56 protein-coding genes, 3 tRNA genes and 1 pseudogene (2 of these 60 running past the window's edge) are annotated in these 56463 nt (G+C 71.3%); 51 read left to right on the top strand and 9 right to left on the bottom strand.

Translation table 11 applies throughout. The features are described from left to right. The 8 genes from AC3AGO_RS11635 to AC3AGO_RS11600 form a co-directional block, all read left to right on the top strand. Nucleotides 1-26 carry the end of a roadblock/LC7 domain-containing protein gene (locus AC3AGO_RS11635; protein WP_345749626.1) on the top strand. It extends 388 nt beyond the left edge of the window, so 26 of the gene's 414 nt are visible here — the last part of the coding sequence; its start codon lies beyond the left edge, outside the window; its stop codon occupies nucleotides 24-26. Between the two features lie 136 nt (nucleotides 27-162). Further along, nucleotides 163-963: a DUF742 domain-containing protein gene (locus AC3AGO_RS11630; protein ID WP_487820086.1), complete on the top strand. Its 801-nt coding sequence runs from the start codon at nucleotides 163-165 to the stop codon at nucleotides 961-963. After that, complete coding sequence (locus AC3AGO_RS11625) at nucleotides 944-1537, top strand: GTP-binding protein (protein WP_487820085.1); 594 nt, start codon at nucleotides 944-946, stop codon at nucleotides 1535-1537. Before AC3AGO_RS11630 ends, AC3AGO_RS11625 begins: the two co-directional genes overlap by 20 nt. A 195-nt stretch (nucleotides 1538-1732) precedes the next feature. After that, nucleotides 1733-2524, top strand: coding sequence for a fumarylacetoacetate hydrolase family protein (locus tag AC3AGO_RS11620; protein WP_487820084.1), 792 nt, complete (start codon nucleotides 1733-1735; stop codon nucleotides 2522-2524). Next, entirely contained in the window at nucleotides 2517-4058 is a 1542-nt protein-coding gene (gene gltX / locus AC3AGO_RS11615) for a glutamate--tRNA ligase (protein WP_487820083.1), read from the top strand. Before AC3AGO_RS11620 ends, gltX begins: the two co-directional genes overlap by 8 nt. A 268-nt stretch (nucleotides 4059-4326) precedes the next feature. Beyond that, nucleotides 4327-4398, top strand: a tRNA-Gln gene (locus tag AC3AGO_RS11610). Nucleotides 4399-4427: 29 nt separating this feature from the next. Beyond that, nucleotides 4428-4500: transfer RNA gene (locus AC3AGO_RS11605), tRNA-Glu, on the top strand. A gap of 36 nt (nucleotides 4501-4536) precedes the next feature. Beyond that, nucleotides 4537-4609: transfer RNA gene (locus AC3AGO_RS11600), tRNA-Glu, on the top strand. A 178-nt stretch (nucleotides 4610-4787) separates the two neighbouring features. On the opposite strand, the gene ndgR is transcribed toward AC3AGO_RS11600, so the two are convergent. Beyond that, a complete protein-coding gene (gene ndgR / locus AC3AGO_RS11595; RefSeq protein WP_487820082.1) occupies nucleotides 4788-5501 on the bottom strand; it encodes an IclR family transcriptional regulator NdgR in 714 nt (237 codons plus the stop codon). Between the two features lie 156 nt (nucleotides 5502-5657). On the opposite strand from ndgR, the gene leuC reads away from it, so the two are divergent. From leuC to AC3AGO_RS11575, 4 genes are all read left to right on the top strand, one after another. After that, nucleotides 5658-7082, top strand: a complete 1425-nt coding sequence (leuC, locus tag AC3AGO_RS11590) for a 3-isopropylmalate dehydratase large subunit (RefSeq protein WP_487820081.1) — start codon at nucleotides 5658-5660, stop codon at nucleotides 7080-7082. A 15-nt stretch (nucleotides 7083-7097) separates the two neighbouring features. Further along, nucleotides 7098-7691: a 3-isopropylmalate dehydratase small subunit gene (gene leuD, locus AC3AGO_RS11585; protein ID WP_487824620.1), complete on the top strand. Its 594-nt coding sequence runs from the start codon at nucleotides 7098-7100 to the stop codon at nucleotides 7689-7691. A gap of 113 nt (nucleotides 7692-7804) precedes the next feature. Further along, on the top strand, nucleotides 7805-8059 hold the full coding sequence (locus AC3AGO_RS11580) for an SCO5555 family protein (protein WP_487820080.1): 255 nt from the start codon (nucleotides 7805-7807) through the stop codon (nucleotides 8057-8059). A gap of 133 nt (nucleotides 8060-8192) precedes the next feature. Beyond that, a complete protein-coding gene (locus AC3AGO_RS11575; protein ID WP_487820079.1) occupies nucleotides 8193-8861 on the top strand; it encodes an HU family DNA-binding protein in 669 nt (222 codons plus the stop codon). Between the two features lie 128 nt (nucleotides 8862-8989). Here the strand turns inward: AC3AGO_RS11575 and AC3AGO_RS11570 are convergent, their stop codons facing one another. Both AC3AGO_RS11570 and cofC read right to left on the bottom strand, forming a co-directional pair. Further along, entirely contained in the window at nucleotides 8990-9193 is a 204-nt protein-coding gene (locus AC3AGO_RS11570) for a hypothetical protein (RefSeq protein WP_487820078.1), read from the bottom strand. A gap of 9 nt (nucleotides 9194-9202) precedes the next feature. Next, the gene (gene cofC, locus AC3AGO_RS11565) at nucleotides 9203-9862 is read right to left on the bottom strand and encodes a 2-phospho-L-lactate guanylyltransferase (protein WP_487820077.1); all 660 of its coding nucleotides are present in this window, start codon (nucleotides 9860-9862) and stop codon (nucleotides 9203-9205) included. 155 nt (nucleotides 9863-10017) lie between these two features. Here cofC and AC3AGO_RS11560 point away from each other — a divergent pair, with 155 nt between their 5' ends. Genes AC3AGO_RS11560 through AC3AGO_RS11550 form a run of 3 tightly spaced genes read left to right on the top strand, consistent with a single transcriptional unit; the run spans nucleotide 10018 to nucleotide 12987 of the window. Further along, nucleotides 10018-10818: a lysophospholipid acyltransferase family protein gene (locus AC3AGO_RS11560; protein ID WP_487820076.1), complete on the top strand. Its 801-nt coding sequence runs from the start codon at nucleotides 10018-10020 to the stop codon at nucleotides 10816-10818. Then, the gene (locus AC3AGO_RS11555) at nucleotides 10815-11816 is read left to right on the top strand and encodes an NAD(P)H-dependent glycerol-3-phosphate dehydrogenase (protein WP_487820075.1); all 1002 of its coding nucleotides are present in this window, start codon (nucleotides 10815-10817) and stop codon (nucleotides 11814-11816) included. The genes AC3AGO_RS11560 and AC3AGO_RS11555 overlap by 4 nt, the downstream gene beginning before the upstream one ends. 34 nt (nucleotides 11817-11850) lie before the next feature. Further along, a complete protein-coding gene (locus tag AC3AGO_RS11550) occupies nucleotides 11851-12987 on the top strand; it encodes a D-alanine--D-alanine ligase family protein (RefSeq protein WP_487820074.1) in 1137 nt (378 codons plus the stop codon). A gap of 155 nt (nucleotides 12988-13142) precedes the next feature. On the opposite strand, the gene AC3AGO_RS11545 is transcribed toward AC3AGO_RS11550, so the two are convergent. Together AC3AGO_RS11545 and AC3AGO_RS11540 are read right to left on the bottom strand one after the other, a co-directional pair. Then, on the bottom strand, nucleotides 13143-13640 hold the full coding sequence (locus AC3AGO_RS11545) for a DUF3515 domain-containing protein (protein ID WP_487820073.1): 498 nt from the start codon (nucleotides 13638-13640) through the stop codon (nucleotides 13143-13145). A 19-nt stretch (nucleotides 13641-13659) separates the two neighbouring features. Next, a complete protein-coding gene (locus tag AC3AGO_RS11540; RefSeq protein WP_487820072.1) occupies nucleotides 13660-13893 on the bottom strand; it encodes an Lrp/AsnC family transcriptional regulator in 234 nt (77 codons plus the stop codon). A gap of 185 nt (nucleotides 13894-14078) precedes the next feature. On the opposite strand from AC3AGO_RS11540, the gene AC3AGO_RS11535 reads away from it, so the two are divergent. Together AC3AGO_RS11535 and thiD are read left to right on the top strand one after the other, a co-directional pair. Beyond that, the gene (locus AC3AGO_RS11535) at nucleotides 14079-15122 is read left to right on the top strand and encodes a thiamine-phosphate kinase (RefSeq protein ID WP_487820071.1); all 1044 of its coding nucleotides are present in this window, start codon (nucleotides 14079-14081) and stop codon (nucleotides 15120-15122) included. A gap of 14 nt (nucleotides 15123-15136) precedes the next feature. Then, entirely contained in the window at nucleotides 15137-15949 is an 813-nt protein-coding gene (gene thiD, locus AC3AGO_RS11530; RefSeq protein WP_487820070.1) for a bifunctional hydroxymethylpyrimidine kinase/phosphomethylpyrimidine kinase, read from the top strand. Nucleotides 15950-16120: 171 nt separating this feature from the next. Here thiD and rpmB read toward each other — a convergent pair whose 3' ends face one another. Then, complete coding sequence (rpmB, locus tag AC3AGO_RS11525) at nucleotides 16121-16306, bottom strand: 50S ribosomal protein L28 (RefSeq protein ID WP_487820069.1); 186 nt, start codon at nucleotides 16304-16306, stop codon at nucleotides 16121-16123. Nucleotides 16307-16547: 241 nt separating this feature from the next. Between rpmB and AC3AGO_RS11520 the strand changes: the two genes are divergently transcribed. The 9 genes and pseudogenes from AC3AGO_RS11520 to mutM all read left to right on the top strand — a co-directional run bounded on the left by AC3AGO_RS11520 (nucleotide 16548) and on the right by mutM (nucleotide 26122). Then, on the top strand, nucleotides 16548-18362 hold the full coding sequence (locus tag AC3AGO_RS11520; RefSeq protein WP_487820068.1) for a DAK2 domain-containing protein: 1815 nt from the start codon (nucleotides 16548-16550) through the stop codon (nucleotides 18360-18362). Between the two features lie 117 nt (nucleotides 18363-18479). After that, nucleotides 18480-20708 (top strand): ATP-dependent DNA helicase RecG, encoded by a 2229-nt coding sequence (gene recG, locus AC3AGO_RS11515; protein ID WP_487820067.1) that lies wholly within the window; start codon nucleotides 18480-18482, stop codon nucleotides 20706-20708. A gap of 203 nt (nucleotides 20709-20911) precedes the next feature. Continuing rightward, a complete protein-coding gene (gene rsmD / locus AC3AGO_RS11510; RefSeq protein WP_487820066.1) occupies nucleotides 20912-21511 on the top strand; it encodes a 16S rRNA (guanine(966)-N(2))-methyltransferase RsmD in 600 nt (199 codons plus the stop codon). A gap of 29 nt (nucleotides 21512-21540) precedes the next feature. Next, entirely contained in the window at nucleotides 21541-22020 is a 480-nt protein-coding gene (gene coaD, locus AC3AGO_RS11505) for a pantetheine-phosphate adenylyltransferase (protein WP_487824619.1), read from the top strand. A gap of 105 nt (nucleotides 22021-22125) precedes the next feature. After that, nucleotides 22126-23298 carry a cell division initiation protein gene (locus AC3AGO_RS11500; RefSeq protein ID WP_487820065.1) on the top strand — a complete coding sequence of 391 codons (1173 nt, stop codon included), beginning with the start codon at nucleotides 22126-22128 and terminating at the stop codon, nucleotides 23296-23298. Between the two features lie 107 nt (nucleotides 23299-23405). Next, nucleotides 23406-24080 carry a YceD family protein gene (locus tag AC3AGO_RS11495; RefSeq protein WP_487820064.1) on the top strand — a complete coding sequence of 225 codons (675 nt, stop codon included), beginning with the start codon at nucleotides 23406-23408 and terminating at the stop codon, nucleotides 24078-24080. A 2-nt stretch (nucleotides 24081-24082) separates the two neighbouring features. Then, nucleotides 24083-24256 (top strand): 50S ribosomal protein L32, encoded by a 174-nt coding sequence (rpmF, locus tag AC3AGO_RS11490; protein ID WP_143649538.1) that lies wholly within the window; start codon nucleotides 24083-24085, stop codon nucleotides 24254-24256. 19 nt (nucleotides 24257-24275) lie between these two features. Next, nucleotides 24276-25016 (top strand): annotated as a pseudogene (gene rnc / locus AC3AGO_RS11485) (ribonuclease III); the annotation flags it as partial. A 206-nt stretch (nucleotides 25017-25222) separates the two neighbouring features. Next, nucleotides 25223-26122 (top strand): bifunctional DNA-formamidopyrimidine glycosylase/DNA-(apurinic or apyrimidinic site) lyase, encoded by a 900-nt coding sequence (mutM, locus tag AC3AGO_RS11480; RefSeq protein WP_487820063.1) that lies wholly within the window; start codon nucleotides 25223-25225, stop codon nucleotides 26120-26122. Here mutM and AC3AGO_RS11475 read toward each other — a convergent pair. Next, nucleotides 26104-26928, bottom strand: a complete 825-nt coding sequence (locus AC3AGO_RS11475; protein WP_487820062.1) for a CAP domain-containing protein — start codon at nucleotides 26926-26928, stop codon at nucleotides 26104-26106. The two genes, mutM and AC3AGO_RS11475, sit on opposite strands and share 19 nt — an antisense overlap. A gap of 261 nt (nucleotides 26929-27189) precedes the next feature. Between AC3AGO_RS11475 and AC3AGO_RS11470 the strand changes: the two genes are divergently transcribed. The 5 genes from AC3AGO_RS11470 (at nucleotide 27190) to ftsY (ending at nucleotide 34830) form a co-directional block, all read left to right on the top strand. After that, nucleotides 27190-27510: an acylphosphatase gene (locus AC3AGO_RS11470; RefSeq protein ID WP_487820061.1), complete on the top strand. Its 321-nt coding sequence runs from the start codon at nucleotides 27190-27192 to the stop codon at nucleotides 27508-27510. 294 nt (nucleotides 27511-27804) lie between these two features. After that, complete coding sequence (locus AC3AGO_RS11465; RefSeq protein WP_487820060.1) at nucleotides 27805-28011, top strand: hypothetical protein; 207 nt, start codon at nucleotides 27805-27807, stop codon at nucleotides 28009-28011. A 241-nt stretch (nucleotides 28012-28252) separates the two neighbouring features. Continuing rightward, nucleotides 28253-31834 carry a chromosome segregation protein SMC gene (smc, locus tag AC3AGO_RS11460; RefSeq protein WP_487820059.1) on the top strand — a complete coding sequence of 1194 codons (3582 nt, stop codon included), beginning with the start codon at nucleotides 28253-28255 and terminating at the stop codon, nucleotides 31832-31834. 200 nt (nucleotides 31835-32034) lie between these two features. Continuing rightward, the gene (locus AC3AGO_RS11455) at nucleotides 32035-33459 is read left to right on the top strand and encodes a sugar porter family MFS transporter (protein WP_487820058.1); all 1425 of its coding nucleotides are present in this window, start codon (nucleotides 32035-32037) and stop codon (nucleotides 33457-33459) included. 159 nt (nucleotides 33460-33618) lie between these two features. Further along, nucleotides 33619-34830, top strand: coding sequence for a signal recognition particle-docking protein FtsY (ftsY, locus tag AC3AGO_RS11450; protein ID WP_487820057.1), 1212 nt, complete (start codon nucleotides 33619-33621; stop codon nucleotides 34828-34830). 101 nt (nucleotides 34831-34931) lie between these two features. Here ftsY and AC3AGO_RS11445 read toward each other — a convergent pair whose 3' ends face one another. Beyond that, complete coding sequence (locus tag AC3AGO_RS11445; RefSeq protein WP_487820056.1) at nucleotides 34932-35636, bottom strand: bifunctional DNA primase/polymerase; 705 nt, start codon at nucleotides 35634-35636, stop codon at nucleotides 34932-34934. 301 nt (nucleotides 35637-35937) lie between these two features. Here AC3AGO_RS11445 and nsdA point away from each other — a divergent pair, with 301 nt between their 5' ends. The 6 genes from nsdA to AC3AGO_RS11415 all read left to right on the top strand — a co-directional run bounded on the left by nsdA (nucleotide 35938) and on the right by AC3AGO_RS11415 (nucleotide 44300). Continuing rightward, the gene (nsdA, locus tag AC3AGO_RS11440; protein WP_487820055.1) at nucleotides 35938-37443 is read left to right on the top strand and encodes a transcriptional repressor NsdA; all 1506 of its coding nucleotides are present in this window, start codon (nucleotides 35938-35940) and stop codon (nucleotides 37441-37443) included. 343 nt (nucleotides 37444-37786) lie between these two features. Then, entirely contained in the window at nucleotides 37787-39079 is a 1293-nt protein-coding gene (locus AC3AGO_RS11435) for an ammonium transporter (RefSeq protein ID WP_487820054.1), read from the top strand. Next, nucleotides 39076-39414: a P-II family nitrogen regulator gene (locus AC3AGO_RS11430; protein WP_487820053.1), complete on the top strand. Its 339-nt coding sequence runs from the start codon at nucleotides 39076-39078 to the stop codon at nucleotides 39412-39414. The genes AC3AGO_RS11435 and AC3AGO_RS11430 overlap by 4 nt, the downstream gene beginning before the upstream one ends. A 34-nt stretch (nucleotides 39415-39448) precedes the next feature. Then, the gene (locus AC3AGO_RS11425) at nucleotides 39449-41998 is read left to right on the top strand and encodes a [protein-PII] uridylyltransferase (RefSeq protein ID WP_487820052.1); all 2550 of its coding nucleotides are present in this window, start codon (nucleotides 39449-39451) and stop codon (nucleotides 41996-41998) included. Nucleotides 41999-42122: 124 nt separating this feature from the next. Further along, nucleotides 42123-43679, top strand: a complete 1557-nt coding sequence (gene ffh, locus AC3AGO_RS11420; protein WP_487820051.1) for a signal recognition particle protein — start codon at nucleotides 42123-42125, stop codon at nucleotides 43677-43679. A 75-nt stretch (nucleotides 43680-43754) separates the two neighbouring features. Continuing rightward, complete coding sequence (locus tag AC3AGO_RS11415) at nucleotides 43755-44300, top strand: GNAT family N-acetyltransferase (protein ID WP_487820050.1); 546 nt, start codon at nucleotides 43755-43757, stop codon at nucleotides 44298-44300. Between the two features lie 60 nt (nucleotides 44301-44360). On the opposite strand, the gene AC3AGO_RS11410 is transcribed toward AC3AGO_RS11415, so the two are convergent. After that, complete coding sequence (locus AC3AGO_RS11410; protein WP_487820049.1) at nucleotides 44361-45158, bottom strand: SAM-dependent methyltransferase; 798 nt, start codon at nucleotides 45156-45158, stop codon at nucleotides 44361-44363. A gap of 434 nt (nucleotides 45159-45592) precedes the next feature. Here AC3AGO_RS11410 and AC3AGO_RS11405 point away from each other — a divergent pair, with 434 nt between their 5' ends. From AC3AGO_RS11405 to dprA, 14 genes are all read left to right on the top strand, one after another. Then, entirely contained in the window at nucleotides 45593-46246 is a 654-nt protein-coding gene (locus AC3AGO_RS11405) for a hypothetical protein (RefSeq protein ID WP_487820048.1), read from the top strand. 194 nt (nucleotides 46247-46440) lie between these two features. Next, nucleotides 46441-46884: a 30S ribosomal protein S16 gene (gene rpsP / locus AC3AGO_RS11400; protein ID WP_487820047.1), complete on the top strand. Its 444-nt coding sequence runs from the start codon at nucleotides 46441-46443 to the stop codon at nucleotides 46882-46884. Nucleotides 46885-46886: 2 nt separating this feature from the next. Then, on the top strand, nucleotides 46887-47126 hold the full coding sequence (locus tag AC3AGO_RS11395) for an RNA-binding protein (RefSeq protein WP_487820046.1): 240 nt from the start codon (nucleotides 46887-46889) through the stop codon (nucleotides 47124-47126). 130 nt (nucleotides 47127-47256) lie between these two features. Continuing rightward, nucleotides 47257-47778, top strand: coding sequence for a ribosome maturation factor RimM (rimM, locus tag AC3AGO_RS11390; protein ID WP_487820045.1), 522 nt, complete (start codon nucleotides 47257-47259; stop codon nucleotides 47776-47778). Continuing rightward, the gene (gene trmD, locus AC3AGO_RS11385; RefSeq protein WP_487820044.1) at nucleotides 47775-48623 is read left to right on the top strand and encodes a tRNA (guanosine(37)-N1)-methyltransferase TrmD; all 849 of its coding nucleotides are present in this window, start codon (nucleotides 47775-47777) and stop codon (nucleotides 48621-48623) included. The genes rimM and trmD overlap by 4 nt, the downstream gene beginning before the upstream one ends. 129 nt (nucleotides 48624-48752) lie before the next feature. Beyond that, nucleotides 48753-49103 carry a 50S ribosomal protein L19 gene (gene rplS / locus AC3AGO_RS11380; RefSeq protein WP_487820043.1) on the top strand — a complete coding sequence of 117 codons (351 nt, stop codon included), beginning with the start codon at nucleotides 48753-48755 and terminating at the stop codon, nucleotides 49101-49103. A gap of 99 nt (nucleotides 49104-49202) precedes the next feature. Next, nucleotides 49203-49922 carry a signal peptidase I gene (lepB, locus tag AC3AGO_RS11375; RefSeq protein WP_487820042.1) on the top strand — a complete coding sequence of 240 codons (720 nt, stop codon included), beginning with the start codon at nucleotides 49203-49205 and terminating at the stop codon, nucleotides 49920-49922. Between the two features lie 418 nt (nucleotides 49923-50340). Continuing rightward, entirely contained in the window at nucleotides 50341-51318 is a 978-nt protein-coding gene (gene lepB, locus AC3AGO_RS11370; RefSeq protein ID WP_487824618.1) for a signal peptidase I, read from the top strand. Then, complete coding sequence (lepB, locus tag AC3AGO_RS11365) at nucleotides 51254-52282, top strand: signal peptidase I (protein ID WP_487820041.1); 1029 nt, start codon at nucleotides 51254-51256, stop codon at nucleotides 52280-52282. Before lepB (AC3AGO_RS11370) ends, lepB (AC3AGO_RS11365) begins: the two co-directional genes overlap by 65 nt. Nucleotides 52283-52384: 102 nt before the next feature. Further along, nucleotides 52385-53116 carry a signal peptidase I gene (lepB, locus tag AC3AGO_RS11360; RefSeq protein ID WP_487820040.1) on the top strand — a complete coding sequence of 244 codons (732 nt, stop codon included), beginning with the start codon at nucleotides 52385-52387 and terminating at the stop codon, nucleotides 53114-53116. Nucleotides 53117-53155: 39 nt separating this feature from the next. Beyond that, a complete protein-coding gene (locus AC3AGO_RS11355) occupies nucleotides 53156-53479 on the top strand; it encodes a DUF2469 domain-containing protein (protein WP_345749578.1) in 324 nt (107 codons plus the stop codon). A gap of 223 nt (nucleotides 53480-53702) precedes the next feature. Continuing rightward, on the top strand, nucleotides 53703-54086 hold the full coding sequence (locus AC3AGO_RS11350; protein WP_487820039.1) for a YraN family protein: 384 nt from the start codon (nucleotides 53703-53705) through the stop codon (nucleotides 54084-54086). Then, a complete protein-coding gene (locus tag AC3AGO_RS11345) occupies nucleotides 54086-55714 on the top strand; it encodes a YifB family Mg chelatase-like AAA ATPase (protein WP_487820038.1) in 1629 nt (542 codons plus the stop codon). The genes AC3AGO_RS11350 and AC3AGO_RS11345 overlap by 1 nt, the downstream gene beginning before the upstream one ends. Nucleotides 55715-55853: 139 nt before the next feature. Then, nucleotides 55854-56463, top strand: the 5' portion of a protein-coding gene (dprA, locus tag AC3AGO_RS11340; RefSeq protein WP_487820037.1) for a DNA-processing protein DprA. It continues 566 nt past the right edge of the window; the window shows 610 of its 1176 coding nt (coding positions 1-610); it begins with the start codon at nucleotides 55854-55856; its stop codon lies off the right edge, out of view.

Below are 56463 nucleotides of genomic sequence, written 5' to 3'. Positions count from 1 at the left end.
AGTTGCAGGGCAGCCTCCTCAACTAGTTCTCAACCCGCAGACAAGCCGTGCGCATTGCGTCTCCGCGCCATAGGGTGCGGGGCGCGGCGCCCCGCACCGGCTGAGGAGCCGTCGCAAGCACAAGGAAACCGGCCCGCACGTCCGTGAACCGGAGGAGGAAACGTGGCAACGCCCCCAGGCGGTCCGTCGCCGTACGGCAATGGTCAGGAGGACGAGCTGTCGCCTGCCGCCGGCGGGGAGACCCCGGCACTCAAGCGCTTCAACTTCCCCTCCGCGCCCAGCGAGCACGTGCGGCCGCAGGACCAGTACGAGCAGCAGGCGCCCCAGCCGTACCAGCGGCCGGAGGCCCAGCAGCCTTACGGGCAGCAGCAGTTCGAGCCGCGGCAGTTCGCCTCCGGGCAGGGCCCGCAGCCTCAGCAGCCCCAGCAGCCGTACGGGCAGCAGCAGTTCGGACAGCAGCAGGGACAGCAGGTCCCGCAGCAGCCCCAGCCGCCGCAGCAACAGCAGCCGCAGTCTCCGCAGCCTTACGAGCAGGCACCCCCGCCGCGCATCCAGCCGGTGCAGCCGCCTCCCCGCAAGCGTCCCGACACCGGGACGGGCGCGGGCGCACGCGGTGAACAGCAGCCGCTGGTGCGCCCGTACGCCATGACGGGTGGCCGGACCCGTCCCCGCTACCAGCTCGCCATCGAGGCACTGGTGCACACCTCGGCCGATTCCGCCCAGTTGACGGGCCAGCTGCCCGAACACCAGCGGATCTGCCGCCTGTGCTACGAGATCAAGTCGGTTGCCGAGATCTCCGCACTCCTCTCCATCCCGCTCGGCGTCGCCCGGATCCTCGTCGCCGACCTGGCCGAAGCCGGACTGGTAGCCATCCACCAGCCCGGTGGTGACGGCACGAATGCCGACGGCCAGCCCGACGTGACACTGCTCGAAAGGGTGCTCAGTGGACTTCGCAAGCTCTAGCGGCGGTATCGCCGGGGGCGCCTCCCGATCGACGACCTCCGCGAAGATCGTGGTGGCCGGCGGATTCGGTGTGGGCAAGACGACCTTCGTGGGCGCCGTGTCGGAGATCAATCCGCTGCGCACGGAAGCCGTGATGACCTCCGCCTCGGCAGGCATCGACGATCTGACGCACACGGCGGACAAGACGACCACGACGGTCGCCATGGACTTCGGCCGGATCACCCTGGACCAGGACCTGATCCTGTACCTGTTCGGTACGCCGGGGCAGGACCGGTTCTGGTTCATGTGGGACGACCTGGTGCGCGGCGCGATCGGCGCCGTCGTCCTCGTCGACACCCGCCGGCTCGCGGACTGCTTCCCCGCGGTCGACTACTTCGAGAACTCCGGCCTGCCCTTCGTCATCGCCCTCAACGGCTTCGACGGGCACCAGCCGTACAGCCCCGAAGAGGTCCGCGAGGCCCTCCAGATCGGCCCGGACGCGCCGATCATCACGACGGACGCCCGGATGCGCGCCGACGCCAAGAGCGCCTTGATCACCCTGGTCGAGCACGCCCTCATGGCCCGCCTGCGCTGAGGCTCCACGGGCCCGGCCCCACGACCGTGGGGCCAGGGCGGAGCCCCGGGGCGCGGCCCCGCGCGGCATGCCCCGCACGGGCTGTACCGCCCGCACGGGCAGGGGCGGGACCAGGGGCACGGCCCGGCCCCCGCCCCCGTGTGGAATACGCTGGAGTGTCCGACTCCACCACCACCCGAGGGGCAACCCGAAACCGTGCGCATCGCAAGATTCTCCCTCGACGGGAACGTCGCCTTCGGCGTCGTTGAAGGGGACGCGAACACCGAAGGCGGACCCGTCCTCGACATCATCAAAGGCCACCCGTTCGCCGATTTCGAGCGCTCGGGCCAGAAGCTCCCGCTGGACAAGGTCCGCCTGCTCCCGCCCGTCCTGCCCAACAAGGTCGTGGCCGTGGGCCGCAACTACGCGGAGCACGCGAAGGAACTCGGCAACGAGGTCCCGACGCAGGACTCTCCGCCGGTGGTCTTCTTCAAGCCCTCCACCTCCGTCTGCGGCCCCGGCGACCCCGTCACGTACCCGGACTTCACCTCCGACCTGCACTACGAGGCCGAGCTGGCCGTGGTGATCGGGCGGATGTGCAAGGAGGTCCCGCGCGAGCGTGTCCGTGACGTCGTGCTCGGCTACACCTGCGGCAACGACCTCACAGCCCGCGACGTGCAGCGCCGCGAGGAACAGTGGGCCCGCGCCAAGGGATTCGACGCCTCCTGCCCCCTCGGCCCCTGGGTGGAGACCGAGCTGGACCCCTCCGACCTCGGCGTGATGTGCACCGTCAACGGTGAGCAGCGGCAGCTGGGCCGCACCAGCGAGATGATCCGCTCCATCGAGGACCTCGTCGTGCACATCTCCGAGGCGATGACGCTGCTCCCCGGCGACGTCATCCTCACCGGCACCCCCGCGGGCGTCGGCCCCCTCAACGTCGGCGACGAGGTCGCCGTCACCATCGAAGGCATCGGCACTCTCACCAACAAGGTAGTCAAGCGTGACTGACGCGACACCGACAGCAACGGCGGACGGGGCCAAGGACGTCCGCGTCCGGTTCTGTCCCTCCCCGACCGGCAACCCGCACGTGGGCCTGGTCCGCACCGCCCTGTTCAACTGGGCGTTCGCCCGCCACCACGGCGGCACCCTGGTCTTCCGCATCGAGGACACCGACGCGGCCCGCGACTCCGAGGAGTCGTACGAGCAGCTGCTGGAGTCCATGCGCTGGCTCGGCCTCGACTGGGACGAGGGCCCCGTCGCCTTCGACGGCTCCACCGAGGGGGAGACCGGCCCGCACGGCCCGTACCGGCAGTCCCAGCGGATGGACATCTACGCGGACGTCGCGCAGAAGCTGCTCGCCGGCGGCTACGCCTACCCCTGCTACTGCACCGCGCAGGAGCTGGAGGAGCGCCGCGAGGCGGCCCGCGCCGCCGGCCGCCCCTCCGGCTACGACGGCAAGTGCCGTGACCTGACCGGCGAGCAGGTCGCCGCGTACGAGGCGGACGGCCGCACCCACATCGTGCGGTTCCGGATGCCCGACGAGCCGATCACGTTCACCGACCTGGTCCGCGGCGAGATGACCTTCGCCCCGGAGAACGTCACCGACTACGGCATCGTGCGCGCCAACGGCGCCCCGCTCTACACGCTCGTCAACCCGGTCGACGACGCGCTGATGGAGATCACGCACGTGCTGCGCGGCGAGGACCTGCTGTCCTCCACCCCGCGGCAGATCGCGCTCTACCGCGCGCTGGCCGAACTCGGCGTCGGCGGCGGGCAGGTGCCGTCCTTCGGCCACCTTCCGTACGTGATGGGGGAGGGCAACAAGAAGCTCTCCAAGCGCGATCCGCAGGCCTCCCTCAACCTCTACCGCGAGCGCGGCTTCCTCCCCGGGGGACTGCTCAACTACCTTGCGCTGCTGGGCTGGTCGCTCTCCGAGGACCGCGACATCTTCTCGCTGGACGAGCTCGTCGCCGCCTTCGACATCGGCGATGTGAACGCCAACCCGGCCCGCTTCGACCTGAAGAAGGCCGAGGCCATCAACGCCACGCATCTGCGCGAGCTGTCGGTCGAGGACTTCACCGCGGCCTGCGCGCCGTGGCTGGCGGCCCCGTACGCGCCGTGGACACCGGAGCAGTTCTCGCAGGCCGCCTTCGAGGAGCTGGCGCCGCTCGCGCAGACGCGCCTCACCGTCCTCTCCGACATCACCGACAACGTCGACTTCCTCTTCCTCGACGAGCCGGTGTACGACGAGAAGTCGTGGCAGAAGGCGATGAAGCCGGGCGCCGAAGAGGTCCTGGCCACAGCCCGCGAGAAGCTCGCGGCGCTCCCGGAGTGGAAGACGGACGCCCTCAAGGACGCGGTCCTCGCGGCCGGCGAGACGCACGGTCTGAAGCTCGGCAAGGCGCAGGCCCCGGTCCGCGTCGCCGTCACCGGGCGCACCGTCGGTCTCCCGCTCTTCGAGTCCCTCGAAGTCCTGGGCCGTGAGCGCACGCTGGCCCGCGCGGACGCCGCGCTGGGCCGCCTCGCGGAGCAGCCCGCCTGACCTTCGCGCGCACGTCCCGCAGGCCCGGAAGCACCGCGCTTCCGGGCCTGTTGGCGTACGGGCCGGTGTGCGGCGCTGTCCTGCGAGGTCCCCCGACGGGCCTGCGGAGACCCGGCGGGGACCCCGCCGGGAACCCGTTTTGGAGCACAGCGCTCGGTCGGGTAATGTTTTCCATGTCGCCGCGAGGGGACGGGCCGAAAAAGCCCTCCACCGCAGCGGCCACCCGGACAAGATCCCCGCACTCAAGTGGGCGGGGGTTGAGTTTTGGTGGGCTATGGTGTAATTGGCAGCACGACTGATTCTGGTTCAGTTAGTCTAGGTTCGAGTCCTGGTAGCCCAGCTTGGTCTTTCAGTTCTGGAAAGATCGATGCCCCCGTTGTGTAGCGGCCTAGCACGCCGCCCTCTCAAGGCGGTAGCGCCGGTTCGAATCCGGTCGGGGGTACTGATCCACTGACTTCGGTCAACGGATCACGCCAGGGCCCCCGTTGTGTAGCGGCCTAGCACGCCGCCCTCTCAAGGCGGTAGCGCCGGTTCGAATCCGGTCGGGGGTACTCGGTCTTCAACGGCCGTACGGCATACGAAGAAGCCCCGCACCTCACGGTGCGGGGCTTCTTCGCGTTCGTGCCCCGAATAAGGGGCGCGGGGAACTGCGCACACCCCAGCGGGGGCCGCAGCCGCCCAACACCCCGCAGGCGAGCGGAAAGCGGCACGCGGCCCCGCGCGGGGCCGTCACGTCCTCCGCAGGGACTCACTGAGCCGCGCCGCCGCGTCCACGATCGCCTGCGCGTGCATCCGCCCCGGGTGCCGCGTCAGCCGCTCCATGGGCCCGGAGACCGACACCGCGGCCACCACCCGGTTCGAGGGGCCGCGCACGGGCGCGGAGACGGAGGCCACACCGGGCTCCCGCTCGCCGACCGACTGGGCCCAGCCGCGCCGCCGTACACCCGAGAGTGCCGTCGCCGTGAACCGGGCGCCCTGCAGCCCGCGGTGGAGCCGCTCGGGCTCCTCCCAGGCCATCAGGATCTGTGCGGCCGAGCCGGCCTTCATGGGCAGCGTGGAGCCGACCGGCACCGTGTCCCGCAGGCCGGAGAGCCGCTCGGCGGCGGCCACACAGATCCGCTGGTCGCCCTGCCGCCGGTAGAGCTGGGCGCTCTCCCCGGTGACGTCCCGCAGGTGCGTCAGCACCGGGCCCGCGGACGCGAGCAGCCTGTCCTCGCCCGCCGCGGCGGCGAGTTCGCCGAGCCGCGGGCCGAGGATGAAGCGCCCCTGCATGTCGCGGGCGACCATGCGGTGGTGCTCCAGGGCCACCGCGAGCCTGTGTGCCGTGGGGCGCGCCAGACCGGTCGAGCCGACCAGCCCGGCGAGGGTGGCCGGGCCCGATTCCAGAGCGCCCAGTACCAGCGCAGCCTTGTCGAGAACGCCGACGCCGCTAGAGTTGTCCATGCGTCGATACTCGCGTCTCAGAGTGTGAAACGCAAGTTCAATTTCTTCGGAGACGCGCCAGTCTGTACGGGCAGGCTCCGCCCGGTACGGGGGTTCAGGGCGGAGCGTTGGAATCTCTACATGTGGTCGGTGCTGTTGCCGGCCGGAGGGAAAGCGATGGGACGGACACTCGCGGAGAAGGTCTGGGACGACCATGTCGTCAAGCGCGTGGAGGGGGAGCCGGATCTCCTCTTCATCGATCTGCATCTGCTGCACGAGGTGACCAGCCCGCAGGCCTTCGACGGTCTGCGCAAGGCCGGCCGGCCCGTGCGCCGTACAGACCTCACCATCGCCACCGAGGACCACAACACCCCGACCCTCGACATCGACAAGCCGATCGCGGACCCGGTCTCCCGCACGCAGTTGGAGACGCTGCGCAAGAACTGCGCGGAATTCGGGGTGCGTCTGCACTCCCTGGGCGACGTGGAACAGGGTGTCGTGCACGTCGTCGGTCCGCAGCTGGGGCTGACCCAGCCGGGCACCACGGTGGTGTGCGGTGACTCGCACACCTCCACCCACGGGGCCTTCGGCGCCCTGGCGTTCGGCATCGGCACCAGCCAGGTCGAGCACGTACTGGCCACGCAGACGCTGACGATGGCGCCGTTCAAGACGATGGCGGTCACGGTCAACGGCGAACTGCCGGACGGCGTCACGGCCAAGGACCTGATCCTCGCCATCATCGCGAAGATCGGCACCGGCGGCGGCCAGGGCTACGTGATCGAGTACCGCGGAGAGGCCATCGAGAAGCTCTCGATGGAGGCGCGGATGACGATCTGCAACATGTCCATCGAGGCGGGCGCCCGCGCCGGGATGATCGCCCCGGACAGGACCACCTTCGACTACGTACAGGGCCGCGAGCACGCGCCGCAGGGCGCCGACTGGGACGCCGCGGTGGAGTACTGGAAGACCCTGAAGACCGACGACGACGCGGTCTTCGACCACGAGGTCGTCATCGAGGGCAGCGAGCTGGCCCCGTTCGTCACCTGGGGCACCAACCCCGGCCAGGGCGCGCCGCTCTCCGAGCGGGTGCCGGACCCGGCCTCGTTCGAGGACTCCAGCGAGCGGTACGCGGCCGAGAAGGCCCTGGAGTACATGGGCCTGAGCGCCGGTCAGCCGCTGCGCGAGGTGAAGGTCGACACCGTCTTCGTCGGTTCCTGCACCAACGGCCGTATCGAGGACCTGCGTTCGGCCGCGGAGATCCTGCGCGACCGCAAGGTGGCCGACGACGTCACGGTGCTGATCGTGCCCGGTTCGGTACGGGTGTCGCTGCAGGCCGTAGAGGAGGGGCTGGACAAGGTGTTCATCGCCGCGGGCGCCGAATGGCGGCACGCGGGCTGCTCGATGTGTCTGGGCATGAACCCCGACCAGCTGAAGCCGGGCGAGCGCGCCGCCTCCACCTCGAACCGCAACTTCGAAGGCAGGCAGGGCAAGGGCGGCCGTACCCACCTGGTCTCGCCCCAGGTCGCCGCCGCCACCGCGGTCTTGGGGCACCTGGCCTCACCGGCCGACCTGTCCGACGTACGCGAGCCCGCCGGCGTCTGAGGAGTACGAATCATGATGGAAGCCTTCACCACCCACACCGGCCGGGCCGTTCCGCTGCGCCGCAGCAACGTCGACACCGACCAGATCATCCCCGCGCACTGGCTGAAGAAGGTCACCCGCGACGGGTTCGAGGACGGACTGTTCGAGGCCTGGCGGAAACAGGACGACTTCGTCCTCAACCAGCCCGTGTACCAAGGCGCCACGGTGCTGGTGGCCGGTCCCGACTTCGGTACGGGCTCCTCGCGCGAGCACGCGGTCTGGGCGCTGCAGAACTTCGGCTTCAAGGCCGTCATCTCGCCCCGGTTCGCGGACATCTTCCGCGGCAACTCGCTGAAGAACGGCCTGCTGACGGTCGTTCTGCCGCAGGAGACCGTGGACGCGCTGTGGGAGCTGACCGAGGCCGACCCGACCACCGAGGTCACGGTGGATCTGGTGCAGCGCAAGGTACTTGCCCCGGGCATCGAGGCCGGCTTCGAACTGGACGAGAACGCCCGCTGGCGTCTGCTGGAGGGGCTGGACGACATCAGCCTCACCCTCAAGAACGAAGACGCCATCACGGAATACGAAGCGAGCCGACTGGCGTTCAAGCCCCGGACGCAGACCGTCTGAGGCAGCCTCAACAGCCCGGACACGATGCGCCCCTCGCCCCTTGTGGCGAGGGGCGCATCGGCGTGTTGGGGCCCCGTGAAGCGACAACTCGCCCCAGATGGCACAATCTGTGCATGGAACGCGACGGTCAACTCGAGCTCTACGACCGGCTCGCCGCCCGCTTGAAGGAGGCGCACAAGGTGGTGCGCACTCTGCAAGTCCCGGAGGACGTACGGGTGGCGCTGACGCGGAAGCTGCTCGTTATCACTGCGGCGTCGAAGCACGATCTCGCCGATGCGGAACGGCGCCTCGAGAGGCTCATGAAGGACGTTGACGAGGGCCGATTCCCCACGGACCGGACAGATGTGCGCGCTGACGGAACTCCGTGACGGTCGAGTTCGTTGCGGCACGCGGGTGATTCGCCCGTTTCGTATTTGATTTGCGGTATATATCTCCCTAGCGTGCGAAAAAGCTTGAACACATTCGTTCCTGCACTCTGCTGTCTCTGAAGGGGAAGTCGACGTGAACAAGGCGCAGCTCGTAGAAGCAATCCAGGACCAGCTCGGTGGACGTCAGCAGGCCGCTGACGCGGTCGACGTCGTTCTCGACGCGATCGTGCGGTCGGTCGTCCAGGGCGAGCGGGTCTCCGTGACCGGCTTCGGTTCGTTCGAGAAGGTCGAGCGTCCGGCCCGGTACGCCCGCAACCCGCAGACCGGCGAGCGGGTCCGGGTCAAGAAGACGGCCGTGCCCCGCTTCCGTGCGGGTGCCGGCTTCAAGGAGCTGGTGAGCGGGGCCAAGAAGCTCCCGAAGAACGACGTCGCCGTCAAGAAGGCCCCGAAGGGCAGCCTGTCCGGCGGCTCTTCCACCAAGAAGGCCGCCACCAAGAAGGCCACGGCGAAGAAGACCGCAGCCAAGAAGACCACCGCCAAGAAGACCGCGGCCAAGAAGGCGGCCCCGGCGAAGAAGGCGGCGGCCAAGAAGACCACCGCCAAGAAGACCGCGGCGAAGAAGGCCACACCGGCCAAGAAGACCGCGACAGCCAAGAAGACCACCGCCAAGAAGGCGGCACCGGCCAAGAAGACCACCGCCAAGAAGGCACCGGCGAAGAAGACCACCGCCAAGAAGGCACCGGCCAAGAAGACCGCGGCGCGCAAGACCACGGCCAAGAAGACGACCGCACGTCGCCGGTAAGCAGCGGACGGCCCCTCGGCGGGCCGCGCCGCAGACCCCACAGCGCCGGGCCGGGCTCCCCCACGGAGAGCCCGGCCCGACGGGCGTTTCACGGGGTGTTGGGCGCCTCCGCCGCGAACACCCGGACCTCACATGGTCTGCAGGGTCACCAGAGTGATCCGGCGCGCGTCGCCCTCGCCCTCGGTCTCGATCCGCACCCGCTGACCGGAACGCAGCAGCCGCAGATCTCCCGCGTCGAAGGCGGCGGCGTCGAACTCGAGCGGGGTGCCGTCGTCCAGCAGCACGCTGCCGGACCGGGTTTCGGGGTCGTACGTGTACGAAGTGGCCTGCATGGCAGCAGCCTACTGGGGAGCACCCGCCCGCAGCCCGGACGTGAACGGGCCCACGCCGAGCGTCAGAGCCGTCTCCAGATCCGCTCCGGTGTCCACGTCCCGCCGGACGCTGTCCACCCCGTACAGCGCGATCTCGGCCGCCCCCGAGGCGAGATGACGGGCCCGTGACGGGCCGCCGAAAGCGGGGGCGAGGGGACTTCCGGGCGACGCCGACAAGAACGTCGTGCCGATTCCCGCCGCATCCGCGAGAAATGCCCGCGGATATCTCCCCGCGGCATCCAGCACCCGCGCCAATTCACCGGTCCTGAGCGCCGGCAGATCCGCATTGAGCGCCGCGACGGCGGCTCCCGGTTCCGTATTACGCACCGCGTCCGCGCCGTGCGCGAGAGCCGCGTTCAGGCCCGCGGCGGGGGAGTCGGGAACGATCCGCGCGCCCAGCGCCCCGAGCCGCCTGCCCGCCAGCGGATCGTCCGTGACAACTGCCACACCGCGCACGGCGGCACACGCCAGCGCCGCGGCCACGGTGTCCTGCGCGAACGCCAGCGCGAGCCCGGGCAGCGCGGCCGTGCCCGCGGCGGCGGCCAGCCGGGACTTGGCCAGCGCCAGCGGCTTGAGGGGCACCACCAGGGTCCATGCCGCGGGCGGTACGGGAGGCTGGGTCGAGTGCATCGCGCCCATTCTCGCCTGGGGCCGGGGCAACGCCGTACGCCCGGGGTTACGGTGTGCACGACAGACAGTGTCCGACAGTGGGCCCACAGCGCCCTGTTCAGGCGGCGTTCGCCGACGCTGCGTTCACTGGGGAGTATTGAGGAGATGGTGTCCGGGTGTCCCGCCGCAAAATCGGTTTTTGGTACCGCCTCGCCGCGGCCCTGCTGAAACCGCCGCTGCTGATCCTGTTCAAACGGGACTGGCGGGGAATGGAGAACATTCCGGATGACGAAGGCTTTATCACCGTCGTCAATCACAACTCCTATCTCGACCCGCTCTCCTACGCGCACTGGCAGTACAACACCGGCCGCGTACCCCGCTTCCTGGCCAAGGTCGCGCTCTTCAAGGGCGGTTTCGTCGCCGCGTTCATGCGCGGCACCGGACAGATCCCCGTCTACCGCGAGTCGGCGGACGCGGTGGGCGCCTTCCGGGCCGCCGTGGCGGCCATCGAGGAGGGCGAGTGCGTGGCCTTCTACCCGGAGGGCACCCTCACCCGCGACCCGGAACTGTGGCCCATGGAGGGCAAGAGCGGTGCCGCCCGCGTCGCCCTCCTCACCAAGGCCCCCGTGATTCCCGTCGCCCAGTGGGGCGCCAACTTCGCGATGCCGCCGTACGCCAAGGAGAAGAAGCTGCGGCTGTTCCCGCGCAAGACCCTCACCGTGCAGGCCGGACCGCCCGTCGACCTCTCGGAGTTCTACGGCCAGGAGCCGACCGCCGATGTGCTGCGACAGGTCAGCGACCGGCTCATGGACGCGATCACCGCTCAGCTCGCGGACATCCGCGGCGAGGCCGCGCCCGCCGAGCGCTTCAACCTGCGCAAGGCAGCCGCCGAGAGGCGGCAGCAGGAACGTGACGGCAGCAGTGCCGAAGGCGCCCCGGCCGACGGCCGGCCGACCGAGCAGGGGGAGAAGGCGTGACCAAAGCCGCCGTCTTCGGCACCGGTTCCTGGGGGACCGCTTTCGCGATGGTGCTCGCCGACGCGGGCTGCGACGTGACCCTGTGGGGCCGCCGCGCCGAACTCGTCGAGGCCGTCAACACCCGCCGCAGGAACCCGGACTACCTCCCGGACACCGAACTCCCCGCCGCCGTACGGGCCACCACGGATCCCGCGGAGGCCGCGCGCGACGCCGAGTTCACCGTTCTCGCCGTCCCCTCCCAGACGCTCCGCGCCAACCTCGAGAGCTGGACGCCGCTGCTGCCGTCCGACACCGTGCTCGTCTCCCTGATGAAGGGCGTCGAACTCGGCACCGCGAAGCGGATGAGCGAAGTCATCGAAGAGGTCGGCAAGGCCGAGCCGGAGCGCGTCGCCGTGCTCACAGGACCCAACCTGGCCAAGGAGATCGCCGCCCGGCAGCCCGCCGCCTCGGTGGTCGCCTGCGCCGACGAATCGGTCGCGCAGCGCCTCCAGGCGGCCTGCCACACCCCGTACTTCCGCCCGTACACCAACACCGACGTCGTCGGCTGCGAACTCGGCGGCGCCGTCAAGAACGTCATCGCGCTCGCCGTGGGCATCGCCGACGGCATGGGACTCGGCGACAACGCCAAGGCCTCGCTCATCACGCGCGGCCTCGCCGAAACCACCCGGCTCGGGCTGGCGATGGGCGCCGACGCGCACACGTTCGCGGGCCTCGCGGGCATGGGCGACCTCGTCGCCACCTGCTCCTCGCCGCTGTCCCGCAACCACACCTTCGGCACCAACCTCGGCCGGGGCATGACCCTTCAGGAGACCATCGCGGTCACCAAGCAGACCGCGGAAGGCGTCAAGTCCTGTGAGTCCGTACGGGATCTGGCCCGCCGGCACGCCGCGGAGATGCCCCTCACCGAGACCGTCTTCGACATCGTGCACGAGGGAAAGCCGCCCCATGTCGCGCTGAAGGAACTGATGTCCCGCAGCGCCAAGCCCGAGCGCGCCTGAAGACACTGTCCGAGACGGTAAGGTTCCACGCGATATGAGCAGCCAGACTCCCTCCCGCAAGCCCCGTGTCGCCGTCGTGTTCGGCGGCCGCAGCTCCGAGCACGCGATCTCCGTCCTCACGGCGGGCGCGGTCCTCGGCGCCATCGACCGCGACAAGTACGAGGTGCTGCCCATCGGCATCACCACCGACGGCCGCTGGGCGCTGACCGCGGACGACCCGGAGCGGATGGCGATCGAGGGCAGGAAACTCCCCAACGTCGACGATCTCGCGGACTCCGAGACGGGCGGTGTGCTGCTGCCGGTCGATCCGGGCAGCCGCGAGGTGACCTACCTCGAACCGGGCTCCGTGCCCAAGGCGCTGGGCGAGGTCGACGTCGTCTTCCCCGTGCTGCACGGTCCGTACGGCGAGGACGGCACCCTCCAGGGACTGCTGGAGCTGTCCGGCGTGCCCTACGTCGGCGCGGGCGTGCTCGCGTCCGCCGTCGGCATGGACAAGGAGTACATGAAGCGGGTCTTCACCTCCTTCGGACTGCCCGTCGGCCCGTACGTGACGATCCGGCCCCGCGAGTGGGAGCAGGACCCGTCGGCCGCGCGCAAGAAGGTCGTCGACTTCGCCGGCGACAACGGCTGGCCGGTCTTCGTGAAGCCGGCCCGGGCCGGCTCGTCCATGGGCATCAGCAAGGTCGACGACATCGGCGCGCTGGACGAGGCCATGGAGGAGGCGCGGCTCCACGACCCCAAGGTGATCGTGGAGGCGCTGCTCACGGGCCGCGAGATCGAGTGCGGCGTCCTGGAGTTCGAGGAGGGGCCGCGCGCGAGTGTGCCGGCGTGGATCCCCCCGGTCAGCGAGCACGACTTCTACGACTTCGAGGCGAAGTACATCGACTCCGCCTCCGGCGTCGTGCCCGCCCCGCTCACGGACGAACAGACCGCCGAGGTAAGGGAACTGGCCGTCCAGGCCTTCGAGGCGGCCTCCTGCGAGGGGCTGGTCCGCGCGGACTTCTTCCTCACCGACGAGGGCGAGTTCGTCATCAACGAGATCAACACCATGCCGGGGTTCACGCCCATCTCCATGTACCCGCGTATGTGGCAGGAGTCGGGCGTCTCCTACCCCGAGCTGATCGACCGGCTCCTCCAGGCCGCCCTGTACCGCAGGACGGGCCTGCGGTAACGACGCGACAGCGGGCCGCGTCCGCCCTGTGCGGCGGGCGCGGCCCGTTCGTGTGCGAGGTTCCCGCGAGATGTCCGTGTGCGGCAGGGGTGTGCACGGCCCCGGCGTACGGCGCGAAGGTGTGGGACGGGGCGCACGCCGTGGTGCGTCCGCCCTCAAGACGCGCTGGGCACCGCCGACTTCACCGCGTGGCTGAATTCCGTGAGCACGCCCGCCTCAGGCGCGTACTCCTCCGGCACTGTCACCTCGACGTTCGCCGTCCGCCCCGTGGTCGTGAACCGCCATCCCCCGTCCTGCTTCTCGAGCAGCCAGGAGACCCCGTTCACTTCCGCAGCCTCAGCCGTGGGGTTGTAGTGTTCACTGCCGGGCGTGAGTTTCTCGGGCTTCGGTACCCCGCACCGCAGTTCGACGGCCGGATCGCCCCACACCGCCGTGTACTTCGACGCGGGTTCGAGCGTGACGCGTTCCTGTCCGTCCACCTTGCCGGGCAGCTGCCCGTGCAGCGCCCGGCACGCCGTCGCCGCCTTGCCCGAGGGCTTCGGCGCGGGCGGGCCCTCGTCGCCGGCCGAACAGCCCGCGACGACGGCCGACACGACGAGTGCGGTGACGGCGGAGACGGTGACGACGGATCCCCGGTGGTGCGAAATGCTCACCGGGCGAGCATACGGGGAGCTACAGATGGACCACCGGACAGGTCAGGGTGCGGGTAATGCCCTCCACCCGCTGGACGTTGGCGACCACCATGCGGCCGAGTTCGTCGACGGTGTCGGCCTGGGCGCGCACGATCACGTCGTACGGACCGGTCACGTCCTCGGCCTGCATGACGCCAGGGATTTTGGCGATGACGTCGGCCACGGCCGACGCTTTGCCCACCTCGGTCTGGATCAGGATGTACGCCTGTACCACGGAACCTCCAGGGCGGCTACGAGGATCATGGGGGGTGTGCGGTCAGGGAACAGGGGGACGCCACGGTACCGCGTCGTCACTCCCGGCAGGGAGCCCCGCAACACCCCCGGTCACGGCGGGTTGACGGACGCCGCGGCGCACACGGCACGCTGCGCGTCCACGGCCGGTAAGCGAAGGGACAAGTGATGCACGATCTGAACGGCGGCAACGGAGGACTCGGAGGCGACGTGCCCCCAGGGGCCCCGGGGGTCTACCCGCGTACCCCCGGCACCGTCGGAGAACTCGGAGAGTTCGGTCTGATCCGGGAGTTGACCTCCCGGCTGGTCTCCACCCCCGCCGTACGGATCGGTCCCGGTGACGACGCCGCCGTCGTCTCCGCGCCCGACCGCAGAGTCGTGGCGAGCACGGACATCCTGCTGGAGGGCCGGCACTTCCGCCGCGACTGGTCCACCGCCTACGACGTGGGCCGCAAGGCCGCCGCGCAGAACCTCGCCGACATCGCCGCCATGGGTGCCGTCCCCACCGCGCTGCTGCTCGGCCTCGTCGTCCCCGCCGAACTCCCCGCCAACTGGCCCACCGAGCTGATGGACGGCATCCGCGACGAGGCCCAGGTGGCCTCCGCCGCCGTGGTCGGCGGCGACGTCGTGCGCGGCGACACCATCACCGTGGCCATCACCGCGCTCGGCGACATGCGCAACCAGGAGCCGGTCACACGCTCCGGCGCACGCCCCGGCGACACCGTCGCCGTCACCGGCTGGCTCGGCTGGTCGGCGGCCGGACACGCGGTGCTGTCCCGCGGATTCCGCTCGCCGCGCGCCTTCGTCGAGGCCCACCGGCGGCCCGAACCGCCGTACCACGCGGGCCCGGCGGCCGCCTCGCTCGGCGCGACCGCGATGACGGACGTGAGTGACGGGCTCATCGCCGACCTCGGCCATATCGCCGAGTCCAGCAAGGTGCGTATCGACCTGCGGTCCGCCGATCTGGACGTGCCGGCGCAGATGTCGGACATCGGGCAGGCCGTCGGCGTGGACCCGCTGCACTGGGTGCTCACCGGAGGCGAGGACCACGCGATCGTCGCCACGTTCCCCAAGGACCGCCAGCTTCCCGCGCGCTGGCGCAAGATCGGCACCGTACGCGCCCCGTCGGCCCTCCCGCAGGTGACCGTCGACGGCGCCCCCTGGGACAAGGCGGGCGGCTGGGACCACTTCTCGGACCCGGCCGGCGACTGAGTACCGTTCGTCCCATGCAGACCTCCGCCCCGCCCCGCGTACTGACCATCGCCGGCTCCGACTCCGGCGGCGGCGCCGGAATCCAGGCCGACCTGAAGACGATGATGGCGCTCGGTACGCACGGCATGAGCGTGATCGTCGCCGCGACGGCGCAGAACTCCCTTGGCGTACAGGGCTTCTGGGAGCTTCCGGTGGAGGCCGTACGGGCCCAGTACCGCAGCGTCGTCGACGACATCGGCGTACAGGCGGTGAAGACCGGCATGCTGGCCTCGGCCGAACTCGTCGGAACGGTCGCCGCGCTGCTCGCCGAGGCCCCCGCCCCCGTGGTCGTCGACCCGGTCGGCGTCTCCAAGCACGGCGACTCCCTGCTCGCGCAGGAGGCCCTGGACTCCGTCCGTACGAAGCTGCTGCCGACGGCGACCGTCGTCACGCCCAACCTCGACGAGGTGCTCCAGCTCACCGGCATCCACGTCACCGACGAGACCGGCATGCGGGAAGCGGCGGCCGCGGTCCTCGCGTACGGGCCCCGGTGGGCGCTGATCAAGGGCGGCCATCTGCGGGGCGACGCCGTCGACCTGCTCACGGACGGCGACGCCGAACACTGGCTGCGCGCGCCCCGCTACGACAACAGGCACACCCACGGCACCGGTTGCACCCTCGCCAGCGCCCTCGCGGCGGAACTCGCCAAGGGGCACGGCGTTCCGGAGGCGGCCGCCGCGGCGAAGGACTACGTCACGGGCGCGATCGCCGCGGGCTTCCCGCTGGGCGGCGGCCTCGGCCCGGTCGACCACGCCTGGCGGCAGCGGCAGCGGCAGCAGCACGGCTGAGCGCGGGAGCGCACGCGGTCCGGGCGCCCCGAGCCGGCTCCCGGACATGCGCTGCCCTCGTCCGGACATGCGCTGCCCGTTTCCGGACATGCGAAAGCCGGCCCACCTTGTCGGGTGGACCGGCTTCAGGCAACCGGCAAGATGTGGCCGCGCCGCTGTACGAGAGCGACGTCAGCCCGCAGTCTTGCCGGCCTTGATGCACGAGGTGCAGGCGTTGAGGCGCTTCGGCGTCCCACTGACCACGGCACGCACGCGCTGGATGTTCGGGTTCCAGCGACGACGCGTGCGACGGTGCGAGTGGGAAATGTTGTTGCCGAAGCCCGGCCCCTTGCCGCAGACGTCGCAGTTGGCAGCCACGGGTCACTCCAAAGACTTCAGATGCACGTACGGAAAATCCCGGGCGATTGCGTGATCAGAGTCTGACCGGCAGTGCCAGGGGAGGAATTGTGCCCGATTCACATCAGGCAACCGGAGCAGCATACAACGGCCGCTCACGAACAGCGAAACCCGCCTCCTCGGCACCCGCCCGGCCTGGGACTCCGCGCCTCTCGCGACTAGCCTGCCGATCAGCCGTCGCCGTCCGAAGGAGGTCCTGTACGTGCCGCAGCCGATCGAATCCGATGCGGTACGGACCTGGTGCGCTCTCGCGCTGGAGACGCTGGGGGAGGAGCGCGGCGAACTGGACGCGATCAACGTCTTCCCGGTCGCGGACGGCGATACCGGGACCAATCTGTACCGCACCCTGTCCGAGGCGGCCGGCGCCCTCGCCGAACGTCCCGACGACCCCGACCCGCTCGGCACCCTCGCCCGCACCGCGCTCCTCGGCGCCTGCGGCAACTCCGGCACGATCCTCGCCCAACTCCTGTACGGCCTCGCCGAGTCCGACCCCGGCGACGAGCCCGGTTCCGAGACCGAGCCCGGGTCTGTGGCCGAGCCCGGTTCCGTACCCGCAGTGGGTGACGAGCACCACAGCGCCGCGGGCCGCCGCCTCGCCCGGGCCCTGCGCAGGGCGGCCGACTTCGCGTACGAGGCGGTCGCGCACCCCGTGGAGGGCACGATGCTGACGGTCGCCGCGGCGGCCGCCACGGCGGCGGAAGCCGCGGCGGGGGACGGCGCCGAGCCCGTCAGGGTCGCCGAGGCGGCCCATCAGGGGGCGTACGCGGCCCTCACCGCCACGACCTCCCAACTCGCCGTGCTGGCCCGCTCCTCCGTGGTGGACGCCGGTGCCCGGGGCCTCACCCTGATCCTCTCCGCCCTGCCCCCGGCGCTGTCTCCCGGCCGGGCCCCTGCACGCGGGGAGACCGGGCCCCGCCAGGGGTCAGGGGCGCAGCCCCGACAGGGCCAGGAGGCGCAGCCCCATCCGGGGCCCGGGGTGTCCCCGGATTCGGGCAAGGGCGGGACCGGGGCACCCCACCAACCGTCCCCCTCGCACGAGGTCATGTATCTCCTCGACGCCGACGGCGCCGCCGTGCCCCCGCTCCGGGACACCCTCGACGCGCTCCCCGGCGCCGACTCCCTCGTGATCGGCGGCGCCCACGGACTGTGGAGCGTCCACATCCACACCGACGACCCCGGCGCCGCCGTCGAAGCGGGCATCACCGCGGGACACCCGCACCGCATCCGCATCACCCACCTCGCAGCCCCCGCCCCGTGCGCCCCAGACGCCGACCCCGCGGCCGGCTACCGGCGGAGTACGGGCGAACAGCCCGGTTCCCACGGGACGGAGCCCGGTGAAGCGCCCGCCCGCGCCCTTGTGGCCGTCGTCCCCGGTGACGGTCTCGCGGGGCTCTGCGAGGAGGCCGGCGCGACTGTCGTCCGCGCGCCGGCGCCCGTACCGGAGGCCGCTCCCGTGGACAGCGAGGCCCTCCTCGCCGCCGTCGAACGCACCGGCGCCCGCGAGGCCGTGCTCCTCCCCAACGACCCCGACCTGCGCGCCACCGCCGCCCACGCGGCGAACGCGGCCCGCGCGCGGGGCCTGCGCGCCGCCGTGATCCCCACCCGCGCCGCCGTCCAGGGCATCGCGGCGCTCGCCGTGCACGAGCCGGACCGCGGGTTCGACGAGGACGTCGTCGCCATGACGGCCGCGGCGGGCGCCACCCGCTACGGCGAAGTGGCGTTCGCGGAGCGCCAGTCGTGGACGATGGCCGGCATCTGCCAGGCCGGCGACGTCCTCGGCCTGGTCGACGGCGACGTGGCCGTGATCGGCACGGACGTCGAACAGACCGCCACCGACGTACTGGAGCGGATGCTCGCCGCGGGCGGCGAGATGGTCACCCTCGTCGTCGGCGCCGCCGCGCCCACGTCCCTCGCGGAACACCTCGAAGCCCATGTGCGGCGGGCCCATCTGGCCGTCGACACGGTCGTATACGAAGGCCGCCAGCGCTCCTCGCTGCTGCTCGTCGGCGTCGAATAGGCACCCGCGACCGAGCAGACGGCCGGCCCGTCGGCGAGCGGACGGCCGGCCCGCCACCGTACGGACTGCCGCCCCGGGACAGGCGAATGAGCACTCCTGTCACCGCCATGGTGTGCAATGGGACCCGTGCCAGCGCTCGATGAATCCCTGAAGAAGGTCCTCGGAGGAAACACCGCCAAGGTGATGGCCGAGCATCTCGACCTGCACACGGTCGGCGATCTGCTCCACCACTACCCGCGGCGTTACGAGGAGCGGGGCAGGCTCACCCTGCTCGCCGACCTGCCGCTCGACGAACACGTCACCGTGGTCGCCCAGGTCGAGAAGGCCGAGATGCTCAGGTTCCGGCAGGGCAAGGGCCAGCGGCTGGAGGTGACGATCACCGACGGCAGCGGCCGGCTCCAGCTGGTCTTCTTCGGCAAGGGCGCGTACAAGCCGAAGAGCGACCTGATCCCCGGCCGCCGCGCGATGTTCGCCGGCAAGGTCAGCGTCTTCAACCGCCGCCGCCAGCTCGCGCATCCGCAGTACGAACTGCTCACCCCGGACGCCGACGTGGACCCCGCGAGCGCGGCCGGAGCCGTCGACGCGTTCGCGAACCGGCTGCTGCCGATCTACCCGGCCACCGCGCAGGTCGCCTCCTGGACGCTCGCCCAGTCCGTACAGACGGTGCTGACCTCCATGGAGGCCACCGGCTGGGCCGGGCTGACCGACCCCCTCCCGGCCGGCATCCGCGAGCAGCGCGAACTCATCGCGCTGCCCGAGGCGTTCGAGAAGGTGCACCGGCCGCGCAGCAAGCAGGACATCGAGGACGCCCGCGCCCGGCTCAAGTGGGACGAGGCGTTCGTGCTCCAAGTCGCCCTGGCCCGCCGCAGGATGGCGGAGACGCAGCTGCCCGCCGTGCCCCGCGAGCCCGTCCCGGGCCGCATCCTGGACGCCTTCGACGCCCGGCTCCCGTTCACGCTCACCGAGGGCCAGCAGCGGGTCAGCGGCGAGATCTTCGCCGATCTCGGCACGGCCCACCCGATGCACCGGCTCCTCCAGGGCGAGGTCGGCTCCGGCAAGACGATGGTGGCGCTGCGCGCGATGCTCACCGTCGTCGACGCCGGCGGCCAGGCCGCGATGCTCGCCCCCACCGAGGTGCTGGCCCAGCAACACCACCGCTCCATCACGGAGATGATGGGCGAGCTGGCCGAGGGCGGCATGCTCGGCGGCGCCGAGCACGGCACCAAGGTCGTGCTGCTCACCGGCTCCATGGGCGCGGCCGCGCGCCGCCAGGCGCTGCTCGACATCGTCACGGGCGAGGCGGGCATCGTGATCGGCACCCACGCCCTGATCGAGGACAAGGTGACCTTCCACGATCTGGGTCTGGTCGTGGTCGACGAGCAGCACAGGTTCGGCGTCGAGCAGCGGGACGCCCTGCGCGCCAAGGGCCAACAGCCCCCGCATCTCCTGGTGATGACGGCGACGCCCATTCCGCGCACCGTCGCGATGACGGTCTTCGGCGATCTGGAGACCTCCGTTCTCGACCAGCTCCCCGCCGGCCGTTCCCCCATCGCCACGCACGTCGTCCCGGCCAGCGACAAACCCCACTTCCTCGCGCGTACGTGGGAGCGCGTGCGCGAGGAGGCCATGAACGGCCACCAGGCGTACGTGGTCTGCCCCCGCATCGGCGACGAGGACGAGCCGACGGGCAAGAAGGCGAAGGAGAAGAAGCAGGAAGAGGAGGACGACAAGCGCCCGCCGCTCGCCGTCCTGGACGTCGCCGAGGAGTTGACCGCCGGGCCGCTCGACGGCCTGAGGGTCGGGGCGCTGCACGGCCGGATGCCGGCGGAGGAGAAGGACGCGCTGATGCGCTCCTTCGCGGCGGGCGAGGTCGACGTGCTCGTCGCCACCACCGTCATCGAGGTCGGCGTCAACGTCCCGAACGCCACCGTCATGGTCATCATGGACGCGGACAGGTTCGGCGTCTCCCAACTCCACCAGCTGCGCGGCCGGGTGGGCCGCGGCGCAGCCGCGGGCCTGTGCCTGCTCGTGACCGAGATGCCGGAGGCCAGCCCCGCGCGCACCCGTCTCGAAGCGGTCGCCGGCACGCTCGACGGCTTCGAGCTGTCCCGTATCGACCTGGAGCAGCGCCGGGAGGGCGACGTGCTGGGCCAGGCCCAGTCCGGCGTCCGTACGTCCCTGCGGATGCTCCAGGTCATCGAGGACGAGGACGTGATCGCCGCGGCCCGCGAGGAAGCCGCGGCCGTGGTGTCCGCAGACCCGGAGCTGGAGGGTCTGCCCGAACTGCGCGGCGCCCTCTCCGCACTGCTCGACGAGGAGCGCGAGGGCTACCTGGACAAGGGCTGACCGAGATAGGGGGCGCGGGAGTGTGTTCTGCGGGGGGGGCGACCCCCGCACCCCGATAAGGGGCGCGGGGAACTGCGCAAACCCCAGCGCGAACCGCAGCCACCCGCACAGCGCAGCGAAGCCGCACACGGCCCGCCGGGGCACCACGCGCCGGCCATGGGATGCTCGTTTCCGGACCACCCACCAGCGAAGGACCGCCGCCCATGACCCGCGTGATCGCCGGCGCCGCCGGCGGACGCCGCCTCACGGTGCCGCCCGGCACCGGCACCCGCCCGACGTCCGACCGCGCCCGCGAGGGCCTGTTCTCCAGCTGGGAGGCGCAGTTGGGCGGCGCGGCCGGCTGGCGGGGCACGCGCGTGCTGGACCTGTACGGCGGCTCGGGCGCCGTCGGTCTCGAAGCCCTCTCGCGGGGCGCCGCGCACGTGCTGCTCGTCGAGGCGGACCAGAAGGCGGCCCGAGTCATCCAGCAGAACGTCCGCGCGCTGGGTCTGCCCGGCGCCGAGGTGCGGACCGGCAAGGCCGCGCAGATCCTCGCGGGACCGGCCCCCGACGAGCCGTACGACGTGGTCTTTCTCGACCCGCCGTACGCCGTCACCGACGACGATCTCCGCGAGATCCTGCTCACACTCCGTTCCCGGGGCTGGCTCGCCACCGACGCGCTCGCCACCGTGGAGCGGAGCACACGGGGTGGCGGATTCCGCTGGCCGGAGGGGTACGAAGGGCTCAGGTCCCGTCGCTACGGCGAGGGCACGCTCTGGTACGGTCACGCCGCCGCACGGGAAGTTACTCCCGAGTCATGCTGACCGATCGTCCGGAGAGCGAGGAAACGCCAGTGCGCCGCGCAGTCTGTCCGGGGTCCTTCGATCCCATCACCAACGGGCACGTCGACATCATCGCCCGCGCTTCCAAGCTCTATGACGTCGTGCATGTCGCCGTCATGATCAATAAATCGAAGCAGGGCCTGTTCTCCGTCGAGGAGCGCATCGGCCTCATCCGCGAGGTCACGGCGAGCTTCGGGAACGTCGAGGTCGAGGCCTTCCACGGGCTGCTCGTCGACTTCTGCAAGGAGCGGGACATCCCCGCGATCGTCAAGGGCCTGCGCGCCGTCAGCGACTTCGACTACGAGCTGCAGATGGCCCAGATGAACAACGGCCTCTCCGGCGTCGAGACGCTCTTCGTGCCGACCAACCCCACCTACAGCTTCCTCTCCTCCAGCCTGGTCAAGGAGGTCGCCACCTGGGGCGGCGACGTCTCCCACCTGGTGCCCGAGCAGGTGCACGCGGCGCTCTCCGAACGGCTCGGCCAGGACTGACGGCCCGGCACGGACGCACGGCCCGGCCGGCAGGCAACTGCCGTGCGGGTACGGCTTCCCGCTTCCGGTGTCGGCTCCGCGCCCTCGGGCCGTACAGTCGCCCCCGTGGACGTACAGCAGAAACTCGACGAGATCGTGGCAGCCGTCGACGGCGCCCGCTCGATGCCCATGTCGGCCTCCTGCGTGGTGAACCGGGCCGAACTGCTCGCCATGCTCGGTGAGGTGCGCGAGGCGCTGCCCGGTTCGCTCGCCCAGGCGCAGGAACTGCTCGGCGGCCGGGAGCAGATGGTCGCCGAGGCGCAGGAAGAGGCCCAGCGCATCATCGAGTCCGCCCAGTCCGAGCGCGGTTCGCTGGTTTCCGGCACGGAGATCGCCCGCAGCGCCCAGGAGGAGGCCGACCGGATCCTGGCGAAGGCCCGCCAGGAGGCCGAGGAGGTCCGCGCGGAGGCCGACGACTACGTCGACAGCAAGCTCGCCAACTTCGAGGTCGTGCTGAGCAAGACCATCGGCTCGGTCGAGCGCGGCCGGGAGAAGCTGCTCGGCGCGGGACCCGGCGCCGAGGAGTGGAACGCCGAGTACGCGGAGGACGCGCCGGAACGCACCACCGACCCGCGGGAGCTGCGTGAGCGCGCCGACGCGTACGTGGACGGCCGGCTCGGCTCCGTCGCGGCCGTGCTGTCCAAGACCCTGGAGGCGGTCGGCCGCGGCCGGCAGAAGCTGCTCGGGCAGCAGCCGTCGGACGAGCTCGCCGAGCACCTGAACAGCTCCGACGACGCCCCGGTGCACACCAGCGACGCCGACTTCCTGGCGGGCCTGGCGACCACGCCGTACGCCCCGCAGCAGCCCCCGGAGACCTACGCGCCGCAGCCCCAGGAGTTCCAGGCCCCGCCGGAGCCCGTGCAGCAGCAGCCGGACCCGCAGTTCGCGCCGCCGCCGATGCCGGAGCAGATGCCGGGCCAGATGCCGCAGCAGCCGGTGTACGAGCCGATGGCCGCGGGCGTCGATCCGTACGGGCAGCAGCTGCCGCCGCAGCCCCAGGACGCCTACTACGCGCAGGACCCGTACCTCTACCAGCAGCAGGCGGCGTACTACGAACCCGCCCCGCAGGACCCGTACTTCGCACAGCAGCCGCCCCCGCAGGACTTCGGCCAGTACCAGCAGCCCCACCCCCAGCAGCCGCCGCAGCCGCAGCTCGACGAGACCAGCCTCTTCGACACGAGCATGATCGATCTCGATGAGGTCCGGCGCTACGAGCAGGGGTACGGACCGTCCCGCTGAGATGCCCGCACGGTCCGCCGGTGCCGGATTGGGTACACGGCGGGACGTCCAGTATCCTGGCTCTTCGGTCACGCGTATGCCCGCGATGACGGCTGCCCGGAAGCGCAATGGACCGGACAGCGAATCCACGTAGAAAGCAGGAAGCCCTGAACGCCCCCCTCGACCACCGCTCCCCTCTCGTGTTCGATACACGCGAGCTGGGCCGGCGTCCTGGTGCGATGAAGCGGCTGTCCCGCACGGTGCCCTCACCGGGGGACATGAGCGTGGAGTTCATCGGGGTGCCGGACGGCGCGGAACTGGAAATCGACCTCCGCCAGGAGTCGGTCATGGAAGGTGTGCTCGTTACGGGCACCGCCCGTGTGCCGCTCAAGGGGGAGTGCGTAAGGTGTCTGGAGCCGTTCTCGGAGGAAATCGAGACGGACTTCCAGGAGATGTTCTCCTACCCCGACGCCGACGACCGGAGCCGTGAGCGCAAGCCCGCGGAGGCCGGCGACGACGCCGAGGAGGAGGACACCCTCTACCTCGAGGACGATCTGTTCGACCTCGAACCCGTGCTGCGGGACGCGGTGGTGCTCGCACTGCCGCTGCAGCCGGTGTGCCGGGAGGACTGCCCGGGACTGTGCGCCGAGTGTGGCGCGCGTCTCGGGGACGACCCGGACCACCAGCATGATGAGGCCGTCGACATCCGGTGGGCGGCACTGCAGGAACTCGCCGAAACCATGAAGGACGGCGAGAAGGACAACGTGCCCCGCACCGTCGGGGATGACTCACAGGAGAAGTAGCCGTGGCTGTTCCGAAGCGGAAGATGTCGCGCAGCAACACGCGCCACCGCCGGTCGCAGTGGAAGGCTGCGGTCCCCACCCTGGTGACGTGCGAGCGCTGCCAGGAGCCGAGGCAGCAGCACATCGCGTGCCCGAGCTGCGGCACCTACAACAAGCGTCAGGTCCTCGAGGTCTGATCGGCTGGTGACAGGCTCCATGTCAGAAGCGCCCTCGCCCAAGCAGGCGTCCTCGGCGGATCTGGTGGACAAGGCCTCGTCGCTCACGCTCTTGGAAGGGCGGCTCGGGTACCAACTCGAGTCCGCCCTTCTGGTGCGTGCGCTGACACACCGCTCGTACGCGTACGAGAACGGCGGGCTGCCCACCAACGAACGCCTCGAGTTCCTCGGCGACTCGGTCCTCGGCCTCGTCGTCACGGACACGCTGTACCGCGTACACCCCGACCTCCCCGAGGGGCAGCTGGCGAAGCTGCGCGCGGCGGTCGTCAACTCCCGTGCTCTCGCGGAGGTCGCGCGCGGACTCGAACTCGGTGCCTTCATCCGTCTCGGACGGGGAGAAGAAGGAACCGGCGGCCGTGGCAAGGCCTCGATCCTCGCGGACACGCTGGAGGCCGTCATCGGCGCGGTCTATCTCGACCAGGGTCTGGACGCGGCGAGCGAACTCGTGCACCGTCTCTTCGACCCGCTGATCGACAGGTCCTCGAACCTCGGTGCCGGCCTGGACTGGAAGACCAGCCTCCAGGAACTCACCGCGGCCGAGGGACTCGGTGTGCCCGAGTACGTGGTCAGTGAGACCGGCCCCGACCACGAGAAGACCTTCACGGCTGCTGCCCGCGTCGGTGGTGTCGCGTACGGCACCGGCACCGGCCGCAGCAAGAAGGAAGCGGAGCAGCAGGCGGCCGAAACCGCCTGGCACGCCATCCGCACCCCCGCCGAAAAGTAATCCCCGCCGGACCGATCGCCCCACGGAGTGTGGGCGATCGGTCCGCCCGAGGGGCGGAACGGGCGGGCACACAGGACCGCACCCCAAGCGGCAAGCGCCCCCGCACGCAACGGGGTCCGGGGCGCAGCCCCGGCCGCAGGGTCCCGGGGCGCAGCCCCGAAGGGCCCCGCGCCCCCGCGCGGCCGACGTCTCCGGAAGGACACATGCCCGAGCTCCCCGAGGTCGAGTCCGTCCGACTCGGCCTCGCCCGCTGGGCCGCACACCGCGAGATCGCAGATGTCGCCGTGCTGCACCCCCGCGCCGTACGCCGGCACTCCGCGGGTCCGGAGGACTTCGCCGACCGGCTCCGCGGCCACACCATCGGCACCCCGCACCGCCGCGGCAAGTACCTCTGGCTCCCGCTCGGTGACACGGGCAGCTCCGTCCTCGCCCACCTGGGCATGAGCGGCCAGCTGCTGATCCAGCCCGCCGCCGCGCCGGACGAGAAGCACCTCCGGGTCCGGGTCACCTTCACCGACCCCGCCGACGGCGAGCTCCGCTTCGTCGACCAGCGCACCTTCGGCGGCCTCTCGCTGCACCCGGACACCCCCGAGGGCGTCCCCGACGTCATCGCGCACATCGCCCGCGACCCGCTGGACCCGGCCTTCGACGAGGCCGCGTTCCATCTCGCGCTGCGCCACCGCCGTACGACCGTCAAGCGGGCCCTGCTCGACCAGTCCCTGATCAGCGGCGTCGGCAACATCTACGCGGACGAGGCGCTGTGGCGCGCCAGGCTGCACTACGACCGTCCGACGGCGACCCTCACCCGCCCGCGCACGGCCGAACTCCTCGGCCACATCCGGGACGTGATGAACGCCGCACTCGCCGTCGGCGGCACCAGCTTCGACAGCCTCTACGTGAACGTGAACGGCGAATCCGGCTACTTCGACCGCTCGCTGGACGCCTACGGGCGGGAGGACGAGCCCTGCCGCCGCTGCGGTACGCCGATGCGCCGCCGCCCCTGGATGAACCGCTCCAGCTACTTCTGCCCCCGCTGCCAGCGCGCCCCGCGCCCGGCGTCAACCGCCGCCCGCGGAGCCGGAGTTCAGAAGCCGAACTCCTGAGTCCACCACGGGCCGCCCGCACCGAAGTGTGCGCCGACGCCCATCGTGCGGTATTCGCAGTTGAGGATGTTCGCCTTGTGGCCGGGGCTGCCCATCCACGACTCCATCACCGACTGCGCGTCGGCCTGGCCGCGGGCGATGTTCTCGCCGCCCAGGTCGGAGATGCCCGCCCGGTCGGCACGCTGCCACGGGCTGTCGCCGTCGGGGGAGACGTGCGCGAAGAAGCCGCGGACGGCCATGTCCTCGCTGAACTCCTCGGCCAGGTCCCGCAGTCCGGAGTCCGGCCGCACCCGCGGGCAGCCCGCCTCGGCGCGTTCCTGGTTCACCAGCGTCAACACCTTGTTCTCGGCGGCGCGTTCCCCGCCCGCCGCGGCCCCGGAGCCGTTCCCGTTCCCGGTGCGCCGGCCGCTCTTGTCCCGGCCGTCCCCGGTGTCCCGTGCCCCGTCCCGCTGCCCGCCGTCACCCTTGCCGTTCCCGCCCTGCGAAGCTCCCGGCTTCCGCGGCGCGGAGGGCTTCCCCGACGCGTCCCCGCCGGAGGACTCCGACGGCTTGCCCGCGGAGGAGGACGGACGGGGGAGCAGTGTCCGGTCCTGGTCCCGGCTCGCCTCCTCGGACCCGCGGCCGGTCGGTACGGGGGAGACGTCCGACGGTGTCACCCGTTCCCCGGACCCGTCGGCCCGTACGGGCCCGCTGCCCTGGCCCGGCGCGAGATCGAACCCCGAGCCGAGGCCGGGTATCAGCCCGGAGGCGACCGTCACGACCCCCACCGCCATCGCGGCGGAGGCCCCGAGCAGGCCGGTGCGCACCGGAACCACGGCCCGTTTCGGCCGCGCCCCGCGATGCCGGCCGAGGCCCCCCGCGCCGTCGTGAACGGGAGCTTCGGTAACGCGTCGATGGCGGCCCATCTCTGCTGTCCTCACCCTGCTCGGCGGTCAGTTGAGGCCGCACACGACGGGATCCTGAGCGGTCGTTACCCGTACGAGTGAGGCTTATTGGTGCGGGACTGTACGGCATGACGGCCGGGGCGGATGTGCCTGCCGAAGAAATGTCCGGATACCGTGCGTGGCATGGCTGCGAGTACTGAGACTTCCGACGGGACCGGCGCGCACGACGACGGGGCCCGGATGACCGCCTGGGTGCGGGGGCAGGTGCAGGGCGTCGGATTCCGCTGGTTCACCCGGGCCAACGCGCTGCGGATCGGCACCCTCGACGGCTTCGCGCTGAACCTCGGGGACGGCCGCGTCCAGGTGGTCGCCGAGGGTCCGCGGACGGGCTGCGAGGAGCTGCTGGAGTGGCTGCGCAACGGCGACACGCCTGGCAGCGTCTCCGGTGTCACCGAAATCTGGGACTCCCCGCGGGGCGGCTACGACGGCTTCGCGATCAGGTGATCTGAACCGGTTGCCTTTCGCGGCCTGCCGTGCAAGGCTGCCGCAACAGCTCGTCGCAGAAGATCAAAGCGCCCCCGCGGGCCGCTCCTCCGGTGCAGGACACCGTAGAGGCGAAGGCCGCCCGCGGTCGTGGGGTGTGATCGTGTTGACCGGCCCCCCTTTTGGTGAGACTCTGGAAGCCCCGCGCACCTTAGCTGTTTGACCCTGATAAAAACGTGCAGAGCTGACACGGGTGCGATTCCCTCACGACCCACCACGAACTGGTCGGTCACTCAGTGTGGAGGACCATCGATCATGGCAAAGGCGCTTCTCGGTTACGTCGGCGGCTCCGACCCCCGAGTCCTCGCCGAGATGCGACGGCTTCAGCAGCGTGTTCAGGACCTCGAATCCGAGATCGTTCGGGTTCAGGCCGAAAACGACGCTCTTGCCGCCGCAGTCCGGCACAACGACCCGGTGCTCGAAGGTATTGACGTATCCAGTGCGGAGCCCGCGCTCACCTGACCGACCCCCGAGGTCGGTCGGGTAGCAACGTACCCCAACCGCAAAGCAAACCTGCGAGGGACGCTACGGCGTCCCTTCGTCGTTTTTCGGGCGGTTCCGGTATCTGACGGTCCTTCGGTTGTCCTTGTTACCGACTGATGTGCCCCCCTCTTCGTACAGTGAAACCGCGAGGGACATTCCGGCGTGCGGTAACCCGGCCGGACACCGCTTCGCGGCGGTCCGTGGACTAGAGTCCGACGGCGTGCACCTCAAGAGCCTGACAGTGCGGGGTTTCAAGTCCTTCGCCTCCGCCACGACGCTGCGCTTCGAGCCCGGGATCACCTGTGTCGTCGGTCCCAACGGCTCGGGCAAGTCCAATGTCGTGGACGCCCTGTCGTGGGTCATGGGCGAGCAGGGGGCCAAGTCGCTGCGCGGCGGCAAGATGGAGGACGTCATCTTCGCCGGCACGACCGGCCGTCCGCCGCTGGGCCGCGCCGAGGTGTCGCTCACCATCGACAACGCCGACGGCGCGCTGCCCATCGACTACGCCGAAGTCACCATCACGCGGATCATGTTCCGCAACGGCGGCAGTGAATACCAGATCAACGGCGACACGTGCCGGCTGCTGGACATCCAGGAACTGCTGTCCGACTCCGGTATCGGCCGGGAGATGCACGTCATCGTCGGCCAGGGCCAGCTCGACGGCGTACTGCACGCCGACCCGGCCGGCCGGCGCGCCTTCATCGAGGAGGCCGCGGGCGTCCTCAAGCACCGCAAGCGCAAGGAGAAGGCGCTGCGGAAGCTGGACGCGATGCAGGCCAACCTCTCCCGCGTACAGGACCTCACCGACGAACTGCGGCGTCAGCTCAAGCCGCTGGGGCGGCAGGCGGCGGTCGCGCGCCGGGCACAGGTGATCCAGGCGGATCTGCGGGACGCGCGGCTGCGGCTGCTCGCCGACGATCTGGTCACGCTGCGGGAGGCGCTGAAGGCGGAGGTCGCCGACGAGGCCGCGCTGAAGGAGCGCAAGGAGGCCGTGGAGGCGCGGCTGAAGGAGGCGCAGCGCCGCGAGGCCGATCTGGAGCAGCAGGTACGGACGCTGACGCCCCGTCTGGAACGGGCGCAGCAGACCTGGATGGAGCTCTCCCAGCTCGCCGAGCGGGTGCGCGGCACCATCGGGCTCGCCGACCAGCGTGTGCAGCACGCGAGCGCGGCGCCCGAGGAGGAGCGACGCGGCCGCGACCCCGAGGAGCTGGAGCGGGAGGCCGCCCGGGTCCGGGAGCAGGAGGCGGAGCTGGAGGCCGCGCTGGAGGCGGCGTCCCGCGCCCTCGACGACACGGTCTCGCACCGGGCCGACCTGGAACGGCAGTTGCAGGACGAGGAGCGCCGGCTCAAGGACGCCGCCCGTGCCCTCGCCGACCGGCGCGAAGGACTGGCCCGGCTGCACGGCCAGGTCAACGCGGCCCGCAGCAGGGCCGCTTCGGCCCAGTCGGAGATCGACCGGCTCGCGGCGGCCCGGGGCGAGGCGCAGGAGCGGGCGGCCGCGGCCCGGCAGGAGTACGAGACGCTCAAGGCCGAGGTCGACGGCCTGGAAGCGGACGACACGGAGTTGGCAGAGCAGCACGAGGCGGCGAAGCACGGACTGGCGGAGGCCGAGACCGCGCTGGGCACCGCCCGCGACGCTCTGACGGCCGCCGAACGGGAACGTGCCGCCACCTCGGCCCGGCACGACGCGCTCGCGCTCGGCCTGCGCCGCAAGGACGGTTCCGGCGCGCTGCTCGCGGCGACCGACCGGCTGAGCGGGCTGCTCGGCCCGGCGGCCGAACTGCTCACCGTCTCCCCGGGGTTCGAGGTCCCGGTGGCCGCGGCCCTGGGTGCCGCGGCCGACGCGGTCGCCGTCTCCGACGCCGCTTCCGCCGCCGACGCCCTCCGGCTGCTGCGCAAGCACGACTCGGGCCGGGCCGCGCTGCTGCTCGGCGCCCCGGAGACCGGGCCCCCCGGACCCGGGCCGGCTCCCCGTACGGAGACCGGTCCCGGTGGCGAGCCCCGCGCGGCGGATCTCGTACGGGGTCCGGAGACGCTGATGCCCGCCGTCCGGTGGCTGCTGCGGGACGTCGTGGTCGTGGGGACGCTGGAGGACGCCCAGCAACTGATCGCCAGGGAGCCCGCGCTGACCGCCGTCACCGAGGAGGGGGACCTGCTCGGGCCGCACTTCGCGCAGGGCGGTTCCGCCGGGGCGCCGAGCATGCTGGAGGCACAGGCCGCCGTCGACGAGGCGGCGGCCGAGCTCGCCGAACTGGAGACGCGCTGCGAGGAGCTCGCCGCGGCGCAGGAGGCCGCCAAGGAGCGGCGGGCCGAATGCGCCGCGCGCGCCGGGGAGCTGGAGACCCGGCGGAGCGCGGCGGACAAGGAGAAGTCCCGCATCGCGGGGCAGCTGGGCCGGCTGGGCGGCCAGGCCCGCGGCGCCGAGGACGAGGCGGAACGGTCCGCCGCCGCCGTCGCCAAGGCGGAGGAGTCCCTGGAGCGGGCCACCGCCGAGGCGGAGGAGCTGGCCGAACGGCTCGCCGTCGCGGAGGAGGCCCAGGAGGACGAGGACGCCGAACCGGACACCTCCGTACGGGACCGGCTCTCCGCGGACGGCGCCAACGCGCGGCAGACGGAGATGGAGGCCCGGCTCCAGGTGCGTACGCACGAGGAACGGGTCAAGTCCCTGGCCGGGCGCGCGGATTCGATGGACCGCGCGGCGCGCGCCGAGCGCGAGGCGCGGGCGCGCGCGGAGGAACGGCGTACCCGGATGCGGTACGAGGCCGAGGTCGCCGGTGCGGTGGCGTCCGGCGCGCGGCAGCTGCTGGCGCACATCGAGGTCTCCCTCGTACGGGCGCAGCAGGAGCGGGAGACCGCCGAGCAGGACAGGGCCGAGCGGGAGCAGGCCCTGACGGTCGAGCGCAACGCGGGCCGGGAGCTGAAGGACGAGCGGGACAAGCTCACCGACTCGGTGCACAAGGGCGAGGTCCTCGGCGCCGAGAAGCGGCTGCGCATCGAGCAGTTGGAGACCAGGGCGCTGGAGGAGCTCGGCGTCGAGCCCGCGGGTCTGGTCCGGGACTACGGCCCCGACCAGCCCGTACCGCCGTCGCCACCCGCGGAGGGCGAGGAGCTCCCGGAGGCCCCGGAGCATCCGCGGAACCTGCCGGTGGCCTTCGTCCGGGCGGAGCAGGAGAAGCGGCTGAAGGCCGCGGAGCGCGCGTACCAGAAGCTCGGCAAGATCAACCCGCTGGCGCTGGAGGAGTACGCGGCGCTGGAGGAGCGCCATCAGTTCCTGAGCGAGCAGCTGGAGGATCTGAAGAAGACGCGCGCTGATCTCCTTCAAGTGGTGAAGGAAGTGGACGAGCGCGTCGAACAGGTCTTCACGGAGGCGTATCACGACACGGCGCGCGAATTCGAAGGCGTCTTCGCGCGGCTCTTCCCGGGCGGCGAGGGCCGGCTCGTGCTGACCGACCCGGACGACATGCTGAGCACCGGGGTCGACGTCGAGGCGCGCCCGCCCGGCAAGAAGGTCAAGCGGCTCTCGCTGCTGTCCGGCGGCGAGCGGTCGCTGACCGCGGTGGCGCTGCTGGTCTCCATCTTCAAGGCCAGGCCCAGCCCGTTCTATGTGATGGACGAGGTCGAGGCGGCGCTGGACGACACCAATCTGCAGCGGCTGATCCGGATCATGGAGGAGCTGAAGGACAGCTCCCAGCTGATTGTGATCACCCATCAGAAACGCACCATGGAGGTCGCCGACGCGCTGTACGGCGTCTCCATGCAGGGCGACGGTGTCTCCAAGGTGATCAGTCAGCGGCTCAGCTGAACCCCGCGCTTCACGCCTTGAATCCGGGCCCGTGACATTCGCCGGCAAGAGATGCCTTCTGGGGTATTGACTTAGAAACTTGAAGGCATAGTCTCTGCAACGTCACTTTTACCTTCAACTGGTGGGGCGCGTTGCCGTGTGCCACTGGAAGGTGACGTACCCGAGTCCGGCAGAGGCGCCGGGCACCGCAGGAGAGCACCTTGACCAGCACAGCGCAGGTGGCGCAGCCCGGCTCCGGAGAGCATCAGGCTCCCCTCGGCCGCGTCGTCTTCATTACCGCTTCCGCCGCGATGGGCGGCTTTCTTTTCGGCTATGACAGCTCAGTGATCAACGGTGCGGTCGAGGCCATCCGCGGCAAGTTCGACGTGGGATCGGCGCTGCTCGCACAGGTCATCGCGGCCGCCCTGATCGGCAGCGCGATAGGCGCGGCCGTCGCCGGCCGGATAGCCGACCGCCTCGGCCGGGTTCTCGTCATGAAGATCGCGGCCATCATCTTCATCGTCAGCGCCGTCGGTTCCGCACTGCCCTTCGCCCTCTGGGACCTCGCCCTGTGGCGCGTCCTCGGCGGCATCGCGATCGGCATGGCCTCGGTGATCGGCCCGGCCTACATCGCCGAGGTCTCACCGCCCGCGTACCGCGGACGGCTGGCGTCCTTCCAGCAGGGCGCGATCGTGCTCGGCATCGCCGTCTCCCAGCTGGTGAACTTCGGCATCCTGAACCTCGCGGGCGGCGACCAGCGCGGCGAGATCCTGGGCATCGAGGCCTGGCAGTGGATGCTCGGCATCATGGTGGTCCCCGCCTTCGCGTACTTCCTGCTCTCCCTGATCATCCCGGAGTCCCCGCGGTTCCTGATGTCGGCGGGCCGCGAGGAGAAGGCCCGGCAGGTGCTGATCCGCGTCGAGGGCAAGGACGCGCCCATCGAGAGCCGGATCGCCGGCATCCGCGACGCGATGCAGAGCGAGCACAAGTCCTCCTTCCGGGACCTGCTCGGCGGCCGCTTCGGCTTCCTGCCGATCGTCTGGATCGGCATCGGGCTCTCGCTCTTCCAGCAGCTCGTCGGCATCAACGTCGTCTTCTACTACTCGGCGACGCTGTGGCAGTCCGTGGGCATCAACCCGGAGAGCTCGTTCCTCTACTCCTTCACGACCTCGATCGTGAACATCATCGGCACCGTCATCGCGATGGCCCTCGTCGACCGCGTGGGCCGCAAGCCGCTCGTGTACGTCGGCTCCGCCGGCATGGCGGTCTCGCTCGCCGCCGTCGCCTGGGCCTTCTCCGCCAAGACCGGCTCCGGCGACGCCGTCCACCTGCCCGATCTGCAGGGCCTGGTGGCGCTGATCGGCGCGCACACCTTCACGCTGTTCTTCGCCGCCTCGTGGGGCGTCGTCGTCTGGGTGCTGCTCGGTGAGATCTTCCCCAGCCGGATCCGTGCCGCCGCGCTCGGCATCGCCGCCTCCGCCCAGTGGATCGCCAACTGGGCCATCACGGCCAGCTTCCCGAGCCTCTCGGAGTGGAACCTGTCCGTGACCTACGTGATCTACACGATCTTCGCCGTGCTCTCGATCCCGTTCCTGCTCAAGTGGGTTCCGGAACCGAAGGGCAAGGCGTTGGAGGAGATGGGCTAAAACCCCGCTGCCCCTCTTCTCGGCAACGGACGCTGCCCCGGCCCGCACCCGCGGACCGGGGCAGCGGCGTATCCGGCCGGCGCCGTCCGTACGGCAGGACAGACCGAGCGGGTGAGGGGTGGCGGGAAACAGTTGACGGTGGCGGATACTGGACGGGCTATGGAAATCGTCATCCTTGTTGTAGTCATCGCCGTGGTCGCGCTGGGCGCGATCAGCGGGCTCGTCATCAACGGCCGCAAGAAGAAGGCCGTCGAGAAGGAGCAGCCCGCTGCGGAGACCACCACGGCACCTCCCGTCGAACCGCATGTGGGCGAAGAGGCGGACGCCGAGCCCGAAGCCCCCCGCAGAGGGATCGAAGAGGTCGTTCTGCCGGAGGCCGAAGCCGGCACGGAGGCCGAGGCCCCCGCCGTCCCGGCCGCACCCGCCATCGAAACGCCCGAGCCGTCCGCCGGACGGCTCGTCAAACTGCGCGCGCGCCTCTCGCGCTCGCAGAACTCCCTCGGCAAGGGGCTGCTCACGCTGCTCTCGCGCGAGCACCTCGACGAGGACACCTGGGAGGAGATCGAGGACACGCTGCTCACCGCGGACGTCGGCGTGGCCCCCACCCAGGAGCTGGTCGAGCGGCTGCGGGAGCGGGTGAAGGTGCTCGGCACCCGTACGCCCGAGGACCTGCGGGCGCTGCTCCGCGAGGAACTGCTCACCCTGGTCGGCCCGGACCTGGACCGTACGGTGCACACCGAGACCCAGGGCGGCGTGGACCGCCCCGGCGTGGTGCTCGTCGTCGGCGTCAACGGCACCGGCAAGACCACGACCACCGGCAAGCTCGCCCGCGTACTGGTCGCCGACGGCAAGTCGGTGGTGCTCGGCGCGGCCGACACGTTCCGCGCCGCCGCCGTCGACCAGCTCCAGACCTGGGGCGACCGGGTCGGCGCCCACACGGTCCGCGGACCGGAGGAGGGCGACCCGGCCTCCGTCGCGTTCGACGCCGTGAAGAAGGGCACCGACGCGAACGCGGACGTCGTGCTCATCGACACCGCGGGGCGGCTGCACACCAAGACCGGCCTGATGGACGAGCTCGGCAAGGTGAAGCGGGTCGTCGAGAAGCAGGGCCCGGTCGACGAGGTGCTGCTCGTCCTGGACGCCACGACCGGTCAGAACGGCCTGGTGCAGGCGCGGGTGTTCGCCGAGGTCGTGGACATCACCGGCATCGTGCTCACCAAGCTGGACGGCACCGCGAAGGGCGGCATCGTCGTCTCCGTACAGCGCGAACTGGGTGTGCCCGTCAAGCTCGTCGGGCTCGGCGAGGGAGCGGACGACCTGGCCCCGTTCGAACCGGAGGCGTTCGTCGACGCCCTGGTCGAGGGGGCGTGAGCTGCGGAACCGGCACGCATACGGCAGCGCGGCGCCCCGCACCCCGGCTTCCGGGGGGCGGGGCGCCGCGCTGTGTGCGACCGGCCGCCGGGCCGTACGGGTCAGGCCGCGGCGGAGCGGTGGCTGACGTAGGCGAGGGTGCCCAGCAACAGGCGGGCGTGCGGCGGGTGTTCCGCGGCCTCCAGCGTGGGCGGGCGGAGCCAGCGGACCGGGCCGAGGCCGGCGAGGTCGGAGGGCGGGGCCGTGATGTGCTCGCCCTTCCCGAGACCGCGGAGGTCGAGGCGGGCGTCGTCCCAGCCCATCCGGTAGAGCAGCTCGGGGAGTTCGGCGGCGGCGCCCGGCGCCACGAGGAACCAGGTGCGGCCGTGCGGGGTGACGGCGACGGGGCCGAGCGGCAGCCCCATCCGCTCCAGCCGGACCAGCGCGCGGTGACCGGCCGCCTCGCCCACCTCGATCACGTCGAAGGACCGACCGGTGGGCAACAGCGCCGAGGCGCCCGGCACTTGGGACCAGGCGTCGGTGACGTCACCGAGAGTGGCGCCCGCGGGGATCTCGGGGCCGGCGTCCAGCGGGTGCGCGCCGGGGGCCGGACAGGACGCGGCGCCGCAGGAGCAGACCGGACGTCCCGCGCCGCGCGGGGAGCGGACGGCGCGGGCGCCGGGCACCACCGGCCAGCCCCACAGGCCGGTGTACTCGGCCACTGCCGTGTACTCCGAGGCGCGGCTGCGTCGTCGGGAGCCCGGCCGAAGCTCACGAAACTCCCGGATTCCGCTGAGGCCGCCGATGGCGCCGATCGTGAAGCCCATGCCCCCTCCAACGGGTCCCGTGTGCCGATGGTTACGACGACGCTGCGGACGGTGACGGGGTCCGGGTGTGCAGGGGCGTCCCGACCGGCGCGTTGCTGGGACCAGTGAATCGTGTGCACGCCCGAAGGAGTTCATCCGAAGGGGTGGCGAATGGTGGCGTTTCTGAAATCACCCTCGCGGCAACGGTGATCGTAGGATTACTTTCGGTGCACAGAGCGCGGAGTGAGGTTCGGCGCCGCGGGTATGCCGGAGGCATCCAGCCGTGCAGCGCTGACGACCGAGCCGGATGGGGGCTTATGCGATGGGCGAGGCGGACAAGCGCCCAAACGAACAGCTGAGTTCGTGGTTCGTGCGGAGCGGCTGGTCGAAGGGCGAGCTGGCGCGCCAGGTCAACCGCAGGGCGCGGCAGCTCGGTGCGCACCACATCAGCACGGACACCTCGCGCGTACGCCGCTGGCTGGACGGTGAGCAGCCGCGCGAGCCCATCCCGCGCATCCTGTCCGAGCTGTTCTCCGAGCGCTTCGGCTGTGTCGTCGCCGTCGAGGACCTGGGGCTGCGTCCGGCCCGCCCGTCCCCCGCGGCCTCCGGAGTGGACCTGCCGTGGGCAGGACCGCAGACCGTGTCGATGATCAACGACTTCTCGCGCAGCGATCTGATGCTGGGCCGGCGTGGCTTCCTCGGCACCTCGCTGTCGATGTCCGCGGGGCCCGCGCTGATCGAGCCGATGCAGCGCTGGCTGGCGCCGTCCCCGACGGCAGCGGGCGAGGCGGCACCCGGCGCCGAGGGCGCCATGGTGCTGCCGATGCAGCGCGGCGGATCGCGGCGGGGCGCGAAGCTGTCCGTTCCGGAGCTGGAGCTGCTGGAGCAGACCACCGTGATGTTCCGGCAGTGGGACGCGCAGTGCGGCGGAGGGCTGCGGCGCAAGGCCGTGGTGGGCCAGCTGCACGAGGTGACGGACCTGCTGCAGGAGTCGCACCCGGAGGCGGTCGGCAGGCGGCTGTTCCGGGTCACGGCCGAACTGGCCGAGCTCGCCGGGTGGATGAGCTACGACGTGGGGCTGCAGCCGACCGCGCAGAAGTACTTCGTGCTGGCGCTGCACGCGGCGAAGGAGTCGGGGGACAGGGCCCTGGGCTCGTTCGTGCTGAGCAAGATGGGCTGCCAGATGATCCATCTCGGGCGCCCGGACGACGCGTTGGAGCTCGTCCACCTCGCGCAGTACGGCAGCAGGGAGAGCGCCACCGCCCGGACGCAGGCGATGCTGCACGCCATGGAGGCCCGGGCGTACGCCAACATGGGCCAGCCCGGCAAGTGCAAGCGGGCGGTGCGGATGGCCGAGGAGACCTTCGAGGACGTGGACGCCGTCGCGCAGGAGCCGGACTGGATCCGCTTCTTCTCCGAGGGCGAGCTGAAGGCGGAGACCGCGCACTCGTACCGCGATCTTGCGTATTCCTCCGGGCGCAGCCCCGCCTACGCCTCGCTGGCGCGGCCGGCGATGGAGCGGGCCGTCGAGCTGTTCCGCCGCGAGGCCGAGGAGCTGGAGGGCGGCGGCCACCAGCGGTCGTACGCGCTCAATCTGATCGGCATGGCCAGCGTCCATCTGCTGCAGAAGGAGCCGGCGGACTGCGCGTGCCGCGCGGAGGAGGCCATGGACGTGGCGAAGCGGCTGCGCTCGGAGCGGGTCAACACCCGGCTGCGGCAGACGGCGGCGGACGTGGCGCAGGACTTCGGGAACGTGGCGGAGGTCGAGCGGCTCAGCGAGCGGCTTGCCGACGAGCTGCCACAGGACGAGGCGGCGATGGCGGGCTGACCCCCACCGCCGCCGCGCAGTCGCCGGCCGCGACATCCACCCCGGACAGCCCGACTCGGCTCCCCCATGCCAGGTCAACCGGGTGGGGTCGCGGCCGGTTCCCGTGCCGCCCGCAGCGCTGCGGGAGTCCGGCTTTGCCGGTTGTTGACCGTTGTGCGCCGAGAATAACGGTCGCGGCGCGAAAGTGGATCGGGGTTCATCCTGGTGTAACACCCCATCGGCCATCGTCACGGCGGCGAAACATCGCGGGTCTTCGAAGGAAACGGGGATTGGGGAGTCTGTGGCTCATCCCGGCCCATCAGATCCTGCCCGCACGGGTCGTTACTTCGAGGAGACGTCCACATTGAACGGCGCGGATACCGCATTCGTTTTGATCAGCGCGTTCCTGGTCATGTTGATGACCCCTGGACTCGCCTTCTTCTACGGCGGCATGGTCCGGGTGAAGAGCGCGCTCAACATGCTGATGATGTCCTTCATCTCGCTGGGCATCGTCTCCGTCCTCTGGGTGCTGTACGGCTATTCGCTGGCCTTCGGCCCTGACACCGGCGGCGTGATCGGCAACCTGGACCACATCGGTCTCAAGGGCATCAATGCCGAGTCGCTGACCGAGAAGGGCGGCATTCCGGTTCTCGCCTTCGTCCTCTTCCAGGGGATGTTCGCGATTCTGACCCCCGCCCTGATGAGCGGTGCGCTGGCGGACCGTGTGAAGTTCAGCGCCTGGGCAGTGTTCATCACCCTGTGGGTGACGATTGTCTACTTCCCGGTCGCGCACTGGGTGTGGGCCGACGGCGGCTGGCTGTTCGACCTGGAGGTCATCGACTTCGCGGGCGGCACGGCCGTACACATCAACGCCGGCATCGGCGCGCTGGCCGCCGTGCTCGTCGTGGGCAAGCGGATCGGCTTCAAGCGGGAGCCGATGCGGCCGCACAACCTGCCGCTGGTCGTGCTGGGCGCCGGTCTGCTGTGGTTCGGCTGGTTCGGCTTCAACGCCGGCTCGGCGCTGGCCGCCGACGGCTCCGCCGCCACCATGGCCGTGAACACCCAGGTCGCCACCGGCGCGGCGATCCTCGGCTGGCTCGTGTACGAACGCGTCCGGCACGGCGCGTTCACCACTCTCGGTGCCGCCTCCGGCGCCATCGCGGGCCTGGTCGCGATCACCCCGTCCGGCGCGGACGTCAGCCCCATGGGCGCGATCCTCATCGGCCTGGTCGCCGGCGTGGCCTGCTCCTGGGCCGTCAGCCTCAAGTACAAGCTGGGCTTCGACGACTCGCTCGACGTGGTCGGCGTCCACCTCGTCGGCGGCGTCATCGGCACCCTGCTGGTCGGCTTCCTCGCCGTCGACGGCGGTGGCCTGAGCCAGTTCGGCAAGCAGGCGATCGGCGCCTTCTCGGTGATGGCCTTCTCCTTCGTGGTCTCCTGGATCCTCGCCAAGCTCATCCAGGTCACCATCGGCTTCCGTGCCGAGGAGGACGACGAGGTCTCCGGCGTCGACCAGGCGTTCCACGCGGAGACCGCGTACGACTTCAGCGCGGTGGGCGGCTCCACCGGTGCCGCGCACCGCACTGCCAAGCCGGCGACGGGCAACAAGGACGACGGGCCGACGGCGGCCTCGAAGGACAAGAAGGTGGACGCATGAAGCTCATCACCGCGGTCATCAAGCCGCACCGGCTCGACGAAGTGAAGGAAGCACTGCAGGCGTTCGGCGTGCAGGGGCTCACCGTCACCGAGTCCAGCGGCTACGGACGGCAGCGCGGCCACACCGAGGTCTACAGGGGAGCGGAGTACACCGTCGATCTGGTGCCGAAGGTACGGATCGAGGTGCTCGCCGAGGACGAGGACGCCGAGGAGCTGATCGAGGTGGTGGTCAAGGCCGCCAGGACCAACAAGATCGGCGACGGCAAGGTGTGGAGCATGCCCGTCGAGACGGCGGTCCGTGTCCGTACCGGCGAACGCGGCCCGGACGCGCTGTAACGGACGACAACTGAAACGGAGTTGGGAACCGCTGATGGCCGAGACGACGGATGTGTCACCCGAGGCGGAACCCAGCGGCGGCTACGCGGCGGCCCGGCTGCAGCTCCTCACCGAGGGGGCGCAGTCCGGGCCGCCGCGCCGTGCCGGGCTGGCCGGACTCACCGACGACTGGCTGGCCGGACTGTTCGGGCAGCAGCCCGACGGCGTCTCCCTGGTCGCCGTCGGCGGGTACGGGCGCGGAGAGCTGTCGCCCCGCAGCGACCTGGACCTGCTCCTGCTGCACGACGGGAGCGCCTCGCGGGGCGAGATCGCCGCCCTGGCCGACCGCGTCTGGTATCCGGTGTGGGACCTGGGCCTCGCCCTCGACCACTCCGTACGGACACCGGCCGAGGCCCGCAAGACGGCCGAGGACGACCTCAAGGTGCAGCTCGGCCTGCTGGACGCACGCCACGTGGCGGGGGACGAGGCGCTCACCGCCGACCTGCGCACCGGCGTGCTGGCGAACTGGCGGTCCCAGGCGCCCAAACGGCTGCCGCAGTTGCACGAGATGGCTGCCGAACGGGCCGAACGGCACGGCGAGTTGCAGTTCCTCCTGGAGCCCGATCTGAAGGAGGCACGGGGCGGACTGCGGGACGCCACAGCGCTGCGCGCCGTCGCCGCGTCCTGGCTCGCGGACGCGCCGCGCGAGGGCCTCGCCGAGGCGAGGACCGCACTGCTGGACGTACGGGACGCGCTCCATCTGACCACCGGCCGGGCCACAGACCGGCTGTCGCTGCAGGACCAGGACCAGGTCGCCGAGGCAGTCGGACTGCTGGACGGCGACGTGCTCCTGCGGCACGTGTACGAGGCGGCGCGCACCCTCTCGTACGCCAGTGACGTCACCTGGCGCGAGGTCGGACGCGTGCTGCGGGCGCGGTCCGGACGGCCGCGCCTGCGCGGCCTGTTGGGAGGCGGACGCGGCACCGGCGCACAGCAGGAACGCACCCCGCTCGCCGAGGGCGTCGTCGAGCACGAGGGCGAGGTGGCGCTGGCCCGTACGGCACGGCCGGAGCGTGACCCCGTGCTGCCGCTGCGCGCGGCCGCCGCCGCGGCACAGGCCGGACTGCCGCTCGGGCTGCCCGCCGTGCGCAGGCTGGCGAAGACGGTGGGCGCCCTGCCGGTGCCGTGGCCGTCCGAGGCGCGCGAGGAGTTCGTCACGCTGCTCGGCGCCGGCGAGTCGACGGTGCCGGTGTGGGAGGCGCTGGAGGCGGAGGGGCTGATCGACCGGCTGCTCCCGGACTGGGAGCGGGTGCGCTGCCGGCCCCAGCGGAACCCCGTACACCTGTGGACGGTCGACCGGCATCTGGTCGAAACGGCCGTGCGTGCCTCGGCGTTCGCACGCCGGGTGCACCGGCCGGACCTGCTGCTGGTCGGTGCGCTGCTGCACGACATCGGCAAGGGCTGGCCCGGTGACCACTCGGTCGCGGGGGAGACCATCGCCCGCGACATGGCGGCGCGGATCGGCTTCGAGGCGGCGGACGTCGAGGTGCTGGCCCGGCTCGTACGGCACCATCTGCTGCTCATCGAGACGGCGACCCGGCGCGATCTGGACGACCCGGCGACCGTACGGTCCGTCGCCGACCGGGTGGGCACGGTGGAGACGCTGGAGCTGCTGCACGCGCTCACCGAGGCCGACGCCCTCGCGACGGGGCCCGCCGCGTGGTCCGCGTGGCGCGGCTCGCTGGTCGCCGATCTCGTCAAACGTGTCGGCGCCGTGCTGACCGGTGAGGCGCCGGAGGAACAGTCCGAGCCCTTCGTGCCGACGGCGGAGGCGGAACGGCTCGCCATAGAGGCATGGCGTACAGGCGGACCCGTCCTCGCACTGCACGCGCGCTCCGAGGCGCTGCCGGACGGTGAACAGGGCGGCGGGCTCAGCAGTGGCGCGGACCCGCACGACAGTGCTGCGGCACCCGAGCCCGTCGGTGTCGAACTGCTCATCGCGCTGCCGGAGCAGCCCGGCGTACTGCCCGGCGTCGCCGGAGTGCTGGCGTTGCACAGGCTGACCGTCCGCGCCGCGGATCTGCGACTGCTGGAACTGCCCGGCGGCGTACTGGGCGGACCTGCGGGCAGCGAGGGCGTGGGCAGCGAGGGCGAGGCCCCTGGCGCCGAGGGCGGTTCCGTGCTGCTGCTGACGTGGCGGGTCGCCGCCGAGTACGGGTCGCTGCCGCAGGCGGCACGGCTGCGGGCCGATCTCGTCCGCGCGCTGGACGGCACCCTCGACATCCCGTCCCGGCTCGCCGAACGGGAGGCCGCGTACCGCGGGACGCGGCGGCGCACCCAGGCGCCGCCGCCGCGGGTGACGGTGGCGCCGGGCAGTTCGGAACTGGCCACAGTGCTGGAGGTGCGCGCACACGACGCACCGGGACTGCTGCACCGCATCGGGCGTGCGCTGGAGAGCGCGGCAGTCATGGTGCGCAGCGCGCATGTCAGCACGCTGGGTGCCAACGCTGTGGACGCGTTCTACGTCACAGGTGCCGAGGGCGAACCGTTGTCGCCGGTGACAGCGGCGGCGCTGGCCCGGGACGTCGAAGCGGCGCTGCGCTGAAAGGCATTGCGCGGAACCCGCCTCCTGCGGTCGAGTGACCGCAGGAGGGCGCGGCCCGTTTGTGGGGCCGGATACCCTGGGGGGCGGTTGACTGCATCCCCGACTCTGAGGACCGACGAGCGCTGTGTTCGATACCCTTTCCGACCGTCTGAGTGCGACGTTCAAGAACCTCCGGGGCAAAGGGCGCCTCAGCGAGGCGGACATCGACGCCACGGCGCGCGAGATCCGTATCGCCCTGCTGGAGGCGGACGTCGCGTTGCCCGTCGTCCGGGCCTTCATCAAGCAGATCAAGGAGCGGGCGCTGGGTGCCGAGGTCTCCCAGGCGCTGAATCCCGCCCAGCAGGTCATCAAGATTGTCAACGAGGAGCTCGTCGGCATTCTCGGCGGCGAGACGCGCCGGCTGCGGTTCGCGAAGAACCCGCCGACCGTCATCATGCTCGCCGGTCTGCAGGGCTCCGGTAAGACGACCCTCGCGGGCAAGCTCGGGCGCTGGCTGAAGCAGCAGGGGCACACGCCCATGCTGGTCGCCTGTGACCTCCAGCGTCCCAACGCCGTCAACCAGTTGTCCGTTGTCGCCGAGCGCGCCGACGTCGCCGTGTACGCGCCCGAGCCGGGCAACGGGGTGGGCGACCCGGTCAAGGTCGCCAAGGACTCGATCACTTACGCGCGCGAGAAGCATCACGATGTGGTCATCGTCGACACCGCCGGCCGCCTCGGCATCGACGAGGAGCTGATGCAGCAGGCCGCGGACATCCGCGACGCGGTCAGCCCCGACGAGATCCTGTTCGTCGTCGACGCGATGATCGGTCAGGACGCCGTCACCACCGCCGAGGCCTTCCGGGACGGTGTCGGCTTCGACGGCGTCGTGCTCTCCAAGCTCGACGGTGACGCGCGCGGTGGTGCCGCCCTGTCGGTCGCCCAGGTGACCGGCAAGCAGATCATGTTCGCCTCCAACGGCGAGAAGCTGGACGACTTCGACGCGTTCCACCCGGACCGCATGGCGTCCCGCATCCTCGGCATGGGCGACATGCTCACCCTGATCGAGAAGGCCGAGCAGACCTTCAGCCAGCAAGAGGCCGAGAAGATGGCGGCCAAACTGCAGAAGGGGCCGAAGGAGTTCACGCTCGACGACTTCCTGGCGCAGATGGAGCAGGTCCGCAAGATGGGCTCCATCTCCAAGCTGCTCGGCATGATGCCCGGCATGGGCCAGATGAAGGACCAGATCAACAACCTCGACGAGCGCGAGGTGGACCGTACGGCCGCGATCATCAAGTCGATGACGCCGGCCGAGCGGGCCGAGCCCACCGTCATCAACGGCTCGCGGCGCGCGCGTATCGCCCGCGGTTCCGGTGTGGACGTCAGCGCGGTCAAGAACCTCGTGGAGCGCTTCTTCGAGGCCCGCAAGATGATGTCCAAGATGGCCCAGGGCGGCGGCATGCCGGGCATGCCGGGGATGCCCGGCGGCGGTGCCAAGAAGAAGGGCAAGCAGCAGAAGAAGGTCAAGGGCAAGCGCCAGTCGGGCAACCCGATGAAGCGCAAGCAGGAGGAGCAGGCCGCGGCCGAGCGCAAGGCCGCCGGCCCGGCGCAGGGCCAGGACGGCGGCGCCTTCGGCCTGCCGGGCGCCGGCCAGGACGCGGCCGACTTCGAACTGCCCGACGAGTTCAAGAAGTTCATGGGCTGACGCCCCCGGGCACGGCGCGCCGCCCCGGCGGGGCCGGTTGCGCAGGAGTGGGGCGGTAGGCGGATGATGACGTCCATGCGCGTATACATCCGCCCGCCGCGGCCCACCGACGAGCGTGCGTACAGCGAGGCCGTGGTCCGCTCCGCCGATCATCTGAGGCCGTGGAACCCGGTGGAGCCCGACGGCCTTCCCGATCTGCTGCGGCGGCAGGGCCCGGGGCTGCGGACGTACCTCGTCCTCGACCGCGAGGACGAGGGCCTGGTCGGGCGGGTGAACGTCGCGAACATCGTGCGCGCCCGGTTCCGCAACGGCTCGCTCGGCTACGACAGTTACGTGCCCTACGCCGGCACCGGGCGGATGACCGAGGGACTGCGGCTGATCGTGGACCGCTGCTTCGCCGGCGGCCCGGACGGGCTCGGGCTGCACCGGCTGGAGATCAACGTGCAGCCGGAGAACGGGCGTTCGCTGGCGATGGCGAAGCGCCTCGGCTTCCGGCACGAGGGATTCTCGCCGCGGCTGCTCTTCCTGAACGACGCCTGGCGGGACCACGAGCGGTTCGCGCTGACGGCCGAGGAGTGGCCCGGCCTGGAGCACAACGAGCGGACCGCGCACACGGACTGAGCGGTACGCAGGTCTGTAAGCGGGGCGGCACGCAGGTCTGCACGCGGGCCGGAGGGGCGGTCACACCGTACGGGCGACCACGTAGCGGAAGAGGTTCGGCATCCACACCGTGCCGTCCGCGCGCAGGTACGGGTGCAGGGCCTCGGTCAGCTCCTTGACGACCTGCTCCTCGTCGGTGGCCAGCACCGCCGCGTCGTACAGACCGGTCGACAGCAGCCCGCGTACGGCGCTCTCCGTGCCGGCGTACCCGAAGGGGCAGGAGACCCGGCCCGAGCCGTCCAGGCGCAGCCCGCAGCCCAGGGCGAGCTCCTCCAGGTCGTCCCGGGCGCCCGGCTCCCAGCACCTCGCGGACGGGTCGGCGAGGCGTGCCGCGACCCTCAACACCGGTGCGGCGGTGCACCGTTCGGGCGGGCCCCAGCCCGCGAGCACCACGGGGGTGCCGCGTTCCAGGCCCGCCGTGGCGCCGGGGAGTGCGGCGGGGCGGGAGAGCGCGTCGAAGGCGGTGACGAGGTCCGGCTTCGGGGCGCCGGCGTCCACGGTGTGCGGCGGCGGGCCCGCCGAGACGTGGGCGTCGCGCGGCGGAGCGCCCGGGTCCGGTGCGGGCAGCAGCCGTTCGCGTGCCAGCGCGAGATGCGCCGCGTCGGTCTCCACTCCGGTGACGGACGCGCCGCGGGACGCGGCGAGCAGCAGGGCCAGCCCCGCGCCGCAGCCGAGGCCGAGCACACGGGAGCCGGGGCCGACGTCGAGGCGCTCGTACACCGCCTCGTAGAGCGGCACCAGCATCCGTTCCTGTATCTCGGACCAGTCGCGGGCCCGCTGCGGAAGGCCTTGCCGGTGGCGTACGAGCGTGGGTGTCATCGCGACGCGCCCCAATCAGCCGAGTCGTTGGCGCTCTGTGGTCCCCCGCTGCTGCACCCGGGCGTGCGCTCCGTCGCGCGGTGGTCCGCCGAGTGCCCCGCCCCTCTGTGTCAGGGAACTGCGCATCCGTCCGGGCGTCCAGGGGGTGCGCCGGGGTGTCTTCTCTGCCACTTGTGTGCGCCCCTCCTCCCCTTCCGTGCGCCGGTACGCGGACCCGGATGACGTGATTCCGCCCTCGCTCGTTAGGGTCACAGGGAGAGGACGGAGTGCTTCCGTTACGTGCGTGACGGCTGCACCGCGCCGGTTACAGCAGCGGGCCGAGCAGCGGTACGTCCCGGGATGAGGGCACACGTGCGGGTTCTCCACAGATCTGCGCACCCGCCCTCGTACAGACCCATCAGTGCCGACTGACTGGTACGTGCAAAATATTTAGGATGCCCCGGAATCGGAACACTGGGCCGCTCCGGCTCGTTGGGCACGACGTGAGCACGACACCACCAGTTCTCGCCGCCGAACTGGCAGCCGCCTGGGCCGACATTCAACGGCACCACGCCGAGCTGCCGGACCTGGCCGCGCCCGAATCACTGATCGGAGAGTCGTCGTCCGCATGCGGGACGGGCCTCTCTTTCGAACGGCTCCTGCACGAGGCCGTCCACGGGGTCGCCGCGGCGCGCGGCATCCGTGACACCTCCCGCGCGGGGCGTTACCACAACCGCCGATTCCTGGCGATCGCCGAGGAGTTGGGGCTTGACCACCCCGAGGACCCGCACCCCAGCAGCGGGTTCTCGCTCGTGGCTCTCACCCCGGAGACCAGACGGCGGTACCGGCCGACGATCGAACGGCTGCAGCGGGCGCTGAAGGCGTACAGCACCGCCACAGAGACCGACACCGGCAAGAGCTTCCGCGGACCCGCCGCCCGGCACGGCTCGTCCGGTGGTGGTGTACGCGTCAAGGCGGTCTGCGACTGCGGGCGCAACGTACGGGTCGTCCCGTCCGTCCTGGCGCAGGCCCCGATCATGTGCGGCGCGTGCGGCAAGCCGTTCCGCATCCCGGACATCGCGCCGGAGGCCGTGGTGGCCGCGGGCTGACGCCCGCATCCCGGAGCGGCGCGGTGGTCGGTTCGGCGGGGGCCGGAGGTGTGGCATCATGGACGGCTGTACTCGGCAGCCGCACAGGACCCCTCTCTCCTCCGGCTGACGCGTTCTTCGGACATCCGGGTACCACAACCCCACGTGGAAACCCGCCGTGTCCAATCACGTTTAGACCAGGAGACACCACAAAAGTGGCCGCCAAGATCAAGCTGAAGCGTCTGGGCAAGATCCGTTCGCCTCACTACCGCATCATCGTCGCCGACTCCCGTACCCGCCGTGACGGCCGGGCCATCGAGGAGCTGGGTCTGTACCACCCGGTGCAGAACCCCTCGCGCATCGAGCTCGACTCGGAGCGCGTGCAGTACTGGCTGAGCGTCGGCGCGCAGCCGACCGAGCCGGTCGCGGCCATCCTTCGCGTCACCGGTGACTGGCAGAAGTTCAAGGGTCTGCCGGCCCCCGCGCCGATGAAGGTCGCCGAGCCGAAGACCGACAAGAAGGCCCTCTTCGAGGCTGCGGCCAAGGAGTCGGCGAACGAGCCGCAGGGTGAGGCCATCACCCAGAAGGCTAAGAAGGCCGACAAGAAGGCGGACGAGGCCGAGAAGGCCGAGTCCACCACCGAGTCGACCGAGGCCTGAGGATGCTCGAGGAAGCCCTCGAGCACCTGGTGAAGGGCATCGTCGATCACCCCGACGAAGTGCAGGTCGACTCCCGCACTCTGCGTCGCGGGCGCGTCCTGGAGGTCCGGGTGCACCCCGAGGACCTCGGCAAGGTGATCGGCCGCAGTGGCCGCACCGCACGCGCTCTGCGCACTGTCGTGGGTGCCCTCGGCGGCCGTGGCATCCGCGTCGATCTCGTCGACGTGGACCAGGTCCGCTGAGCAGCGGTATGCAGCACCGGCACGGGCCGGGGACGGCGAACTGCCGTCCCCGGCCCGTGTTCGCGTGCGGGGGTGCGGCCTTCAGGGGCCTCCGGAACGGGAAACGGCAAGGACGGACAGGACAGGCACAGTGCAGCTAGTCGTCGCGCGTATCGGCCGCGCCCAGGGGATCAAGGGCGAGGTCACGGTGGAGGTGCGTACGGACGAGCCCGAACTGCGGCTCGGCCCCGGCACGGTGCTCAGCACGGACCCGGCATCCGCCGGCCCCCTCACCATCGAGTCGGGCCGGGTGCACAGCGGACGGCTGGTGCTCCGCTTCGACGGCGTACGGGACCGTACGCAGGCCGAGGCGCTGCGCAACACCCTGCTGATCGCCGAGGTCGATCCGGACGAACTGCCGGACGACCCCGAGGAGTTCTACGACCACCAGCTGGCCGACCTCGATGTGGTGACCCGCGAGGGCGAGCACGTCGGCCGGATCGAGGAGGTCGCGCACCTTCCCGCACAGGACCTGCTGGTGGTGAAGCGTGAGGACGGGGGAGAGGTGCTCATCCCGTTCGTCACCGAGATCGTGCCGGAGATCGACCTGGAGGAGCAGCGCGTCGTCATCGACCCGCCGCCCGGCCTGCTCGACGAGGGCGAGTCGCAGTGAGGCTCGACATCGTCACGATCTTCCCGGAGTACCTGGAGCCGCTGAACGTCTCCCTCGTCGGCAAGGCCCGCACCCGCGGACAACTCGACGTCCGCGTCCACGACTTGCGGGAGTGGACGCACGACCGGCACAACACGGTGGACGACACCCCGTACGGCGGCGGCCCCGGTATGGTGATGAAGCCCGAGCCGTGGGGCGAGGCCCTGGACTGGATCACCGGCTCGGCGGACGAGGGGTCGGCGGACGCCGGTTCCGAGGACGCGGCGGGGGACCGGCCCGTGCTGGTGGTGCCCACCCCCAGCGGACGGCCGTTCACCCAGGAGCTCGCCGTCGAACTGTCGGAGAAGCCCTGGCTGGTGTTCACGCCCGCGCGCTACGAGGGCATCGACCGCCGGGTCATCGACGAGTACGGCGAGCGGTACGACGTGCGCGAGGTCTCCATCGGGGATTACGTCCTGGCGGGCGGCGAGGCCCCGGTGCTGGTCATGGTCGAGGCGATCGCACGGCTGCTGCCGGGCGTCCTCGGCAACGCCGAGTCCCACCGCGACGACTCCTTCGCGCCCGGCGCGATGGCGGACCTCCTGGAGGGGCCGGTCTACACGAAGCCCCCGGAGTGGCGCGGACGGGGCATTCCGGACGTACTGCTCAGTGGTCACCACGGCAGGATCGCCCGCTGGCGCCGGGACCAGGCGCTGGCCCGTACGGCCGCCAACCGCCCCGATCTGCTGGCCCGTTGTGAGCCGGAAGCGCTGGACAAGCACGACCGCGCGGCCCTCGAAGGGCTCGGCTGGCAGCAGGGTCCGGACGGACGATTTGGGCAGGCCGGGGAGCCCGTGGAAGAATAGGCCGCTGCCTCACTCCGGCGCGCGACCCTGCCACAGGGGGATCAACGCCCGCACGGGTGGCGGCATCCGAATCAGTTTTCCGATCATTCCGCTGATGACCTGTGGCATTGGCGAAGAAAGCAGACGGTCATGTCTCACCTGCTCGACAGTGTCGATGCTGCATCCCTGCGCACCGACCTCCCGCACTTCCGCCCCGGCGACACCGTGAACGTTCACGTGCGCGTCATCGAGGGCAACCGCTCGCGTGTGCAGCAGTTCAAGGGCGTGTGCATCCGCCGCCAGGGCGACGGCGTCCGTGAGACGTTCACCGTCCGCAAGGTCAGCTTCAGCGTCGGCGTGGAGCGCACCTTCCCGGTGCACACCCCGATCGTCGAGAAGATCGAGCTGGTCTCCCGCGGTGACGTCCGCCGCGCGAAGCTGTACTACCTCCGTGAGCTCCGCGGCAAGGCCGCGAAGATCAAGGAAAAGCGCGAGAACTGACATCGGTCCCGCTCCCGGCACCGTCCGGGAGCGCCCCGATGTGGCTGCCGGTACCTGTCGGACGGACAGACGGCCGTGGCCGGATAGGCTTTCGGCTCGATGGACACCGGCGCAGAGCAGCACGACGAAACGGAGCGCGACCGCTCCTCCGGCCCCGATGAAGCGGGGCGGGGGCGCCGGTCGCGCTCCGTTCGTATCGCGACGCCCGTCGTCGCGGTGCTGCTGATCCTTCTCCTGGTGAGCGGCTTTGTGGTGCAGCCGTTCCTGATCCCGAGCACGTCGATGACCCCCACGCTGGAGGTCGGCGACCGGGTCCTCGTGAACAAACTCGCCTACGGCTTCGGCAACCATCCGCAGCGCGGAGACGTTGTCGTCTTCGACGGGACGGGGTCGTTCGTGGACGGTACGACGGAGAATCCGCTGGTGGCGCTCCTTCGCGAAGGGGGCGCCGCGCTCGGTTTGGTCCGGCCCTCCGAGACCGACTACGTGAAGCGCGTCATCGGGGTCGGCGGCGACCGGGTCCGCTGCTGCGACAAGCAGGGAAGGATCGAGGTGAACGGTGTACCGGTGGACGAGCGCTACCTGCACGCCGGGGACAGACCGTCCCGGGTGCCGTTCGATACCGAGGTGCCGCCCGGACGGCTGTGGGTGATGGGGGACCACCGCGACAACTCCAGTGACTCCCGGGACCACCTCGGTGACCCGGGCGGCGGGACCGTGCCGCTGGACCAGGTGATCGGCCGCGCCGACTGGATCGGCTGGCCGCCCTCCCGCTGGGGAGCCCCCGCCGGCGCCTCGGGAGCGGGCGGGCATGGGTGAGCGCGGCCCGGGCGGTCCGGGACACGGGCAGGGCGGACGGCCGCCGGGCTACGGCGGCGGACAGTACGACCACGACGGCGGGCCGTACGAGTACAGCGAGCCCTACGAGTACGGCCGGACCACGGACCCCTCCGGCGGTGCCGCACAGTGGCCCCCTCAGGGCGCAGGCCCCGGACAGCAGAACGGCTATCCGAACGGCGCGCCGAATGGTTCGCCGAACGGCACTCCGGACGGTTTGCCGAACGGCTCTGTGAACGGTGGCGGACCGTACGGCCGCTCCCCGCAGGACAGTCCGCACGGCACCCCGCCCCAGAACGGCTCGCCCAACGGCAGTCCGTACGGCGGCAGTCCGTACGGTGTGCCCGCCGGCCCCTCCGGGGGCTCGCCCGTACCGCAGGGGCCGCCGGCCGAGGAAACGATGCGGCTCGGCGCAGTGGACAGCGGTACGCCGGCTCCCGCACGCGGCCCCGGACAGGGCCGCGCCGACCGGCGGCGGGCCGCCAAGCGGATCAAACGCCGCAGACGGCTGTCGGCGACCAAGGAGATACCGATCCTGATCGGTGTCGCACTGCTGATCGCCCTCGTGCTGAAGACGTTCCTGGTGCAGGCGTTCGTGATCCCGTCGGGTTCCATGGAGCAGACCATCCGGATCGGTGACCGGGTGCTGGTCGACAAGCTCACGCCCTGGTTCGGTTCGAAGCCGCAGCGCGGCGACGTGGTGGTGTTCAAGGATCCCGGCGGCTGGCTGGAGGGCGAGCAGAAGCCCGCGCAGGAGCCGCCGCCCGTGCTGAAACAGGGCAAGGAACTGCTGACGTTCATCGGCCTGTTGCCCTCCGACGACGAACAGGACCTGATCAAACGGGCCGTCGCGGTCGGCGGGGACCACGTGAAGTGCTGTGACGCGCAGGGGCGGGTGACCGTCAACGGCACTCCGCTGAAGGAGCCCTATCTGCATCCGGGGAACAGCCCGTCCCAGATGAAGTTCGACGTGCACGTGCCGATCGGCCGGGTGTTCGTGATGGGCGACCACCGCGCCAACTCGGCGGACTCGAGGTTCCATTTGCGCGATCCCGGGCAGGGCACCGTCCGCGAGGAGGATGTGCTGGGCCGGGCCGTCGTGATCGCCTGGCCGTTCGACCACTGGCGGCAGCTGGAGGAACCGGCGACCTATTCTTCGGTCCCGGACGCGCCGGGCGCGGCAACCGCCGGCGGCGCGGGAAACGGGGACAATCGAGTGACGTCACTCCCGAGCCCAGCGGCACTCCCGCTCGTTATGGGAGTGGTGGGCCTGTCCCGGCTTCGGGACGGCGCAGGGAAGTTGAGGAGCGAGCGTGGGGGACGCGACGGCCGGCGAGCGGTCCGGTTCCGGCGACGGTCCGGACGACCGCCGGTCTGACGCACCCGGCAGCCGGAGCACGGCCCGGGACCGGGTGCCGGCCCCGGAGAGAGGCAGTGGCGAGAGCGTGAGTTCGGGTACGAGTGGGGCCCCTACGGACAGCGAGTACAGCAGCGTGTACGAAGACAACGACAGCGGCAAGGGCACCGGCGGCGGTGGCGGCGACGGGAAGAGCGTGAGCGCGAAGAGCGTCAAGGGTGGCAAGCAGCAGCGTTCCTTCTGGAAGGAGCTGCCCATCCTGATCGTCATCGCGCTGATCCTCGCGCTGGTGATCAAGACCTTCCTGGTGCAGGCGTTCTCCATCCCGTCCAACTCGATGCAGAACACCCTGCAGACGGGCGACCGGGTGCTGGTGGACAAGCTGACCCCGTGGTTCGGGTCCAAGCCCGAGCGCGGAGAGGTCGTGGTCTTCCACGACCCGGACGGCTGGCTGCCGGAGACCAACGTGGAGACGAACGTCTTCCAGGACGTGATGAGCTTCGTCGGCCTGATGCCCTCGGCGAACGAGAAGGACCTCATCAAGCGGGTCATCGCCGTCGGCGGCGACACCGTGCAGTGCAAGCGCGGCGGGCCCGTGGAGGTCAACGGCACTCCTCTGAAGGAGTCTTCGTACCTCTACCCGGGCAACACCCCGTGTGACGACGAGCCGTTCGGGCCGATCAAGGTGAAGCCGGGCAAGCTGTGGGTCATGGGCGACCACCGCCAGGACTCCCTCGACTCCCGGTACCACCAGGACAAGGCGTACGGCGGTCAGGTGCCCGAGAAGGACGTCGTCGGCCGCGCCATCGTGGTGGCCTGGCCGGTCACCCGCTGGTCGACGCTGCCGGTGCCGGACACCTTCAGCCAGAAGAGCATCGAGTCCAAGGCCGGTGCCACGGCCGCGGCGACGGCCCCCGCCGCGCTCGGCGTCGCGGGTGCGGTGCCGCTGGTCCTGTGGCGCCGCAGGAAGCTCGCGGAGCGCTGAGCCCGCCGGTCCCGGACCGGATGTTGATCAAGGGCTTACTCCCGAACGTACGCCCGGGTAGGGTGCCGCAGGACTTTGAGATCTCTACCCGGGAGTGCGGGAATGGGCAACGCAGTACGTACCGGTACGAGGCAGGGCAGCCGCGTGGGAAGTGCCTTGTCCGGGCTGGCCGTTGCCCTGGGCTGCGTGCTGTTCCTCGGCGGCTTCGTCTGGGGAGCGGTGCTCTACCAGCCGTACACGGTGCCGACCGACTCCATGGATCCGACGGTCAAGGCCGGCGACCGGGTGCTGGCGGAACGGACCGACGGCAGCGAGGTACGGCGCGGTGACGTCGTGGTCTTCCAGGACTCCGTCTGGGGCTCCGTGCCGATGGTCAAGCGGGTCGTCGGCATCGGCGGCGACAAGGTCGGCTGCTGCGGGGAGCAGGGCCGGCTGACCGTCAACGGGAAGCCCGTCGCGGAGCCCTATCTCAAGGACAAGGGGCCGAACTCCCAGCCCACGTTCAAGACCACCCCGGTACCGAAGGGCAAGCTCTTCCTGCTCGGCGACCACCGCATCGACTCCGCCGACTCGCGGGTCCATCTGCAGGACAGCAGCAACGGCGCGGTACCGCGGTCCGCGGTGCAGGCCCGGGTCGACGCGATCGCCTGGCCCATGAGCGGCTTCGGCACCGTGGAGCGGCCCGCCGCCTTCGCCGCGATGCCCGGCGGGGTCTCGGAGCCCGGCCCGGTGCGGCCGCTGTGGTACGCGATCGTGGGCGGGGCGGTCCTGATACTGGTCGGTGCCGCCTACGGGCCGATCGCGCGGCGGGCCGGACGGGGGCGTCGGGCCTGACGCACAATGGGGGAACGCACGGCTGAAGGGGAACATGCCATGAGCGCCGAGGACCTCGAGAAGTACGAGACCGAGATGGAGCTGAAGCTCTACCGGGAGTACCGGGACGTCGTCGGTCTATTCAAGTACGTCATCGAGACCGAGCGTCGCTTCTACCTCACCAACGACTACGAGATGCAGGTGCACTCGGTCCAGGGCGAGGTGTTCTTCGAAGTCTCGATGGCGGACGCGTGGGTCTGGGACATGTACCGCCCGGCGCGTTTCGTGAAGCAGGTACGCGTGCTCACCTTCAAGGACGTGAACATCGAGGAGCTCAACAAGAGCGATCTCGACCTGCCGGAGGACTCCGGCTTCAAGGGCTGATCAGCGGCCCGGAGCCAAGGAAGCCCCCGAAGCCCGCCGGGCCTCGGGGGCTTCTTGCTGTTCCGGCTCCGGCTCCTTGCTCGTAGGGCCGGAGCCTCACCCGCCGGAGCCTTACCCGTACGGGTGGCCGGGTTGTCCACACCCCGTGAGTTGTCCCCAGAAATCCTCCAAGATCCCCGAGCGGCGGCGGACGCCGTCACAGTCGGTGCCGGAGGTGGTGCCGATGAACCAGCGGGGAGCACTCGGCAGGTACGGGGAGGACGTGGCCGTCCGTCGGCTGCGGGAGAAGGGCCTGACGGTCCTGGAGCGCAACTGGCGCTGCCGGGAGGGCGAGGTGGACATCGTCGCGCGCGACGCGGACGCGCTGGTGATCTGCGAGGTGAAGACCCGCCGGGCGCTGCGCGGCGGGGTGTACGAGCACCCGATGGCGGCGGTCACACCGGCGAAGTCGGCACGGCTGCGGCGGCTCGCCGCCCGCTGGCTGAACGAACGCTGGCTCGTGCGGTACGGCGCGCCGCCCCGCGGCGGCGTGCGGATCGACCTGGTCGGCGTCCTGCTGCCGGAACGCGGCGCGCCCCTGGTGCAGCACGCCGAGGGGGTGGCCTGATGGGATTCGCCCGGACCTGCTCGGTGGCGCTCGTCGGAGTGGAGGGCGTGCCCGTCGAGGTACAGGCCGACCTGGAGCCGGGGCTGGCCACCTTCACGCTGGTGGGCCTGCCCGACAAGAGCCTGACCGAGAGCCGCGACCGGGTACGCGCCGCGGTGGTCAACTCCGGCGGCGAGTGGCCGCAGAAGAAACTCACCGTCGGGCTCAGCCCGGCGTCCGTGCCCAAGGGCGGCAGCAGCTTCGACATCGCGGTGGCCTGCGCGGTGCTGGGCGCCGCCGAGCGCATCGACCCCCGGAGCATCGCCGACGTGATGATGCTCGGCGAGCTCGGGCTGGACGGCAGGGTGCGGCCGGTGCGCGGGGTGCTCCCCGCCGTGCTGGCCGCGGCCGACGCCGGCTACCGGAACGTGGTCGTGCCTCAGCAGACCGTTCCGGAGGCGTCGTTGGTGCCGGACGTGTCGGTGCGGGGCGTGCGCAGCCTGCGGCATCTGATCGCGTTGCTCACGGACGAACCGGTGCCGGAGGAGGACGACGAGGACGCCGCGGGCGACGGCAGGCGCGACCCGTTCCTGGCGGGACTCGCCCTGCCTGTCGGCGGCCCCGGCGCGGTCGGCGGCGGCCCCCAGGAGCGGCCGCCGGACATGAAGGACGTCGCCGGGCAGGCCGCGGCACGCGGCGCGCTGGAAGTGGCCGCGGCGGGACGGCACCACCTGTTCTTCAAGGGGCCGCCGGGAGCGGGCAAGACGATGCTCGCCGAACGTCTCCCGGGACTGCTGCCGCCGCTCAGCGCCAAGGAGTCACTGGAGGTCACCGCCGTCCACTCGGTCGCCGGAGTGCTCCCGCCCGGCCAGCCGCTCGTCGAGCGGGCGCCCTACTGCGCGCCGCACCACTCGGCGACCATGTCCTCGCTCGTCGGCGGCGGAACGGGACTGCCCCGACCCGGTGCCGTCTCCCTGGCACACAACGGCGTGCTCTTCCTGGACGAGGCCGCCGAATGTTCGGGGCGCGTGCTGGACGCGATGCGGCAGCCTCTGGAATCGGGGCACATCGTGGTCGCCCGGGCCGCGGGCATGCTGCGGATGCCCGCCCGCTTCCTGCTCGTCCTCGCCGCCAACCCCTGCCCCTGCGGGCGGCACGGGGCCCGCGCGGGCGGCTGCGAATGCCGCCCCTCCTCCGTCCGCCGCTACCGGGCCCGGCTGTCCGGGCCGCTGCTGGACCGGGTCGACCTGCGGGTCACCGTCGAGCCGGTGTCCCGTGCCGAACTCGCCGAGCTGGCGGGCCGGGACGGAGGAGCCGAGCCGACCACGGAGGTCGCCGCGCGGGTCCTGGCCGCGCGTGAACGGGCCGCCGCCCGCTACGCGGACGTCCCGTGGACGGCCAACAGCGAAGTGCCGGGGCACGAGCTGCGCACGCGGTGGCCGGTGATGCCCGGCGCGCTCGGAGAGGCCGAAGAGGACATGGAGCGGGGCCTGTTGACGGCCCGTGGCCTCGACCGGGTGCTGAGGGTGGCCTGGACGATCGCCGACCTCGCGGGGCACGGGCGGCCCACTGCGGAGGACGTCGGACGCGCCCTGGAGCTGCGGACGGGGATCTCACGGGGAGTGGCGCGTGCGGGGGCACGGCTGTGACGGGGAGCGGGGCGTGAAGGGGGCCGGACATGAGAGGGCCGGGGTGTCACGGGGCTCGGGCATGAGGGCCGGGGTGTGAGGGCGGGCTGTGCGGGGTGAGCCGGTGCGGGACGGGTGTGGGACGGGACGGGGCGAGGCTGTGGACGGCGGGGCAGTGCGGGGCGAGGCCGGTGACGGGGGTGGCGTGGGGGAGGGCGAGCGGTGGGCCCGCGCCGCGCTGACCCGCACCGCCGAGCCGGGGGACGAACTCATGGGGCGGTGGCTGTCGGTCCACGGGCCCGAGGCAGTGCTGCGGGCCCTGACCGGGGACGGCCCGCCCCTGGAGGGGGCGAGCGACGCACGCTGGGCGGCGCTGCGGGCCCGCGCCGGGAGAGCCCGCCCGGGAGAGGACCTGCGGGCCGTACAGGAAGTGGGGGGCCGTTTCGTGTGCCCCGGTGATCCGGAATGGCCGGGACAGCTCGACGACTTGGGGACGGCCCGGCCTCTTGGGCTGTGGGTGCGGGGCAGGCCCTCGTTGCGGCTCTGGGCGTTGCGGTCCGTCGCCGTGGTGGGGGCCAGGGCCTGCACGGACTATGGGGCGCATGTGGCCTCGCGGCTGGGTGCGGGGCTCGCGGAGTGCGGCTGGACGGTGGTGTCCGGGGCCGCCTTCGGCATTGACGGGGCTGCGCACCGGGGAGTGCTCGCTGTGGGAGGGGCGACGGTGGGGGTGCTGGCCTGCGGGGTGGACGTCGCCTATCCGCCGGCTCACG

This window comes from Streptomyces sp. BL1 (assembly GCF_057628045.1).
Note: the sequence above shows the minus strand (reverse complement) of the source record. Positions and strands in the feature narration are given on the sequence as shown.

Bases quoted from the DNA above. Each gene is read 5' to 3' on its own strand.
- AC3AGO_RS11465 (WP_487820060.1), top strand. From the start codon at position 27,805: ATGGCAAAGGCGCTTCTCGGTTACGTCGGCGGCTCCGACCCCCGAGTC.
- thiD (WP_487820070.1), top strand. From the start codon at position 15,137: ATGCAGACCTCCGCCCCGCCCCGCGTACTGACCATCGCCGGCTCCGAC.
- recG (WP_487820067.1), top strand. From the start codon at position 18,480: ATGGGACCCGTGCCAGCGCTCGATGAATCCCTGAAGAAGGTCCTCGGA.
- AC3AGO_RS11470 (WP_487820061.1), top strand. From the start codon at position 27,190: ATGGCTGCGAGTACTGAGACTTCCGACGGGACCGGCGCGCACGACGAC.
- leuC (WP_487820081.1), top strand. From the start codon at position 5,658: ATGGGACGGACACTCGCGGAGAAGGTCTGGGACGACCATGTCGTCAAG.
- AC3AGO_RS11445 (WP_487820056.1), bottom strand. From the start codon at position 35,636: ATGGGCTTCACGATCGGCGCCATCGGCGGCCTCAGCGGAATCCGGGAG.
- AC3AGO_RS11350 (WP_487820039.1), top strand. From the start codon at position 53,703: ATGAACCAGCGGGGAGCACTCGGCAGGTACGGGGAGGACGTGGCCGTC.
- mutM (WP_487820063.1), top strand. From the start codon at position 25,223: ATGCCCGAGCTCCCCGAGGTCGAGTCCGTCCGACTCGGCCTCGCCCGC.
- AC3AGO_RS11345 (WP_487820038.1), top strand. From the start codon at position 54,086: ATGGGATTCGCCCGGACCTGCTCGGTGGCGCTCGTCGGAGTGGAGGGC.
- nsdA (WP_487820055.1), top strand. From the start codon at position 35,938: ATGGGCGAGGCGGACAAGCGCCCAAACGAACAGCTGAGTTCGTGGTTC.
- AC3AGO_RS11410 (WP_487820049.1), bottom strand. From the start codon at position 45,158: ATGACACCCACGCTCGTACGCCACCGGCAAGGCCTTCCGCAGCGGGCC.
- AC3AGO_RS11495 (WP_487820064.1), top strand. From the start codon at position 23,406: ATGGACCGGACAGCGAATCCACGTAGAAAGCAGGAAGCCCTGAACGCC.
- rplS (WP_487820043.1), top strand. From the start codon at position 48,753: ATGTCTCACCTGCTCGACAGTGTCGATGCTGCATCCCTGCGCACCGAC.
- AC3AGO_RS11415 (WP_487820050.1), top strand. From the start codon at position 43,755: ATGCGCGTATACATCCGCCCGCCGCGGCCCACCGACGAGCGTGCGTAC.
- leuD (WP_487824620.1), top strand. From the start codon at position 7,098: ATGGAAGCCTTCACCACCCACACCGGCCGGGCCGTTCCGCTGCGCCGC.
- cofC (WP_487820077.1), bottom strand. From the start codon at position 9,862: ATGCACTCGACCCAGCCTCCCGTACCGCCCGCGGCATGGACCCTGGTG.
- AC3AGO_RS11405 (WP_487820048.1), top strand. From the start codon at position 45,593: ATGCCCCGGAATCGGAACACTGGGCCGCTCCGGCTCGTTGGGCACGAC.
- AC3AGO_RS11395 (WP_487820046.1), top strand. From the start codon at position 46,887: ATGCTCGAGGAAGCCCTCGAGCACCTGGTGAAGGGCATCGTCGATCAC.
- lepB (WP_487820040.1), top strand. From the start codon at position 52,385: ATGGGCAACGCAGTACGTACCGGTACGAGGCAGGGCAGCCGCGTGGGA.
- AC3AGO_RS11550 (WP_487820074.1), top strand. From the start codon at position 11,851: ATGAGCAGCCAGACTCCCTCCCGCAAGCCCCGTGTCGCCGTCGTGTTC.
- lepB (WP_487824618.1), top strand. From the start codon at position 50,341: ATGCGGCTCGGCGCAGTGGACAGCGGTACGCCGGCTCCCGCACGCGGC.
- lepB (WP_487820042.1), top strand. From the start codon at position 49,203: ATGGACACCGGCGCAGAGCAGCACGACGAAACGGAGCGCGACCGCTCC.
- AC3AGO_RS11430 (WP_487820053.1), top strand. From the start codon at position 39,076: ATGAAGCTCATCACCGCGGTCATCAAGCCGCACCGGCTCGACGAAGTG.
- AC3AGO_RS11535 (WP_487820071.1), top strand. From the start codon at position 14,079: ATGCACGATCTGAACGGCGGCAACGGAGGACTCGGAGGCGACGTGCCC.
- AC3AGO_RS11425 (WP_487820052.1), top strand. From the start codon at position 39,449: ATGGCCGAGACGACGGATGTGTCACCCGAGGCGGAACCCAGCGGCGGC.
- AC3AGO_RS11570 (WP_487820078.1), bottom strand. From the start codon at position 9,193: ATGCAGGCCACTTCGTACACGTACGACCCCGAAACCCGGTCCGGCAGC.
- AC3AGO_RS11580 (WP_487820080.1), top strand. From the start codon at position 7,805: ATGGAACGCGACGGTCAACTCGAGCTCTACGACCGGCTCGCCGCCCGC.
- ndgR (WP_487820082.1), bottom strand. From the start codon at position 5,501: ATGGACAACTCTAGCGGCGTCGGCGTTCTCGACAAGGCTGCGCTGGTA.
- ftsY (WP_487820057.1), top strand. From the start codon at position 33,619: ATGGAAATCGTCATCCTTGTTGTAGTCATCGCCGTGGTCGCGCTGGGC.
- rsmD (WP_487820066.1), top strand. From the start codon at position 20,912: ATGACCCGCGTGATCGCCGGCGCCGCCGGCGGACGCCGCCTCACGGTG.
- AC3AGO_RS11355 (WP_345749578.1), top strand. From the start codon at position 53,156: ATGAGCGCCGAGGACCTCGAGAAGTACGAGACCGAGATGGAGCTGAAG.